At 55.1% G+C, this 57,671-nt stretch carries 46 protein-coding genes, 1 tRNA gene and 2 pseudogenes (1 of these 49 cut by a window edge); 30 read left to right on the top strand and 19 right to left on the bottom strand.

The genetic code is table 11. The features are described 5' to 3' along the window. Together groL and GJ746_RS02130 are read right to left on the bottom strand one after the other, a co-directional pair. A protein-coding gene (gene groL, locus GJ746_RS02135; RefSeq protein ID WP_004097907.1) for a chaperonin GroEL crosses the window boundary here: on the bottom strand, positions 1-715 show its beginning. The gene continues 932 nt to the left of window position 1, outside the view; the window shows 715 of its 1,647 coding nt (coding positions 1-715); it begins with the start codon at positions 713-715; the stop codon falls past the left edge of the window. Positions 716-758: 43 nt separating this feature from the next. Beyond that, a complete protein-coding gene (locus GJ746_RS02130; RefSeq protein ID WP_003855929.1) occupies positions 759-1,052 on the bottom strand; it encodes a co-chaperone GroES in 294 nt (97 codons plus the stop codon). 234 nt (positions 1,053-1,286) lie between these two features. On the opposite strand from GJ746_RS02130, the gene yjeH reads away from it, so the two are divergent. Continuing rightward, positions 1,287-2,543: an L-methionine/branched-chain amino acid transporter gene (yjeH, locus tag GJ746_RS02125; protein ID WP_154678725.1), complete on the top strand. Its 1,257-nt coding sequence runs from the start codon at positions 1,287-1,289 to the stop codon at positions 2,541-2,543. Positions 2,544-2,567: 24 nt separating this feature from the next. Here the strand turns inward: yjeH and GJ746_RS02120 are convergent, their stop codons facing one another. Continuing rightward, a complete protein-coding gene (locus GJ746_RS02120) occupies positions 2,568-3,044 on the bottom strand; it encodes an FxsA family protein (protein ID WP_154678724.1) in 477 nt (158 codons plus the stop codon). A gap of 338 nt (positions 3,045-3,382) precedes the next feature. Between GJ746_RS02120 and aspA the strand changes: the two genes are divergently transcribed. The 10 genes from aspA to GJ746_RS02065 all read left to right on the top strand — a co-directional run bounded on the left by aspA (position 3,383) and on the right by GJ746_RS02065 (position 13,508). Continuing rightward, positions 3,383-4,819, top strand: a complete 1,437-nt coding sequence (gene aspA / locus GJ746_RS02115) for an aspartate ammonia-lyase (RefSeq protein ID WP_154678723.1) — start codon at positions 3,383-3,385, stop codon at positions 4,817-4,819. Between the two features lie 118 nt (positions 4,820-4,937). Continuing rightward, positions 4,938-6,239 carry an anaerobic C4-dicarboxylate transporter gene (locus GJ746_RS02110; protein WP_154678722.1) on the top strand — a complete coding sequence of 434 codons (1,302 nt, stop codon included), beginning with the start codon at positions 4,938-4,940 and terminating at the stop codon, positions 6,237-6,239. Between the two features lie 94 nt (positions 6,240-6,333). Further along, positions 6,334-6,657 (top strand): divalent cation tolerance protein CutA, encoded by a 324-nt coding sequence (gene cutA, locus GJ746_RS02105; protein WP_154682623.1) that lies wholly within the window; start codon positions 6,334-6,336, stop codon positions 6,655-6,657. After that, the gene (locus GJ746_RS02100) at positions 6,633-8,402 is read left to right on the top strand and encodes a protein-disulfide reductase DsbD (protein WP_154678721.1); all 1,770 of its coding nucleotides are present in this window, start codon (positions 6,633-6,635) and stop codon (positions 8,400-8,402) included. The genes cutA and GJ746_RS02100 overlap by 25 nt, the downstream gene beginning before the upstream one ends. Positions 8,403-8,437: 35 nt before the next feature. After that, entirely contained in the window at positions 8,438-9,013 is a 576-nt protein-coding gene (locus GJ746_RS02095; RefSeq protein ID WP_154682622.1) for a transcriptional regulator, read from the top strand. Between the two features lie 68 nt (positions 9,014-9,081). After that, a complete protein-coding gene (locus GJ746_RS02090; protein WP_154678720.1) occupies positions 9,082-11,169 on the top strand; it encodes a DUF1176 domain-containing protein in 2,088 nt (695 codons plus the stop codon). 115 nt (positions 11,170-11,284) lie between these two features. After that, positions 11,285-11,360, top strand: a tRNA-Phe gene (locus tag GJ746_RS02085). Positions 11,361-11,863: 503 nt separating this feature from the next. After that, on the top strand, positions 11,864-12,652 hold the full coding sequence (locus GJ746_RS02075; RefSeq protein ID WP_413773426.1) for a helix-turn-helix transcriptional regulator: 789 nt from the start codon (positions 11,864-11,866) through the stop codon (positions 12,650-12,652). Between the two features lie 59 nt (positions 12,653-12,711). Next, complete coding sequence (locus GJ746_RS02070) at positions 12,712-13,098, top strand: VOC family protein (RefSeq protein ID WP_154678718.1); 387 nt, start codon at positions 12,712-12,714, stop codon at positions 13,096-13,098. Next, positions 13,098-13,508, top strand: coding sequence for an EVE domain-containing protein (locus GJ746_RS02065; RefSeq protein WP_227852739.1), 411 nt, complete (start codon positions 13,098-13,100; stop codon positions 13,506-13,508). Before GJ746_RS02070 ends, GJ746_RS02065 begins: the two co-directional genes overlap by 1 nt. A gap of 341 nt (positions 13,509-13,849) precedes the next feature. Here GJ746_RS02065 and GJ746_RS02060 read toward each other — a convergent pair whose 3' ends face one another. Both GJ746_RS02060 and GJ746_RS02055 read right to left on the bottom strand, forming a co-directional pair. Further along, positions 13,850-14,770, bottom strand: a complete 921-nt coding sequence (locus GJ746_RS02060; protein ID WP_154678717.1) for a DMT family transporter — start codon at positions 14,768-14,770, stop codon at positions 13,850-13,852. Then, positions 14,757-15,146, bottom strand: coding sequence for a hypothetical protein (locus GJ746_RS02055; protein WP_154678716.1), 390 nt, complete (start codon positions 15,144-15,146; stop codon positions 14,757-14,759). Before GJ746_RS02055 ends, GJ746_RS02060 begins: the two co-directional genes overlap by 14 nt. Before the next feature lie 890 nt (positions 15,147-16,036). Between GJ746_RS02055 and GJ746_RS02050 the strand changes: the two genes are divergently transcribed. After that, the gene (locus tag GJ746_RS02050) at positions 16,037-17,092 is read left to right on the top strand and encodes an alpha/beta hydrolase (protein ID WP_154678715.1); all 1,056 of its coding nucleotides are present in this window, start codon (positions 16,037-16,039) and stop codon (positions 17,090-17,092) included. Between the two features lie 848 nt (positions 17,093-17,940). Here GJ746_RS02050 and GJ746_RS02045 read toward each other — a convergent pair. The 7 genes and pseudogenes from GJ746_RS02045 to GJ746_RS02015 form a co-directional block, all read right to left on the bottom strand. After that, positions 17,941-18,915 (bottom strand): hypothetical protein, encoded by a 975-nt coding sequence (locus tag GJ746_RS02045; protein ID WP_154678714.1) that lies wholly within the window; start codon positions 18,913-18,915, stop codon positions 17,941-17,943. A 23-nt stretch (positions 18,916-18,938) separates the two neighbouring features. After that, positions 18,939-19,721: an OmpA family protein gene (locus tag GJ746_RS02040; protein ID WP_227852737.1), complete on the bottom strand. Its 783-nt coding sequence runs from the start codon at positions 19,719-19,721 to the stop codon at positions 18,939-18,941. 60 nt (positions 19,722-19,781) lie between these two features. Then, a pseudogene (locus tag GJ746_RS02035) lies at positions 19,782-31,298 on the bottom strand (YadA-like family protein); the annotation flags it as partial. Positions 31,299-31,361: 63 nt separating this feature from the next. Beyond that, positions 31,362-32,096 (bottom strand): hypothetical protein, encoded by a 735-nt coding sequence (locus GJ746_RS02030; RefSeq protein WP_154678712.1) that lies wholly within the window; start codon positions 32,094-32,096, stop codon positions 31,362-31,364. Positions 32,097-32,463: 367 nt separating this feature from the next. Further along, positions 32,464-33,024 (bottom strand): hypothetical protein, encoded by a 561-nt coding sequence (locus tag GJ746_RS02025; RefSeq protein ID WP_154678711.1) that lies wholly within the window; start codon positions 33,022-33,024, stop codon positions 32,464-32,466. Between the two features lie 519 nt (positions 33,025-33,543). Then, positions 33,544-33,891 carry a hypothetical protein gene (locus tag GJ746_RS02020; RefSeq protein ID WP_154678710.1) on the bottom strand — a complete coding sequence of 116 codons (348 nt, stop codon included), beginning with the start codon at positions 33,889-33,891 and terminating at the stop codon, positions 33,544-33,546. Positions 33,892-33,909: 18 nt separating this feature from the next. Next, on the bottom strand, positions 33,910-34,497 hold the full coding sequence (locus GJ746_RS02015; RefSeq protein WP_154678709.1) for an NAD(P)H-dependent oxidoreductase: 588 nt from the start codon (positions 34,495-34,497) through the stop codon (positions 33,910-33,912). A gap of 115 nt (positions 34,498-34,612) precedes the next feature. Between GJ746_RS02015 and GJ746_RS02010 the strand changes: the two genes are divergently transcribed. Then, entirely contained in the window at positions 34,613-35,209 is a 597-nt protein-coding gene (locus GJ746_RS02010; protein ID WP_154678708.1) for a TetR/AcrR family transcriptional regulator, read from the top strand. Between the two features lie 32 nt (positions 35,210-35,241). Here GJ746_RS02010 and GJ746_RS02005 read toward each other — a convergent pair whose 3' ends face one another. Then, the gene (locus GJ746_RS02005) at positions 35,242-36,024 is read right to left on the bottom strand and encodes a DsbA family protein (protein ID WP_154678707.1); all 783 of its coding nucleotides are present in this window, start codon (positions 36,022-36,024) and stop codon (positions 35,242-35,244) included. Between the two features lie 224 nt (positions 36,025-36,248). On the opposite strand from GJ746_RS02005, the gene GJ746_RS02000 reads away from it, so the two are divergent. The 3 genes from GJ746_RS02000 (at position 36,249) to cbpM (ending at position 38,301) form a co-directional block, all read left to right on the top strand. Continuing rightward, on the top strand, positions 36,249-36,929 hold the full coding sequence (locus GJ746_RS02000; protein WP_154678706.1) for a TerC family protein: 681 nt from the start codon (positions 36,249-36,251) through the stop codon (positions 36,927-36,929). 149 nt (positions 36,930-37,078) lie between these two features. Beyond that, a complete protein-coding gene (cbpA, locus tag GJ746_RS01995) occupies positions 37,079-37,996 on the top strand; it encodes a curved DNA-binding protein (RefSeq protein WP_154678705.1) in 918 nt (305 codons plus the stop codon). Then, positions 37,996-38,301 carry a chaperone modulator CbpM gene (cbpM, locus tag GJ746_RS01990; RefSeq protein WP_154678704.1) on the top strand — a complete coding sequence of 102 codons (306 nt, stop codon included), beginning with the start codon at positions 37,996-37,998 and terminating at the stop codon, positions 38,299-38,301. Before cbpA ends, cbpM begins: the two co-directional genes overlap by 1 nt. 1,281 nt (positions 38,302-39,582) lie before the next feature. On the opposite strand, the gene proP is transcribed toward cbpM, so the two are convergent. After that, the gene (gene proP / locus GJ746_RS01985; RefSeq protein WP_154678703.1) at positions 39,583-41,085 is read right to left on the bottom strand and encodes a glycine betaine/L-proline transporter ProP; all 1,503 of its coding nucleotides are present in this window, start codon (positions 41,083-41,085) and stop codon (positions 39,583-39,585) included. A 540-nt stretch (positions 41,086-41,625) separates the two neighbouring features. Between proP and GJ746_RS01980 the strand changes: the two genes are divergently transcribed. From GJ746_RS01980 to GJ746_RS01915, 14 genes and pseudogenes are all read left to right on the top strand, one after another. Beyond that, on the top strand, positions 41,626-41,961 hold the full coding sequence (locus GJ746_RS01980; RefSeq protein WP_154678702.1) for a zinc ribbon domain-containing protein YjdM: 336 nt from the start codon (positions 41,626-41,628) through the stop codon (positions 41,959-41,961). Between the two features lie 192 nt (positions 41,962-42,153). Beyond that, positions 42,154-42,588 carry a VOC family metalloprotein YjdN gene (yjdN, locus tag GJ746_RS01975; RefSeq protein WP_154678701.1) on the top strand — a complete coding sequence of 145 codons (435 nt, stop codon included), beginning with the start codon at positions 42,154-42,156 and terminating at the stop codon, positions 42,586-42,588. Positions 42,589-42,791: 203 nt separating this feature from the next. Then, the gene (gene phnF, locus GJ746_RS01970; protein ID WP_154678700.1) at positions 42,792-43,517 is read left to right on the top strand and encodes a phosphonate metabolism transcriptional regulator PhnF; all 726 of its coding nucleotides are present in this window, start codon (positions 42,792-42,794) and stop codon (positions 43,515-43,517) included. Further along, positions 43,518-43,970 carry a phosphonate C-P lyase system protein PhnG gene (gene phnG, locus GJ746_RS01965; RefSeq protein ID WP_154678699.1) on the top strand — a complete coding sequence of 151 codons (453 nt, stop codon included), beginning with the start codon at positions 43,518-43,520 and terminating at the stop codon, positions 43,968-43,970. Beyond that, the gene (phnH, locus tag GJ746_RS01960) at positions 43,967-44,551 is read left to right on the top strand and encodes a phosphonate C-P lyase system protein PhnH (protein WP_154678698.1); all 585 of its coding nucleotides are present in this window, start codon (positions 43,967-43,969) and stop codon (positions 44,549-44,551) included. Before phnG ends, phnH begins: the two co-directional genes overlap by 4 nt. Beyond that, complete coding sequence (locus GJ746_RS01955) at positions 44,551-45,615, top strand: carbon-phosphorus lyase complex subunit PhnI (protein WP_154678697.1); 1,065 nt, start codon at positions 44,551-44,553, stop codon at positions 45,613-45,615. The genes phnH and GJ746_RS01955 overlap by 1 nt, the downstream gene beginning before the upstream one ends. Then, on the top strand, positions 45,608-46,456 hold the full coding sequence (locus GJ746_RS01950) for an alpha-D-ribose 1-methylphosphonate 5-phosphate C-P-lyase PhnJ (protein ID WP_154678696.1): 849 nt from the start codon (positions 45,608-45,610) through the stop codon (positions 46,454-46,456). The genes GJ746_RS01955 and GJ746_RS01950 overlap by 8 nt, the downstream gene beginning before the upstream one ends. Next, a complete protein-coding gene (phnK, locus tag GJ746_RS01945; protein ID WP_154678695.1) occupies positions 46,453-47,211 on the top strand; it encodes a phosphonate C-P lyase system protein PhnK in 759 nt (252 codons plus the stop codon). The genes GJ746_RS01950 and phnK overlap by 4 nt, the downstream gene beginning before the upstream one ends. Before the next feature lie 48 nt (positions 47,212-47,259). Then, positions 47,260-47,370: pseudogene (locus tag GJ746_RS01940) on the top strand (hypothetical protein); the annotation flags it as partial. A 161-nt stretch (positions 47,371-47,531) separates the two neighbouring features. Continuing rightward, positions 47,532-48,218 (top strand): phosphonate C-P lyase system protein PhnL, encoded by a 687-nt coding sequence (phnL, locus tag GJ746_RS01935; protein ID WP_154678694.1) that lies wholly within the window; start codon positions 47,532-47,534, stop codon positions 48,216-48,218. Continuing rightward, the gene (phnM, locus tag GJ746_RS01930) at positions 48,215-49,351 is read left to right on the top strand and encodes an alpha-D-ribose 1-methylphosphonate 5-triphosphate diphosphatase (RefSeq protein ID WP_154678693.1); all 1,137 of its coding nucleotides are present in this window, start codon (positions 48,215-48,217) and stop codon (positions 49,349-49,351) included. Before phnL ends, phnM begins: the two co-directional genes overlap by 4 nt. After that, a complete protein-coding gene (gene phnN, locus GJ746_RS01925; protein WP_154678692.1) occupies positions 49,351-49,914 on the top strand; it encodes a ribose 1,5-bisphosphokinase in 564 nt (187 codons plus the stop codon). Before phnM ends, phnN begins: the two co-directional genes overlap by 1 nt. A 14-nt stretch (positions 49,915-49,928) precedes the next feature. Further along, on the top strand, positions 49,929-50,687 hold the full coding sequence (gene phnP / locus GJ746_RS01920; RefSeq protein ID WP_154678691.1) for a phosphonate metabolism protein PhnP: 759 nt from the start codon (positions 49,929-49,931) through the stop codon (positions 50,685-50,687). Positions 50,688-50,757: 70 nt separating this feature from the next. After that, the gene (locus GJ746_RS01915; RefSeq protein ID WP_154678690.1) at positions 50,758-51,228 is read left to right on the top strand and encodes a hypothetical protein; all 471 of its coding nucleotides are present in this window, start codon (positions 50,758-50,760) and stop codon (positions 51,226-51,228) included. An 84-nt stretch (positions 51,229-51,312) separates the two neighbouring features. Here the strand turns inward: GJ746_RS01915 and GJ746_RS01910 are convergent, their stop codons facing one another. From GJ746_RS01910 to GJ746_RS01890, 5 genes are all read right to left on the bottom strand, one after another. Next, positions 51,313-52,602, bottom strand: a complete 1,290-nt coding sequence (locus tag GJ746_RS01910) for a type 1 fimbrial protein (protein WP_154678689.1) — start codon at positions 52,600-52,602, stop codon at positions 51,313-51,315. Positions 52,603-52,745: 143 nt separating this feature from the next. Beyond that, positions 52,746-55,265, bottom strand: coding sequence for a fimbria/pilus outer membrane usher protein (locus GJ746_RS01905; RefSeq protein ID WP_195908783.1), 2,520 nt, complete (start codon positions 55,263-55,265; stop codon positions 52,746-52,748). Positions 55,266-55,305: 40 nt separating this feature from the next. After that, the gene (locus GJ746_RS01900; RefSeq protein ID WP_154678687.1) at positions 55,306-56,010 is read right to left on the bottom strand and encodes a molecular chaperone; all 705 of its coding nucleotides are present in this window, start codon (positions 56,008-56,010) and stop codon (positions 55,306-55,308) included. A gap of 67 nt (positions 56,011-56,077) precedes the next feature. Further along, positions 56,078-56,632: a fimbrial protein gene (locus GJ746_RS01895; protein ID WP_154678686.1), complete on the bottom strand. Its 555-nt coding sequence runs from the start codon at positions 56,630-56,632 to the stop codon at positions 56,078-56,080. A 265-nt stretch (positions 56,633-56,897) separates the two neighbouring features. Then, complete coding sequence (locus GJ746_RS01890) at positions 56,898-57,446, bottom strand: hypothetical protein (protein ID WP_154678685.1); 549 nt, start codon at positions 57,444-57,446, stop codon at positions 56,898-56,900. Positions 57,447-57,671: the final 225 nt, after the last annotated feature.

Raw genomic sequence — 57,671 nt, 5'->3', positions numbered from 1 at the left:
CTTCCAGAACCGGCAGCATTTCGCGAATGTTGGAGATTTTTTTGTCAGCCAGCAGGATGAACGGGCTTTCCAGCTCAACAGCACCGGTTTCCGGCTTGTTGATGAAGTACGGGGACAGGTAGCCGCGGTCAAACTGCATACCTTCAACCACGTCCAGTTCGTCTTCCAGACCGGTACCGTCTTCAACGGTGATCACGCCTTCTTTACCGACTTTATCCATCGCTTCAGCGATCAGTTTACCTACGGTTTCGTCGGAGTTAGCGGAGATGGTACCAACCTGAGCAATAGCTTTAGAGTCAGAGCACGGTACGGACAGCGCTTTCAGTTCTTCAACAGCGGCAACGACAGCTTTGTCGATACCACGTTTCAGATCCATCGGGTTCATACCCGCAGCAACGGCTTTCAGGCCTTCAGCAATGATAGCCTGAGCCAGTACGGTTGCGGTGGTGGTACCGTCGCCTGCAGCGTCGTTCGCTTTAGAGGCAACTTCTTTTACCATCTGCGCACCCATGTTTTCGAACTTGTCTTCCAGCTCGATTTCACGTGCTACGGAAACGCCGTCTTTAGTGATGGTCGGCGCACCGAAGGATTTGTCCAGAACCACGTTACGGCCTTTCGGGCCCAGGGTTACTTTAACTGCGTCTGCCAGTACGTTTACGCCGCGCAGCATTTTCACACGAGCGTCGTTACCGAATTTTACGTCTTTAGCTGCCATTTTATCTTTCCCTTAAATTCGTGTGTTCAGTGTCGTTCGCGGATTAAGCTTCAACAATTGCCAGAATGTCGCTTTCGGACATGATCAACACTTCTTCATTGTCGATCTTCTCGGATTTCACGCCGTAGCCATCGTTGAAAATCACGATGTCACCAACTTTAACGTCCAGAGGCTGCACGGTTCCGTTTTCCAGGATGCGGCCCTTACCGACAGCGATGATTTCGCCACGAGTTGATTTTGCTGCCGCAGAACCGGTCAGGACGATGCCGCCAGCAGATTTCGTTTCAACTTCTTTACGTTTGACGATCACACGATCATGTAACGGACGAATACTCATTTTGATAGCTCTCCTTTGAGAAAGTCATTATCAGTTATGGATGACGCCGGTCCGCACACGGTTTTCCGGCTAGTGCCCTGAGAGATGGGGATGGGGTTTTCACGCTTCAAGGGCAAAGCAAAAAAAAATTTTTCCCCCGGGCTCCATCCCACACAAATTTGCCAGGCTCTCCTGACGTCATAAGCAAAAGCGATTGTGATACCATCCATTTTTTGCCGGTAACAAGGTTGAATCATGAGTGGTTTAAAACAGGAGTTGGGACTTGCTCAGGGAGTGGGGCTACTCTCCACATCATTACTGGGAACCGGCGTTTTTGCCGTTCCGGCACTGGCTGCATTGGTCGCTGGCGATAACAGCCTGTGGGCATGGCCGGCGCTGATTTTACTGGTTTTTCCAATCGCTATCGTCTTCGCTATCCTGGGCCGTCACTTTCCCAGCGCTGGCGGCGTGGCGCATTTTGTGGATATGGCTTTTGGCCCTCGCCTGGCACGCGTAACCGGCTGGCTTTTTTTATCGGTGATCCCCGTCGGATTACCCGCAGCTCTGCATATCGCCACCGGCTTTGGTCAGGCGCTTTTTGGCTGGCATGATAGCCAGCTGCTGCTGGCCGAGCTGGGTACGCTGGCGATTATCTGGTGGGTCGGATCCCGCGGGGCCAGCTCCAGCGCCAATCTGCAAACGCTGGTTGCCGTACTGATTGTCGCCCTGATCGTCGCCGTCTGGTGGCGCGGCGAGATAAATCCCACGCAAATCCCCTTCCCGGCGCCGTCTGATATCGACAGCTCGCAGCTTTTTGCCGCGCTTTCGGTGATGTTCTGGTGTTTTGTCGGCCTTGAAGCTTTCGCTCACCTCGCCTCTGAATTTAAGCAGCCGGAACGCGATTTCCCCCGGGCGCTGATGATCGGCCTGTTACTGGCGGGGTCGGTCTACTGGGCCTGTACCGTACTGGTTCTGCATTTTCATGCCTTTGGCGAGGAGATGGCCGCCGCCGCGTCGCTGCCTAATATCGTCGTACGCCTGTTCGGCGTCCAGGCGCTGTGGATAGCCTGCGTTATCGGTTATCTCGCCTGCTTCGCCAGCCTCAATATCTACATCCAGAGCTTTGCTCGTCTGGTCTGGTCACAGGCGCAGTATAAGCCCGATAGCTATCTGGCCCGGCTGTCGCCGCGACAAATTCCGCGCAACGCGCTGAACGCGGTACTGGGCTGCTGTGTGATTAGCGCATTGTGCATTTATGCGCTCAACATCAATCTTGATGCCCTGATCGTCTACGCTAACGGCATTTTTATCATGATTTATCTGCTGTGCATGCTGGCGGGCTGTCGTCTGCTTCAGGGACGCTATCGCCTGTTGGCGGCTTTTGGCAGCGTGCTGTGCCTGCTGCTATTGGCAATGGTTGGCTGGAAGAGCCTGTACGCACTGATCATGCTGGCGGCGCTGTGGCTGTTCTTACCGAAGCGCAAGTTAGCGGAAGCAGAGAAGCTACTTTAGGCCGGAACATCCGGCCCGGGCAGTTTAATCGCGGCGATCGTCTTTATGATCGAGACGGTCGCGCTCATCGTCTTTACGCTGATATTCCCCTTCAAAGGTATCGCCGCCGCCCGTACCGGCGCTGAATCCACCGCCAGGCATCCGACTAAAGCGCAGATGCGGCATCAGTTTCACCGTCAGGTGTTTTTGCACCGGCGGCAACAGCAGCAGCAGACCCAGGAAGTCGGTAAAAAAGCCCGGCAGGAGTAACAGTAGACCGGCGATGATCAGCGATACGCTTTTGATCATCTCTGCGGCCGGGCTCTCCCCCGCCGCCATCTTCTGCTGCATCAGCATGAGGTTTTTGAAGCCCTGGTTTTTCACCAGCGATATCCCTACCACCGAGCTAAAGATCACCAGAATCAGCGTCAGCAGGACGCCAAGCACATGGGCGACCTGGATGAAGATCGATATTTCAATGTAAACGTATAAAAAAACGGCAATTAACGGAATCCAACGCACCGGCGTCTCCTTCATTAACAGACGCCTGCGTCGGCGACTGTAGTCATAGATGTGCTATTCGCATCAAAAAGATATTGGGCTAAAACGTCATTTTTCAATCGTATAAAAAGCTTATTTTTTTCAAGAATAGAAAACCGGTGACTCATTTCACAGATTAATAATTCTTATAGGATTCACTACATAATAAGTGATCAGGACGACTGATATTCGCTATCATCAGCATATGATCGTGGGCACCAGGCCGATTAAGGAAATAATCTGCGGCTAGAAAATGCGCTGGATCCCATAATTTCTGCGTATTTGGTGAATTCATAGGCAGCTTGAAAAAGAAGGTTCACATGTTAAACAACATTCGTATCGAAGAAGATCTGTTGGGTACCAGGGAAGTTCCAGCTGACGCCTACTACGGCGTTCATACTCTGCGAGCGATTGAAAACTTCTACATCAGCAACAACAAGATCAGCGACATTCCTGAATTTGTTCGCGGAATGGTGATGGTGAAAAAGGCAGCAGCGCTGGCTAACAAAGAGCTGCAAACTATCCCCAAAAGCGTCGCCAATGCCATTATCGCCGCGTGCGATGAGGTTTTGAATAACGGCAAATGTATGGACCAGTTCCCGGTTGATGTGTTCCAGGGCGGCGCGGGTACCTCCGTTAACATGAACACCAACGAAGTTCTGGCAAACATCGGCCTTGAGCTAATGGGCCACCAGAAAGGCGAATATCAGTACCTCAATCCTAACGACCACGTTAACAAATGCCAGTCTACCAACGATGCTTACCCAACCGGCTTCCGTATCGCGGTCTACGCTTCAGTCCTCAAGCTGATCGATGCGATTCATCAGCTTAGCGAAGGCTTCCAGCAGAAGGCGGTTGAGTTCCAGGACATTCTGAAAATGGGCCGTACCCAGCTACAGGACGCAGTGCCGATGACCCTCGGCCAGGAGTTTCACGCGTTTAATGTTCTGCTTAACGAAGAGACCAAATGTATTCTGCGCACCGCTGAGCTGCTGCTGGAAGTAAACCTCGGCGCGACCGCTATTGGTACCCGCCTGAATACGCCGGACGGTTATCAGCAGCTGGCGGTTCAAAAGCTGGCGGAAGTCAGCAACCTGCCGGTCGTACCTGCGGAAGACTTGATTGAAGCCACCTCCGACTGCGGCGCCTACGTGATGGTCCACAGCGCTCTGAAGCGTCTGGCGGTAAAACTGTCAAAAATCTGCAACGACCTGCGCTTGCTCTCTTCCGGTCCGCGCGCCGGCCTGAATGAAATTAACCTTCCTGAACTGCAGGCGGGCTCCTCCATCATGCCAGCGAAGGTTAACCCGGTAGTCCCGGAAGTCGTCAATCAGGTTTGCTTCAAGGTGATCGGTAACGATACGACGGTCACCATGGCTTCCGAAGCGGGCCAGCTGCAGTTGAACGTGATGGAGCCGGTTATTGGCCAGGCGATGTTTGAATCCATCCATATTCTGACTAATGCCTGTTACAATTTGCTGGAAAAATGCGTGAGCGGCATCACCGCGAACAAAGAGGTATGCGAAAGCTACGTCTATAACTCAATCGGCATTGTCACCTACCTCAACCCGTACATTGGCCACCACAATGGCGATATCGTCGGCAAGATTTGCGCCGAGACGGGCAAGAGCGTCAGGGATGTGGTGCTTGAGCGCGGGCTGCTGACCGCAGCGGAGCTGGATGATATCTTCTCAGCGCAGAACCTGATGCATCCGGCCTATAAAGCGAAGCGGTATACCGATGAAAGCGAACAGTAAGTTTTCAGAGTAAACTAACCACGGGCATGTCAGCGATGACATGCCTTTTTTGTTCTTATTGTTCTACTAAATTACAACAATTCAATATCAACTTGTTAATAAAACAAGGAAGGCATATATGTTTGGTGCAGAACTCGTTATTGTCCTGCTGGCTATTTATCTGGGAGCCAGACTCGGGGGTATCGGCATTGGTTTTGCCGGTGGCCTGGGCGTCCTCGTCCTGACCCTCTTTTTTCAAATTAAACCCGGCGCGATCCCCTTCGACGTCATTGAAATCATTATGGCGGTTATCGCCGCTATCGCCGCCATGCAGGTCGCCGGAGGGATGGACTACCTGGTCAGTCTCGCCGAACGTATGCTGCGGCGTCACCCCAAATACATCACCTTTCTCGCCCCGCTGGTCACCTGGTTTATGACCATACTGGCCGGAACCGGACACACGGCTTTCTCTACGCTTCCGGTGATCACCGAAGTGGCGAAAGAGCAGGGTATCCGCCCCTCGCGTCCGCTCTCTATCGCCGTGGTGGCCTCGCAGATTGCGATTACCGCCTCGCCAATTTCAGCAGCGGTAGTCTTCTTTGCCGGCATTCTTGAACCGCTGGGCGTCAGCTACCTCACCCTGCTGGCGATCTGTATTCCGGTAACCCTGATTGCCGTCATGCTGACCGCAATCGTCTGTAACTTCCTTGGCTGCGAGCTGAAAGACGACCCGGTTTACCAGGAGCGCCTGGCGAAAGGGGAAGTCAAACTGCGCGGTAGCCAGGTTTTCGAGCTTAAGCCGCACGCCAGACGCTCGGTGCTGCTGTTCCTGATCGGTATCGTCGCAGTGATGTTCTACGCCACCGCTATCAGCGATACCGTTGGCCTGATCCAGGACCCGGTCCTGCCGCGCAACGAAGCGATCGTGGTGTTTATGCTGACTATCGCTACGCTGATTAGCATCACCTGTAAAATCGACACCGGTGAAGTGCTCAACGCCAGCACTTTTAAATCCGGCATGAGCGCCTGCGTCTGCGTTCTTGGCGTCGCATGGCTGGGGGATACTTTCGTCAAAGCCCACATCAGCGATATCCAGACCGTGGCGGGCGACCTGCTGCACAACTATCCGTGGCTGCTGGCGGTCGTACTATTCTTCGCTGCGACCCTGCTCTATTCCCAGGCCGCAACCACTAAAGCGTTGATGCCTGCAGCGCTGATGCTGGGAGTCAGCCCTCTCACCGCCATCGCCTCGTTCGCCGCCGTATCGGCCCTCTTCGTTCTGCCGACCTACCCCACTCTGCTGGCGGCGGTCGAAATGGATGACACCGGATCCACGCGCATTGGCAAATACGTCTTCAACCACGCCTTCCTGATCCCGGGCGTGATCGCCATTACGCTGTGCGTGATCCTCGGGTTTATTTTTGGCGGCATCATGCTGTAAATCTCTTCAAATTCGGGCCAGATCCTGGCCCGTTTCGTTAATCCTCTCCATCTTGCGTGCTATAGTGCCTCTTTTCGCTGATACGAGGTTCATGATGACTACGCCTGATGCTGTTGTTGTACTCTGTACTGCGCCGGATGAAGCAACCGCCCAGGACCTGGCGGCCAAAGTGCTGGCGGAAAAACTCGCCGCCTGCGCCACTCTCCTGCCGGGGGCGACATCGCTTTACTACTGGGAAGGAAAACTGGAGCAGGAGTACGAAGTACAAATGCTGCTGAAAACCGATCCTGCCCATCAGCAGGCGCTGCTGGACTGCCTGAAGTCCCATCACCCGTATCAAACCCCTGAACTTCTGGTTCTGCCCGTTATTGACGGAGACAACGATTACCTCTCATGGCTCAACGCATCATTACGCTGATCCTGCTGCTTTGCAGCACATCGGCCTTTGCCGGATTATTCGACGCCCCCGGTCGTTCGAACTTTGTTCCTGCTGACCAGGCTTTTGCCTTCGATTTTCAGCAGAATCAACACGATTTAAATCTGACCTGGCAAATCAAGGACGGTTACTACCTTTACCGCAAACAGATCAAACTGACGTCTGCCGACGCGACTTTTACCGAGCCTGCGCTGCCATCAGGCGAGTGGCATGAGGACGAGTTTTACGGCAAGAGCGAAATTTACCGCCAGCGCCTGACCGTACCGGTAACCCTGACTCAGGCAGCCGCAGGCGCGACCCTTACCGTGACTTATCAGGGCTGTGCGGATGCCGGTTTTTGCTATCCGCCGGAAACCAAAATCGTGCCGCTCGGCAAGGCGCTTGCGCACTCCACTAACGGCGCTACGTCCGGGCAACCGAAGCTCAACCCGCCCCTGCCGCTGGAAACGCGCCCGGCGCTACCGGTAGAGTCTCCCGCAGATCTTCCGCCCATCACTTCGGGCAATAAGAGTTCCGACCTGCCCTTTAGCGCGCTGTGGGCGCTGTTAATTGGTATCGGCATCGCGTTTACCCCCTGCGTATTGCCGATGTATCCGCTCATTTCCGGCATCGTGCTAGGCGGTAAACAGCGTCTTTCTACCACCTGCGCGCTGCTGTTGGCGTTTATCTACGTGCAGGGTATGGCGTTAACCTACACCGCGCTGGGTCTGGTGGTCGCCGCTGCCGGTCTGCAGTTCCAGGCAGCGCTGCAGCACCCTTATGTGCTGATCGGCCTGTCAGTCGTGTTTATCCTGCTGGCGCTGTCGATGTTTGGTCTGTTTACGCTGCAGCTGCCTTCCTCGCTGCAAACGCGTCTGACGCTGATGAGCAACACGCGCCAGGGCGGCTCTCCCGGCGGCGTATTCGCAATGGGGGCGATTGCCGGATTAATCTGCTCACCCTGCACTACTGCCCCGCTTAGCGCCATTCTGCTGTATATCGCCCAGAGCGGTAATCTGTGGCTTGGCGGCGGAACTCTGTATCTCTACGCGCTCGGTATGGGGCTGCCGCTGATCCTGGTAACCGTATTCGGCAACCGCCTGCTGCCGAAAAGCGGCCCGTGGATGGCCCATGTTAAAACCGCTTTTGGCTTTGTGATCCTCGCATTACCGGTGTTTTTACTGGAGCGTGTCGTGGGCGATCTCTGGGGTCTGCGGCTTTGGTCATTACTTGGCGTCGCCTTTTTTAGCTGGGCATTTATTACTTCATTGGGCGCTACCCGCCCATGGCTGCGGATAGTACAAATAGCGATGCTCGCCGCGGCGCTGGTCAGCGCCCGTCCGCTGCAGGATTGGGCTTTTGACACCCCTGTAGCCCAGTTGCAGGAACATCTCCCGTTTACCCGTATCCATAATGTCGATGAGCTCAATCAGGCGCTGGCTCAGGCACAAGGTAAACCAGTCATGCTCGACCTGTACGCCGACTGGTGCGTGGCCTGCAAAGAGTTTGAGAAATACACCTTTAGTTCGCCTGATGTACAACAGGCCCTGAAAGATACCGTTCTGCTGCAGGTGGACGTCACGAAAAATAGCGCCCAGGACGCGGCGCTGCTGAAGCACCTTAAGGTGCTTGGCCTGCCGACGATTCTGTTCTTCAATGAGCAAGGAGAAGAACAGCCCGCGCAGCGCGTCACTGGGTTTATGGATGCCGCGGCATTCAGCGCCCATTTGCGCGATCGACAACCGTGAGCGACACTTTAGGAGGAAAAATGGAGGAGAAGACCGTGCAACGTGAAGATGTCCTGGGTGAAGCCATCCAAATCCTCGAAATCGAGGGTATCGCTAACACCACGCTGGAAATGGTCGCCGAGCGCGTGGCTTACCCGCTTAATGACCTCAAACGTTTCTGGCCTGACCAGGAGGCGCTGCTTTACGATGCGCTTCGCTACCTCAGCCAGCAGGTTGATGCCTGGCGCCGCCAGCTTTTACTGGACGAATCGCTAAGCGCGGAGCAAAAACTACTGGCGCGTTACGCCGCGCTGACCACCTGCGTCAGCAACCATCGTTACCCAGGCTGTCTGTTTATTGCTGCCTGTACTTTCTACCCGGACGCCCAGCATCCTATTCACCAATTAGCCGAACAGCAAAAGCAGGCTTCCCTGGCCTATACCCATGAACTGCTTAGCCAGCTCGAGGTTGACGATCCAGCTATGGTCGCAAAGCAGATGGAGCTGATCATCGAAGGCTGTCTGAGTCGTCTGTTAATCAAGCGTAGTCAGGCCGATGTCGATACCGCGCGCCGCCTGGCGGAAGACATTTTGCGTTTTGCCCAGTGCCGAATGGGCGGCGCCCTGACCTGATTCCGATATCTTAAGCGATTCATCGCGCATATAATTTCTCCTTCACCGATATGCTGACAGGGTTTTATATGCGCTCTCTTCTTTGGGTTGCGATTATGGGGCTGTTTTCAACACCGCTTCTGGCAGCCTCTCCGCAAGGTTTCTCTTTCGCGTATAAAGACTGGGAGCTCGCCTGCGATAACACCGGCACCTGCCGGGCCGCAGGCTATGGAGTAACCCTGGGCGAAGTCAGCGTGCTGTTGACCCGCAATGCGGGCGCGGCGCAGCACGTCATCGCTATGGCAACCTTCGCGCAAACCGAGCGCGATATTCCTCCCGACGCCACGGTAAATCTGTTCATTGACGATCGGGATAACGGTTCCCTTGATGCCGTCGATGAGAGTCATTTTCGCTTTGATGATACCCAGACGACTGCCCTGATTCAGGCCCTGGAGCGCAACGGCAAAATTGAACTTGTGCTTAACGGCGAGCGTAAGCTGCTCTCCAGCGCGGGCAGCAGCGCCGTCTTCCTGAAAATGGATGAGTTCCAGCAGCGCCTGGGCACTGCCGATGCGCTCTTACGTAAAGGCGACGCCGGCGATGACAACGTTCTGTTAGCGACACCCGCGCCGGAAATTATCGCCGCGCCGGTTGTCCCAAATGCGGCTACTGCGGAGCTAACGGCAAAACAGCGGCAGAAACTGCTTCCCCAGCTAGTTCCTCTGTTAAACAGCCGGTGTGATGACTGGCAAAACGCGGATATTCCGGCGTCTGAGCGCCAGCTCACCGCCACCGCTCTGGATAAAAACCATATCCTGGTTCAGGCGTTGTGCTGGCGCGCAGCCTATAACGACGGCTACGCCATATGGGTTGTCGACAAAGCGCTGCAGACGCAGCCTCAGCTGGTGACCACTGACGCCTCAAGCTATGCCGACGGTGTGCTTATCTTTTTTAATAAAGGCCGCGGCGTCGCCGACTGCATCAGCGGTGAAGAGCGCGTCTGGAATGGCAAAACGTTCGTGCAGAGCCTTAAATATACCACCGGCGCCTGCCGGGAAATCGCCCCCGGCGGAGCGTGGATGCTGCCTACCTTCGTCAACAAAGTGATTCCAGAACAGCAAAAAGACGCGGATAACAACGCGCTAAAGGCGTTATATAACGCCGTGTTAAAAGAGCAGAAGGTGAATCCTGAACTGGATCTCAATAAGATCGCCGAGCAGTTTCCCCTCACCGGTAATGTCAGCCATTTTACGCTGAGCTATGCGGACGACTCTTTGGTAACGACGACGAAGCCTGCAGCTGATATCAGCGATGATGAGTGGCAGGCGTTTCTGCAATCCGGTATCAGCGCCGACTCCGAAAACGGTAAGGTCAGCTTTACCCTGGTTGACCTCGATGGTGACGGCAGACGCGATTTGATTATCGACAGCTACGTCGGCGGTACCGGGCTCTTTAGCTATACCGGAATATTAAAACGCAGCGACAACGTTTTTGAGACAGTGAACAGCGACGATAGCGGCAATGGCGATGATTTTGACGCAGGCGTCCCCGGCGCAATCTATTCCCTTAACGGTCGCGGCGCCAACCAGTGGAGCCACTGGGTACGCATTAACGGCCAGGTTTATGCGCTGTGGTATAACGGCCAGTTTGGTGAAGATAATCTCTATCTATTGCGTCCATTTAGCGCTTCGAGCAGCACGCCGGCGGTAACGGTGCGCTATCGCTATACGCTCAATGACATCCGCTCGCCGGACAAAGACCAGCCGCTGACGCCCGCGCTAAGCGATAGAGAAAAATCAGATCTGCTGAAGTCGCTGGAGGTTATGCAGAGCAACCTGCTGAAAGATAAACCGCAGAGCGACAACGACGCGCCGATTTGCCCTATTCCGCCCGGTACGTCATCCGACGACGCGGACAGCTATTACAGCGGCGTAGCGTCTAATTATATTTATGAAACCGTGGCGTATATTCCGGTCTGGCTAAACGATAAATGTTTTATCGGCACTATCTTTAGCCATCATGGCGCCTATCGTCATGGCGTGGATGCAGAGATTGCAATCAGTTCTCCGCGCAATGACGAGGACGTGGTTGGCGACTACACGATATCCGGATTGCGCCGCGCTATCTCGGTGACAAGCGGGTGGAAAATCCGCGAAGGCGATAACGGAATGATGTAATTTTCAACAAAAAAGCGCCTTCAGGCGCAAAATTGCCGCAAAGTTAAGCAACCGATAGATTAATCGAGAAATTTGGTTGACGGAACGTACGGATTACGGTTTAATGCGCCCCGTTGCCCGGATAGCTCAGTCGGTAGAGCAGGGGATTGAAAATCCCCGTGTCCTTGGTTCGATTCCGAGTCCGGGCACCACTTATTCAGAGAACCCAGCCTATGGCTGGGCTTTTGCTTTTCTGCCACCGGACTCTCCATCGAACTCCGTTCGATTATTCGCCGCACAGCGGCTCACCCCTCCGGGGCCAGCGCGACAAGCACGCTGTTCAACGCCTCCGGCGTTAGTCCGAGTCCGGGCACCACTTATTCAGAGAACCCAGCCTATGGCTGGGTTTTTGCTTTTCTGCCACCGGACTCTCCATCGAACTCCGTTCGATTATTCGCCGCACAGCGGCTCACCCCTTCGGGGCCAGCGCGGCAAGCGCGCTGTTCAACGCCTCCGGCGTTAGTCCGAGTCCGGGCACCACTATTTAAAGAACCCGCCCAAAAGGCGGGTTTTTGCTTTTCTGCAACCGGAATCTCCATCGAACTTCGTTCGATTATTCGCCGCAAAGCGGCATTAAATCTCCCCCACCCCTATTCCTGCTCACATCTATGGCCAAAGGTGCTATCGCTTTTAAACCGCCACTTCACCAGACCTGATGGTAGACTCTATCGTACGCTCTGAACCGCATGTACTTCCTGACGTATCCCTGCAAACGATACCGATGATTCCTGAGGCTAAAATAAAACATATGACAAGAACCCAACGCCTTCTTGAGCTGATACAAATCCTACGTTCTCACCGCTATCCAGTGACTGCTGTGTTTCTGTCACAGGAACTGAATGTGAGCGTTCGCAGTGTTTATCGCGATATCACCACGCTTACCCAACAGGGAGCTGAGATTGAAGGCAGTGCCGGTATTGGCTATAAACTTAAGTCAGACTTCAATATTCCACCACTAATGTTTAATAAAAATGAAGTCGATGCTTTAATCCTGGGATTAAACTGGGTTATGCAAAACACAAACGAAGAATTAAATACCGCAGCGAATAACGTTATGGCAAAGATTCATTCGGTCCTCCCTGAATACCTTGCAAATGAAATAGATAATCACTCCCTACTTATCTCTTCAGACTTTGATCATAGGCATCACAACTATCTCAATGAAATACGAAAAGCAATAACCAGTCGGAATATAGTCAGGATTAATTACGCTGATAAAAATGACGTTATAACCTCAAGAGATATCTGGCCTGTTGCTTTAGGTTTCTTTGATACGTCGCGCATGCTGGCAGGCTGGTGTGAATTACGTCAGACATTTCGTAGTTTTCGTCTGGACAGAATTAAAGAGCTTACTGTCACTGAACGTCGCTATCCACAGACCCGACAGAAGCTTCTGAAAGACTGGAAAGAACACGAAAGTATTCCTCAAAAGAAAACCTACTGACAAAAACTGTCACGGCATTTAGCTATGATACCTCCGAACAACTAACAGAGGATAAAATCATGTTGACTGCCGATATTTCAATATTATATGTAAAAAACGTCATGGAAAGCAGTGATTTTTATGAATCATTGCTGGGTTGTAAACCAGTGGAAAAAAGCCCCACATTTGCTTTATTTGTCATAGGTAACAAATTTAAACTAGGCTTATGGTCATGCTATACCGTTGAGCCAGCGGTAAATGTAAATCACACCCCCAGGATTGCTACAGGTGAAATCGTTTTTACTGTTCAAAGTAAAGATGATATTGATGCCTTGTATAACGAGTGGTGTATAAAAAATAAAGTTACAGTCATTCAAAAACCAGTCACGCTTGACTTTGGTTATGCATTTGCAGTTATTGATCCTGATGGTCATCGACTTCGCGTTTGTGTTTTAGGGCCAGAATAATGAAATACTGGCTGGCAGTGGCCTGCGGAGAACATGTTGAGTATGGCTACACAGGTCATTTTATGCAGGTTTGCCATGGAAAAAGAGCGCCGTTGGCGCGAATGAAAAGTGGTGATGGAATAGTATACTATTCACCATCCATGAAGTTCATGAAAAAAGATCGCCTGATGGCATTTACCGCTATTGGGTATATTAAAGAGGGAGAAGTTTATCAGTTTGACATGGGGGACGGATTTGTCCCTTTCAGAAGAGATGTCAGATGGTTAAGTAATTGTAAATGTCCGATATCAAATATGCTGGACACCCTTGAATTCACATCAGGGAATAAAAACTGGGGATATCAATTGAGATTTGGCATTCTGGAGATATCCGGCCATGACTTTTTATCAATCCTCAATAAGATGAAGTAAATATAATAATTAATATCATATCAGCCTTTCAGGCCAGCACAAATTTTGTGCTGGTTTTTATCTGCGCATTATTAGATATCCAGATTTAAACCACAGATATACCCGTATTGTATGCAAAAAGCGATTACCGGACGCATCATACTCCCAACTAAACACTCCTTATCGTTCAATAATGGTCTTTATGCGTGACTGGGTTTAAAAATTGTGTGGCCAACTCCGTTGCGGTTACATCAAACTCAATTTGCTTAACCCTATCGGACAGCATCTCCCGCGCCACATAACGGTCATTATGGATAGTTACTTTTGAAGTGAATAAAAAGCCACTTGAAGTGGCTTTGAGGTTAAATAGCTTTCTTAAAACGACCTGAAGATAGCAGGCGTTCTATGATGTTGAACTCATGGAGGAAAATTGAAGCAAAAATTAATCCGCCCCCAGCTACTTGTGCCAGTGTCGGCTGTTGTCCAAGGATTAACAGGCTAAAAAGGATTGCAAAAACAGGTTCTGAAAGCTCTATCAACTGAACGGATTGGCTGGAAGTAAGAGTCAATGCTTTTGTTGTACACCAGAAACCACCAATTGTAGGCAGGATGGCGAGAAGTACCAATAGTGCGATGCTCCACAGGGTAAGAGACGAAATATCCACGGCTTTATCAAAAGGGATAAATAAATAGATTGAACCAAAAAAAAGAAGCGTGAACATCTGCGGTATACCGGCTCCGAAGTTGAGTTTGCGGGAAAGGAACAGGAATCCACCGTAACCCAAACCCGCTATGATGGCACAGATTAACCCTTCGTTTAATGCCATATTTATTCCCCCACCTTGCGCAAAAATAAGGTATAAACCGCAAAGGGATAAAACGATAGTAATCAATTCGTTAAATGACAACATACGTTTTTCAGCGACCGCTGATAATAAAAAGGAAAAAACAGTAGCGCTACCAAACAGAACAAATACAACAGTGGATACATTTGTCGTTGTGTAGGCTTTTGTTTCGAAATGATAAAGGATAAAAAAACCTAAGAATGCACATACTAATCCGACAATCCATTTAGACTTGATAAACTGAACTGCATGTTTTATCTTTCCTGAAAAAATTATCACTGCTAACACGATAAAAAGACCAATTAAGCATTTATAGAATGCTACCTCACTGGATGACAGGCCTGCCTGGAAAAGCTTTACACTCATTACGCCAACTGTGCCATTAAATATAGCAGCAAGAAGAGCATAAATGATCCCAATATATTTACCCGATTTCATTGTTAACCTTCATTTTATTTGCACTAGTAAAGTAATTGATGAAAACTTTGCGCCAAAGTGATGTTCTCCCCCTGGCGAAGAGAAAAGTACCACCCACGCTATCGTTTCGAAATTGATAGATAGGATCTTTTAGCATGATGCCATAAGCTTTCAGTAAGCGACAGAATCGGATATTAGGTATCAAATGGTGCATCAGGTGCATATGCTCAGCGTGCATACCAATAGATAAAGTTCCTTTTTCAAACACAATCAGGCACTTGTCACGTTGAATCTGTCTACATTGAAAGTTGATGGAATCAATCTCACTCATGACCTTAGATATTTTTGTATCAAACGGAAAATTAATTATTTTTCCTTTAATAGCTATCTCCGCCATATCTTTTCACTCAATATAATAGTCAAAAAGGACACTACGCCTTGTTCGTTGTAAAATTAGCGAGTTACATATCGCATAGAGAGTAAACACCTTATCAGCATTAACAATATGGCAACATAAGTTACAGTAGTTGAATGAGTGTGTACATTACTATTTCGCAGGGTTGTTTGTGACTGGAAATGTATACAGATATGGTTGTTAGAAGTTAACTCTAAATACAATCTTTTATATGGTAATAAAGCATTATTTAATGGTGGTTTTTAGTAGTTTGTCTTACAGATATCTGGCGTTAGCCATCAAAAACTAATACCTTTTAGCTATATATTAATAACGAGAGGGATTAAGTAACTTTTTAGTTAAGTACAGGGAGGTTGATACACAGTAGAAACTATTTGTATGTGTAATTAATGATAAATGACATGATTATGTCTAACCTCGGTCAGTTTCGTACTCAAACAGTGTGATTGATCAGCCAGTGCACTCGCCATGCGTGCATTACGTGAATGCCGTTATGGTAGGCGCTTCGCGACACGATAACGCAAAATCATCCATACCGTTTAATATAACAACCGTTAAATTAAATAGAGCGATGGGCCCCTCCTCTGGAGGTCAACACGGACTGGCAATAGTGTACTGGTAATCGGCACAGCTATTTATCCAAAAAAGTTTCGCAATGATACTCCTTCCATTTCTCCATAGCGCGGGAGGCGAGGAGCTGAACGACGACGCGCAGAAATAACAGGCAAAAGTCAAAGCGGCCCACTAGTATTCTTATTAGTTATCCTGACAGAGGGTTAACTATCAGCCTGTAGCAATAATATGCAAATGACTGTTGAAATTATTGTTTTTTACTAAACCATCGTTTTATATAAATCATTGAGGCCGTTATTATGAATAAAGTCAAGCAGTTACTTATAACCGCTGGATTAATGGCTGTTTCTTCCATGGCATTGTCGGCAACTGCAGGGGATGAGTCCCCTACATCTCAGCATCCATGGCTTGATAAAGATGTTAAAACATTCATGGATGAGGTTGCTTCAGCTACAAAAACGCCTTTGTATGAGCTCAGCTACAAGGATGCCAGAAAAGTGCTGGCAGACGCGCAAGCAAAGCCGGTACAAAAACCTGATGTGGATACCCAGGATATTACTCTGGCCCTGGGAGAATCTCTTGGCGATGTAAAAGTACGCATTACGCGACCGAAAGGCGCAGAGGGTGAACTCCCGGTACTCTTTTATGTTCATGGAGGAGGCTGGGTTCTGGGGGATGAAAATACGCACGATAGATTGTTAAGAGAATTTACCGCAGGCGCTAAAATCGCGGTTGCCAGTATTGTTTATACTCCTTCTCCTGAAGCTCAGTATCCTAAACCGCTCCATCAAATTTATGCCGCAATACAGGATCTGATTAAAGATGCTGATAAGTATAAATTTTCCAAAGAAAAATATGCTATTGCCGGTGATAGTGTTGGCGGTAATATGGCGACCGCTATCGCGATCATGAGCAAGGATAAAAATGAACCGAAGCTTGGTTTGCAAGTATTATTATACCCGGTAACAAATGCTAAATTTGATGATGGGTCGTACACCAGTTTTGCTGAAGGTCCCTGGTTAACCAAAAAAGCGATGGAATGGTTCTGGGATGCTTATGCGCCAGATAAAGCCAAACGCAGTGAAAAACTTGCCTCACCGTTACAGGCCAGCCTCGAAGAGCTCTCCGGGCTACCGGAAACGTTTATTATTACCGATCAAAACGATGTTCTGCGCGATGAGGGAGAAGCCTATGCGCAGAAATTAATCGATGCCGGCGTGAAAGTGACTGCGGTTCGTTATAATGGTACTACCCATGACTTTATGATGTTAAATGGCTTAACCGATACGGCTCCGACAAGAGCTGCAGTGGCACAAACAATTGATGTGCTTAAAGCGTTCTACGGAACAAAATAATTTTTATCCATTACCCCGGTTAGTACCGGGGTATAATATTCATTGTTAATAAGATTATGTCAGCATTACTGAGCAACTTAGCTAAAAAGCGACTATCCTGACAACCGGCAACTGAAGCCGGGCCTCGCTGAACGTGCACTGTGTATTATTCGTGAACGCTACGCTGATTTTGCTGTTTTCCGGGCTGACCACGGCTCAGACTCAGATATTGCATCAGACGCCCGCCACGGTAACGTCTCATCGGAACGCTGTTCTGGCTCAACATTTCAGCCGGAGCGCGTACGCCTGCAGAGCCCCGTCTCGGGTTTCATACCCGGCGTATTGTTCAGTGCATCGGATATCAAGAGCGCGGTAGCTTTTTTAATATCGTATTCTGCTCCTCCAGACAGCGGCTCGCGGATACGTTGCTGTTCTGCAGTAGCTGGCCTACCCAGCTAGCTCTCAAGCGTGCCAGAACCGACATTCATCGCTTCGCTGGTCTGCTGATGTGCCAGTAGGGAGCACAACAGGGCCAGCGAAACATATGCTGGCCCCCCTTTTAAGTCAGGGCGAGCCTACTCATAAAGAAAATACAGGTCGACCAGGGTAATGGCAGGTTCGCAGGTATTGTGTTCTGAGACCGTGCAGTTTGCTGTGGGTGAGAGCTGAAAACATGGGCAGCAAACACCTAACCCGACAGCAGCGGCAGAAATACAGAAACGGCAGGAGTAAATTTGATCCCGTGCTTTATTTTACAATATTTCTGCCGCCTGCCCGCCCAGATAACACTTGCAGGACAGGAGTAAAATGTTTTTTATATCAGCCTTATGAAAAAAATATCATGTCCAAATAAATAACGTTTCTCTCCCTTATTTTTTCCGCCCTTTCACCGGCGGCTTCTCTTCAGCGGCCGGCTCAGCGACTGCGACAGGAATATCCCGCAGGCTCAGATTAACAAAATAATCCCTACCGAGAATTTTCCCGTTGCCCAGCCACTCGATACCGCGATAGGTCAGCCTCAGCCCGGCCTCACTGCGCCGCAGGACATTTCCAGTCCCGTCCGACACCGCGTATCCGGTTTCATTCAGCAGGTTCACCGTCATGGTCTGCGCCTGCGTGTCGCGGTACATCTGCTGTACCGAGTTCAGATAATCGCCCGCCAGATCCGCCAGCGACTGCTTCACCCGCGCATCGACCATCGCCGCCGTCTGCGGCTGGTTACCCAGATTTGTCGCCAGCAGCGCATACAGCTGGGCCGTCGCTTTCGCCAGCGCCACCTGCACCTTCACGTCCTGAGCAAACTTCGTCGTGTCCCAGACCGGGACTTCGCGCTCGGTGGTCACCGTTTCGGTTTTTTGCGCTTCCCACACCTTCCATTTTGCCGGCGCGGGCAGCAGCTTCTCTTCGCTGACCTGCTCTTTCTTCACGCCGCGGTAGCGGACGTTATCCGGCGCATCGAACAGCGACGTCGCCAGGTACGACGCGCACACGCTCTGCTGCTGGCGGGTATCCCCGTGCACCAGAACGGACAGCGGACTGCCCTGCACCGGCACCGCCGCCACGTTCACTTTGCTGTTCTCCAGCACCTGAATGACATCCGCGCGCGCCCGGTCACCGCGGGCCATGTCGCAGACCAGGCTCATCACCTGCTCATTCACCCTGCCGTTGACCCTGGGCACCAGGCTGTTTAATGAATCGGTGATCAGGGTGTATGCCGGAACAGACATCACCGCCACCGTGGAGGTGGTCGTGGCTGCTGCCAGGCTTTCTGCCGCCGCCATCCCTGGCGCTGACAGGGAAGCCAGCATCACCATCAGTGCACTACGCTTAAGCTTTCCTTTCATTCCGTTATCCTCTTTCAATAAGATTACTGCACGTCCACCGTGATGCGCCGGTTCGGCGCCAGGCAGGCGATGGTTGCTGCTGATTTACCGCCTTCACACTGCACCCGCGGCATGGACGCCCCCATCCCCACAGAGGAGATAAGGTTCGCCGACAGGCCGCTGGCGACCAGCACCCGCTTCACGGACTCCGCCCGGGCCTGCGACAGGCGCAGGTTGCTTTCCGCTGAGCCAAAACGATCGGTATGACCGGTAATGGTGATATGGCGCACGTCCAGCCCGGACTGGCGGATGTCCGCCGCCATCTGGCGGATCTGCGATTCCCCCTGAGCGCTTAACTGCGCGCTGGCAAAGGCAAACAGGGCTTCCGCGTTCAGTTCACGCTGCATGACCGCAGGCTTCGCCGGTGCCAGCTGCGTCAGGCAGTTTTCCGGCAGGAAGTGCGTGTCGCCCACTTTCATGCTGCTGTCGTACAGCACCTTGTACTGGCAGGTAATGTCGGCCCCACCGGCCACCGGGAAGTGGAAGATATAATCCCACTCCTTAACCCGCATCACGCCTTCCTTAAAGTGCGGAACGCCCAGCAGCTCATACACCTGGGCTTTGCTCATCCCCGGCCTGATTTTCGCCAGCGCATTGACATCCGGGTAGCTGCCTTCACTTCTGACCGCTGATGTCGGGTCAGGGAAGACCGGCTGTGTCGTCTTCCCCTGCGCGTCCGGGTTGCTCAGGCTCCGGGTACATCCTGTCAGCAGCAGTACCGCACAGGCTGAGGCCAGCAGGCCTAACTTCATCTGTTTCATCATCATTTCTTCCTTTAAAGACCGGGACAGTGCCCCGCCGCTACCGGCGGGGCCTCCTGCTGCCTGTTACCACTGATAACCCACACCGATTGACGCACCGAAGTCGCCCTGACTGTTCGTGGTACCGGATATCTTCGTGACCCACTTACCGTTGTCAGAGATGGTCGACACACCAAGCGCAACCGCCGACTGGCCCTGATAGGTACCCCCGCCCAGACCAACCATGCTGGCGCCCGGAGCATACGGCTGCGGCAGGCTGGACATCGCCATCGCCCCCGCAATACCGGCGCTCAGCTTGTCCTTCTGGTCGTTAACCATGTTTTTCAGCTGGTTAAACTGCTTGTTGGTGTAGTTCACCGATTCAGACACTCCCTGCTTCAGCTGGCTGACGTTCACCGCATCGGTGTTCTCGGTCCCCGCTGCCACGTTGGTTATCTGGCGCTCTTTACCAGCCGACCCCATCGAGACGGTATTCTCACGATTCGCCACGGAGTCAGCCCCCAGCGCCACCGAGTTTTTGGCCATCGCCGACGAACCGTTACCCAGCGCGACAGAGTTTGCTCCCGCCGCCGACGCCTTCGTCCCCACCGCCATGCTGTTGCTGCCGCTGGCTGACGAACCGGCACCACCCGCCAGTGAATCGCTACCGCTCACGGCAGGTTTGGCGTAGTTACTGGTGTTATTCACCTGGAACATCCCGTCCTTACCGTTACTGATATTGCTCACGTTGTTGGTGATACTGCCGGTGGCATCTTTCAGCTGCGCCACGTTCACCGCATCGGTATCTTCGGTACCTGCCGCCACGTTAGTCACCTGACGTTCGTTACCGGCGGAGCCGACGGACACCGTGTTATCGCGGTCAGCAACCGAGCCGCTACCCAGCGCCACCGAGTTGCTGGCGGTCACCGAGGCGTTATCGCCGATGGCCACGCTGCCGGTGCCCGAAGCGCTGGCATTGTTACCGGTGGCGATAGCGCCATTCCCGGAAGCCTGCGCGCCATTACCGGTCGCAATGCTGTTATCGCCGCTGGCCACCGTATCCTGACCCAGCGCGACAGCGTCTTTTCCGCTGGCGACCGCGTCCGGTCCGGTCGAGTTCACCTTCAGGTAACGCATGGTCGGCATAACCGTATTGTTGTAAGACTCCTCAATATTGGTGACCCGGTAATCAAGGTTCTCGACCTTCTGGTTAGTGGCATACAGCTGGCTGCCGTTCACCGCATCGGTGCTCCTGGCACTCAGCTCACCCGCTGCCACGTTGGTGATTTTGTTCACCGTGGTGGAGCCATGGCTTGCCGAGAACGCGCCCAGATTCTCATCCCACAGCAGAGCATCGTTCTGCAATCCGCCAACGCTGGTGTTCAGGTTCTCCACCGCCGTGTTGGTGGCATACAGTTGAGAGCCGTTCACCGCATCAGTACTGGTCGCGGACAGACGGCCTGCGGCGACGTTGGTGATGGTGCGTTCGGCCCCTTCACTGCCCACGCTCAGCGTGCTGGTCGGCGTCGCCCCGGCAAACGCGTAGTCGGTACCGTTAATACTGACCCCCGCCGTGCCCACTGCCGCCTCAGTCAGAGAGCCCGTACCCAGCGCGATATCTCCGGCGTTGTTGGCGATAGCCCCCATCCCGATAGCGACCGAATCCAGCCCCAGCGCCTGCGAGTCTGCCCCCGTTGAGTTAGCGTGGAAGTACTTCGTCCCGGTGGTGTAAATGTTGTGCACCGTGTCGCCCAGATCGCTGATGTTCTGCGTGTTCTGCGCGATATTGGTGGTGTTGGTCTCCACCTGCTGGTTGGTGGCGTACAGCTGTGAACCGTTCACCGCGTCAGTACTCTGCTCACTCAGCTCGCCCGCCGCCACGTTAGTGATCCTGTTCACCATCGAGTCACCGTGGCTCGCGGAGAAGGAGCCGACGTACTCATCCCACAGCAGCGCATCGTTCTGCAGCCCGCCGACGCTGGTATGCAGGTCATCCAGCGCCGTATTGGTGGCATACAGCTGCGAACCGTTCACCGCATCAGTACTGGCCTCTGACAAACGACCTGCCGCCACGTTGGTGATAGTGCGTTCAGCCCCTTCACTGCCCACGCTCAGCGTGCTGGTCGGGTTCGCCCCGGCAAACGCATAGTCGGTGCCGCGCAGCGTCACCCCTGCCGTCCCCACTACCGCCTCCGTCAGAGAGCCCGTACCCAGCGCGATATCTCCGGCGTTGTTGGCGATGGCCCCCATCCCGATAGCGACCGAATCCAGCCCCAGCGCCTGCGAGTCTGCACCCGTTGAGTTAGCGTGGAAGTACTTCGTCCCGGTGGTGTAAATGTTGTGCACCGTGTCGCCCAGATCGCTGATGTTCTGCGTGTTCTGCGCGATATTGGTAGTGTTACCTTCCACCTGCTGGTTGGTGGCGTACAGCTGCGAACCGTTCACCGCATCAGTGCTGTCTTTTGACAGGTCACCTGCCGCCACGTTGGTGATTTTGTTCACCATCGTGTCACCGTGGCTCGCGGAGAAGGAGCCGACGTACTCATCCCACAGCAGAGCATCGTTCTGCAGCCCGCCAACGCTGGTATGCAGGTCATCCAGCGCCGTATTGGTGGCATACAGCTGCGAACCGTTCACCGCATCGGTGCTGGTCTCAGACAGACGACCTGCCGCCACGTTAGTGATAGTGCGTTCGGCCCCTTCACTGCCCACGCTCAGCGTGCTGGTCGGGTTAGCTCCGGCAAACGCATAGTCGGTACCGCGCAGGGTGACCCCGGCGGTACCCACTGCCGCTTCCGTCAGAGAGCCCGCCCCGAGCGCGATATCACCGGCATTATTCGCCACCGCACCCATACCGATCGCCACTGAATCCAGCCCCAGCGCCTGCGAATCTGTACCCGTTGAGTTGGCGTGGAAGTACCTGGTGCCGGTGGTGTAGATGTTCTCCACCGTATCGCCCAGGTTGTTGATACTGGTGGTGTTTGCCTCCACGTTCTGATTGGTGGCGTACAGCTGTGAGCCGTTCACCGCGTCAGTGCTGTCTGTCGACAGCTCGCCCGCCGCCACGTTGGTGATGTTATTCACCGTCGTGTCGCCGTGGCTCGCCGAGTAGGCTCCTTTATCCGCATTCCACAGCAGGGCATCGTTCTGCAGGCCGCCGACGCTGACGTTCAGGTTCTCCACCGCCGTGTTGGTCGCGTACAGCTGGGAGCCGTTCACCGCATCGGTGCTGGTCCCGGACAGACGGCCCGCCGCCACGTTAGTGATGGTGCGTTCGCTGCCCGCATCCCCCACGCTGACCGTACTGGTCGGGTTCGCACCGGCAAACGCATAGTCAGTACCGTTGATACTGACACCTGCCGTACCCACCGCAGCTTCCGTCACTGAACCCGATCCCAGCGCCACATCGTTACTACGCGTGGCAATCGCGCCCATACCAATCGCCACCGAATCCAGCCCCAGCGCCGACGAGTCGGTGCCGGTGGAGTTGGCATGGAAATATTTGGTGCCGGTGTTGTAGATGTTCTCCACCGTATCGCCCAGATTGCTGATGTTCTGCGTGTTCTGCGCGATATTCGTGGTGTTCGCCTCCACCTGCTGGTTAGTGGCATACAGCTGCGAGCCGTTGACCGCGTCGGTACTCAGCTCACTCAGATCGCCCGCCGCCACGTTGGTGATCCTGTTCACCGTTGTGTTACCGTGGCTCGCCGAGTAGGCGTTCAGTTCTGGATCCCACTGCAGCGCGTCCTGCTGCAGGCCCGACACGTCACCGGAGATATTCTCCATCGCCGTATTGGTGGCGTACAGCTGGGAGCCGTTCACCGCGTCGGTGCTGGTCGCCGACAGACGGCCTGCCGCCACGTTGGTCACGGTGCGTTCGCTGCCCGCATCCCCCACGCTGACCGTGCTGGTCGGATTCGCCCCGGCAAAGGTGTAGTCGGTGCCGCGCAGGGTGACGCCTGCCGTCCCTACCGTGGCCGCCGTTTTCGCGTTCGCGCCCAGCGCCACATCGTTCCGGTTAGCAGCAATGGCCCCCATCCCGATAGCCACCGCATCCAGACCCAGCGCCGACGAGTCGGTGCCGGTGGAGTTGGCGTGGAAGTACTTCGTCCCGGTGGTGTAGATGTTCTCCACCGAATCGCCCAGATTGCTGATGTTCTGCGTGTTCTGCGCGATATTCGTGGTGTTGGTCTCCACCTGCTGGTTGGTCGCATACAGCTGCGAACCATTCACCGCGTCGGTGCTCTTGTCGCTCAGCTCGCCCGCCGCCACGTTGGTGATGTTATTCACCGTCGTGTCGCCGTGGCTGGCCGAGTAGGCGTTCTGCGACGGATCCCACTGCAGTGCATCCTGCTGCAGACCCGACACCTCACCGGAGATGTTCTCCACCGCCGTATTGGTGGCGTACAGCTGCGAGCCGTTCACCGCGTCGGTGCTGGTCGCCGACAGACGACCTGCCGCGACATTAGTGATGGTGCGTTCGCTGCCCACATCCCCCACGCTGACCGTACTGGTCGGATTCGCCCCGGCAAACGCATAGTCGGTGCCGCGCAGGGTGACGCCTGCCGTCCCCACCGTGGCCGCCGTTTTCGCGTTCGCGCCCAGCGCCACATCGTTCCGGTTAGCAGCAATGGCCCCCATCCCAATCGCCACGGAGTCCAGACCCAGCGCCGACGAGTCGGTACCGGTGGAGTTGGCGTGGAAGTACTTCGTCCCGGTGGCGTAGATATTCTCCACCGAGTCACCCAGATTATTGATACTGGTGGTGTTACCCTCGACCTGCTGATTGGTCGCATACAGCTGCGAACCGTTCACCGCGTCGGTGCTGGTCTCACTCAGCTCGCCCGCCGCCACGTTGGTGATGTTATTCACCGTCGTGTCGCCGTGGCTGGCGGAGAAGGCCCCTTTACCGGCATCCCACAGCAGGGCATCGTTCTGCAGCCCGCCAACGCTGTTGTTCAGGCCTTCCAGCGCCGTGTTGGTGGCGTACAGCTGAGAACCGTTCACCGCGTCGGTGCTGGTCGCCGACAGACGACCTGCCGCGACATTAGTGATGGTGCGTTCACTGCCCGCATCCCCCACGCTGACCGTACTGGTCGGGGTCGCCCCGGCAAACGCATAGTCAGTACCGCGCAGGGTGACACCTGCCGTCCCCACCGTAGCCGCCGTTTTCGCGTTCGCCCCCAGCGCCACATCGTTCTGGTTACCGGCAATCGCCCCCATCCCGATAGCGACAGAGTCCAGGCCCAGCGCCGACGAGTCGGTGCCGGTGGAGTTGGCGTGGAAATATTTGGTGCCGGTGGCGTAGATATTCTCCACCGTATCGCCCAGATCGCTGATGTTCTGCGTGTTCTGCGCAATATTGGTGGTGTTACCTTCCACCTGCTGGTTGGTGGCATACAGCTGCGAACCATTCACCGCATCGGTGCTCTGCTCACTCAGATCGCCCGCCGCCACGTTGGTGATCCTGTTCACCGTTGTGTCACCGTGACTGGCCGAGTAGGCGTTCAGCGACGGATCCCACTGCAGGGCATCGTCCTTCAGCCCGCCCATCTCGTTAAAGATATTGTTCACTGCAGTGTTAGTGGCATAGAGCTGGGAGCCGTTCACCGCGTCGGTGCTGGTTTCTGACAGACGGCCTGCTGCCACGTTGGTCACAGTGCGTTCGCTGCCCGCATCTCCCACGCTCACCGTGCTGGCCGGGGTTACCCCGGCGAACGCGTAGCGGGTTCCCCCGAGGTTCACGCCGGTCGTCGCTACCGTTGCGCCGGTTACAGACCCCGCTCCCAGTGCCACATCATTATTATGAGCCGCAATGGCGCCCATCCCGATGGCCACCGCATCCAGCCCCAGCGCCGACGAGTCGGTGCCGGTGGAGTTGGCGTGGAAGTATTTGGTGCCGGTGTTATAGATATTCTCCACCGAGTCGCCCAGGTTATTGATACTGATGGTGTTACCTTCCACCTGCTGATTGGTGGCATACAGCTGCGAACCGTTCACCGCATCGGTGCTGGTCTCACTCAGATCGCCCGCCGCCACGTTGGTGATCCTGTTCACCGTGGTGTCACCGTGACTCGCCGAGTAGGCGTTCAGCGACGGATCCCACTGCAGGGCATCGTCCTTCAGCCCGTTCATCTCGTTGGAAATGTTATTCACCGTGGTGTTGGTGGCGTACAGCTGTGATCCATTTACCGCGTCGGTGCTGGTTGCCGACAGACGGCCCGCCGCCACGTTGGTCACGGTGCGTTCGCTGCCCATATCTCCCACGCTCAACGTGCTGGTCGGGGTCGCCCCGGCAAACACGTAGTCGGTACCGCCCAGGGTAACCCCTGCTGTCCCTACCGTCACTCCGCTCACCGAGCCTGCGCCCAGCGCCACATCGTTCCGGTTAGCAGCAATCGCCCCCATACCAATCGCCACCGAGTCCAGCCCCAGCGCCGACGAATCGGTGCCAGTGGAGTTAGCGTGGAAATATTTGGTGCCGGTGTTGTAGATATTCTCCACCGTATCGCCCAGATCGCTGATGTTCTGCGTGTTCTGCGCAATATTGGTGGTGTTACCTTCCACCTGCTGGTTGGTCGCGTACAGCTGAGAGCCGTTCACCGCGTCGGTGCTGTCTGTCGACAGCTCCCCCGCCGCCACGTTGGTGATCCTGTTCACCGTGGTGTCACCGTGACTGGCCGAGTAGGCGTTCTGCGACGGATCCCACAGCAGCGCGTCCTGCTGCAGACCCGACACCTCACCGGAGATGTTCTCCACCGCCGTGTTCGTGGCGTACAGCTGGCTGCCGTTCACCGCGTCGGTGCTGGTCGCCGACAGACGGCCCGCCGCCACGTTGGTCAGGGTGCGTTCGCTGCCCGCATCTCCCACGCTCACCGTGCTGGTCGGGTTCGCCCCGGCAAACGCGTAGTCGGTGCCGCGCAGGGTGACGCCTGCCGTCCCCACCGTGGCCGCCGTTTTCGCGTTCGCCCCCAGCGCCACATCGTTCTGGTTACCGGCAATGGCCCCCATACCAATCGCCACCGAGTCCAGCCCCAGCGCCGACGAATCGGTGCCGGTGGAGTTAGCGTGGAAATATTTGGTGCCGGTGTTGTAGATATTCTCCACCGTATCGCCCAGATCGCTGATGTTCTGCGTGTTCTGCGCAATATTGGTGGTGTTACCTTCCACCTGCTGGTTGGTGGCATACAGCTGCGAGCCGTTCACCGCGTCGGTGCTCTTGTCGCTCAGATCGCCCGCCGCCACGTTGGTGATCCTGTTCACCGTTGTGTCACCGTGACTGGCCGAATAGGCGTTCAGCGACGGATCCCACTGCAGCGCGTCCTGCTGCAGGCCCGATACGTCACCAGAGATGTTCTCCACCGCCGTGTTGGTCGCGTACAGCTGGCTGCCGTTCACCGCGTCGGTGCTGGTTGCTGACAGACGACCCGCCGCCACGTTAGTCACGGTACGTTCACTACCCACATCCCCCACGCTCACCGTGCTGGCCGGGGTTACCCCGGCGAACGCGTAGCGGGTTCCCCCGAGGTTCACGCCGGTCGTCGCTACCGTTGCGCCGGTTACAGACCCCGCTCCCAGTGCCACATCATTATTATGAGCCGCAATGGCGCCCATCCCGATGGCCACCGCATCCAGCCCCAGCGCCGACGAGTCGGTGCCGGTGGAGTTGGCGTGGAAGTATCTGGTGCCGGTGTTGTAGATATTCTCCACCGAATCACCCAGGCTATTGATACTGGTGGTGTTACCTTCCACCTGCTGGTTAGTGGCGTACAGCTGCGAGCCGTTTACCGCGTCGGTACTGACCTCATTCAGATCCCCTGCGGCTACCCGGGTGATCTTGTTCTCTGCCGTATCACCGTGGCTCGCTGAATAGGCGTTCAGCGACGGATCCCACTGCAGCGCATCGTCCTTCAGACCGTCCATCTCATTAAAGATGTTATTCACCGCCGTGTTGGTGGCATACAGCTGCGAGCCGTTGACCGCATCGGTGCTGGTTTCTGACAGGCGACCGGCGGCCACATGAGTAATCGTGCGCTCAGCGCCGGAATCCCCCACGCTGACCGTGCTGCCCGGATTAGAGCCCGCAAAAGCATAGTCGGTTCCGGCCAGGGTCACACCGGCGCTTCCTACGGCACCGCTGGTCACGGACCCGGCGCCCAGCGCAACCGAGTTATCGTGTGCCGCAACCGCCCCCATGCCAATAGCCACCGAGTCTGCGCCCACTGCTGCGGAGTCCGCACCGGAGGAATTCGCATGGAAGTACTTCGTTCCGGAGGTGTAGAGGTTTTGAATAGTGTTATTGGTTTCGGTCAGCTGTGAGAAGTTCACCGCATCACTCGGGGCACTGCCATCCGCCACGTTGGTGATGGTGGTTCCCCCTTCATTGGTGTACTGGTTGTAGGTCTCCCCTCCCAGGGTGATATTGCCGTAGTTCACCGAACCGTCTTCATGGAGATCGTACTGTACCGCTCTGTCACCCAGGGTGTTAAGCGCGGTATTGGTCGCGTGAAGCTGCGAGCCATTGACGGCATCGGTACTGGTTTCCGACAGGCGGCCCGCTGCCACGTTGGTCAGAGTACGCTCAGCACCTTCGTTACCAATGCTGACGGTGCTGGTCGGCGCCACCCCGGCAAAAGCATAATCAGTGCCGTCGAGGGTCACGCCTTCGGTCGCCACGGTTTCTGCCGTGACTGAACCGGCACCCAGCGCGACATCGTTATCAAAGCCTGCCGCGGCCCCCATGCCAATAGCGACGGAGTCCAGACCGGTGGCCTGAGAATCTTCTCCGGTGGAGTTGGCATGGAAGTACTTGATGCCGGTATTGTAGATATTATTGATATTGCTGTTGGTCGCGTACAGCTGGCTGCCGTTCACCGCATCAGTACTGGTGCTGCTCAGCGTGCCCGCCGCCACGCTGGTAACTTTTTTGCTGCCCGCGTTCACGCCGGTAGTGGTCACACTCGGTCCGCCGGTAATGGTCAGTCCGGAACTGTTAATGGTGGTGGTGCCACCGATAATCGCCGAGGTGAAAACCGGATTCTCCGCCATCTGTACGACCAGATTACCGTTCGTATCCACCACCGTGTTCAGGTTCGCATCCGAGTAGCTCCCCGTCGTGGTTTTGCCGCCTTTGACCGTCAGCGTCTCGCCCAGCTTTTTGGTCACCGACCCGCTATTACCGGCAAAGGTCAGCGGGGTGTTGGCCAGGTTCGTGATGTTGGTGGTGTTGGTCGCCACGTTCTGGTTGGTGGCGTACAGCTGACTGCCGTTGACTCCGTCGGTGCTGGTGCTGCTCAGCGTGCCCGCCGCGACATTCGTCACCTTCTTGCTGCCGGCGTTCACGCCGGTGGTGGTCACACTCGGCCCGCCGGTAATGGTCAGTCCGGAACTGTTAATGGTGGTGGTGCCGCCGATAATCGCCGAGGTGAAGACCGGGTTCTCCGCCATCTGCACCATCAGGTTACCGTTCGCGTCCACCACCGTGTTCAGGTTCGCGTCCGAGTAGGTTCCTGTCGTGGTTTTGCCGCCTTTGACCGTCAGCGTCTCGCCGAGCTTTTTGGTCACCGACCCGCTATTACCGGCAAAGGTCAGCGGGGTGTTGGCCAGGTTCGTGATGTTGGTGGTGTTGATCGCCACGTTCTGGTTGGTGGCGTACAGCTGGCTGCCGTTGACTCCGTCGGTGCTGGTGCTGCTCAGCGTGCCCGCCGCCACGTTGGTGACTTTCTTGCTGCCGGCGTTAACTCCCGTCGTGGTCACGCTCGGCCCGCCGGTAATGGTCAGTCCGGAACTGTTAATGGTGGTGGTGCCGCCGATAATCGCCGAGGTGAAGACCGGGTTCTCCGCCATCTGCACCATCAGGTTACCGTTCGCGTCCACCACCGTATTCAGGTTCGCGTCCGAGTAGGTCCCCGCCGTGGTTTTGCCGCCTTTGACCGTCAGCGTCTCGCCGAGCTTTTTGGTCACCGACCCGCTATTACCTGCAAAGGTCAGCGGGGTGTTAGCCAGGTTTGTGATGTTGGTGGTGTTGGTCGCCACGTTCTGGTTGGTGGCGTACAGCTGACTGCCGTTGACTCCGTCGGTGCTGGTGCTGCTCAGCGTGCCCGCCGCCACGTTGGTGACTTTCTTGCTGCCGGCGTTAACTCCCGTCGTGGTCACGCTCGGCCCGCCGGTAATGGTCAGTCCGGAACTGTTAATGGTGGTGGTGCCGCCGATAATCGCCGAGGTGAAAACCGGGTTCTCCGCCATCTGCACCATCAGGTTACCGTTCGCGTCCACCACCGTATTCAGGTTCGCGTCCGAGTAGGTCCCCGCCGTGGTTTTGCCGCCTTTGACCGTCAGCGTCTCGCCGAGCTTTTTGGTCACCGTGCCGGTATTACCGGCGAAGGTCAGCGGGGTGTTCTTCAGCGTATTGATATTGGTGGTGTTGGTCGACACGTTCTGGTTGGTGGCGTACAGCTGACTGCCGTTGACCCCGTCGGTGCTGGTGCTGCTCAGCGTACCCGCCGCGACATTCGTCACTTTCTTGCTGCCGGCGTTCACGCCGGTGGTGGTGACGCTGGGCCCGCCGGTAATCGTCAGCCCGGAGCTGTTAATGGTGGTGGTGCCGCCGATAATTGCCGAGGTGAAGACCGGATTCTCCGCCATCTGCAGGGTCACATTGCCGGAACTGTCCACGACGGTGTTCAGGTTGGCCGCCGAATAGGTGCCAGCGGTGGTTTTACCGCCCTTGATGGTTAGCGTCTCGCCCAGCTTCCTGCCGACGGAACCTGTGTTTCCCGTAAAGGTCAGCGGCGTAGCGGCAAGAGTATCGATACTCTGATTGGTGGCATACAGCTGCGAGCCGTTAATCGCATCGGTACTGGAAGCCGTAACGCGCCCGGCGGCAACGTTTGTCACCGTACGTTCGTCACCAACCGCTCCCACGCTCACGGTTCTGGTCGGTGCAGTGCCGGCAAAATTGTAATTAATGCCATTAATCGTAGTGCTGGTTGTTGCGACAGTTGCAGCAGTGACTGAGTTACTCCCCAGAGCAACATCACCAGCATTGTTAGCCGTTGCTGCCGCACCAAGAGCGGTAGCAGACTGAGCATTGGTAGCAGCGTTGTGGCCAAGAGCAGTTGCACTAACACCATCGGAACGCGCCCCAAGACCGACAGCAGTAGCACCCGAGGCATTCGATTTTGCACCATTACCAACGGCAACTGAGTTATCTCCTGCAGCTGTAGCTTTAAGTCCAATAGCAACAGAGTTTTGCGCGGCATTAGCCAGTGAACCAACTGCAGTCCCACCACCAATAGCTTTAGTGTTGTCGCCAAGGGCTGTAGCTTGTCCGGCTCCGTTGGGTGCATTGGTGGCAGCCGCACCATTACCAATTGCAGTATTCGAAATTACACCACCATCATTCGATGCTGTTCCTGGGTTAGTGACAGTCGTCACCCTCCATGCATCCGCCGTCCCCGGGATCCCCACCAGGGTGACGCTCAGCAGCATCACGGGCAGCGCCCTGCGCGCCTTTCTTAATCCGGATTTGCCTTTCCCCCTGGCCTTCGCCAGCTCGCTGACCGCGACCCACAATCCCAGGCTCGCGTTCCAGACTAAACGATATACTGTATTCATTGTTTCCCCCTGGTCTTTTAAAATAAAAGACTGGTTTATTCCTTTAATTTTTTATTGAGATATGCGCAGAGATGCCTGCTCTTTCAGAACCAGATTTCGCTCCAGAGAGCTTTTATTCAGATGCAATTCATAGTCGCGATATAATTTCTGCGCTTTCTGCGGCTGGTTTATTACGTACTGGTAATAGCCGCCGACAAAAAATACCGCCTGAGTGACGGCATCCGCCTTTTCCTCTGCCTGGCTGAAAGCAATACTATCGATTAGCTGAAACACGGACTTTTCATCACCTTTCCCGCTGTAAATATCAGCAATGGCCGACTCATATGCCGAAAACCACTTATAATTAGCGGCTTTATCAGTCAGTGTTTTTTGCAGTGCTGTTGACCCTCCTTGCCATGTCCTGGCGGTTAACCATAAATCCCAGAGCAAGCTATAATCCCGCTCGCGCCCGTTACCGTTTTGTCGCAATAAATTGAATGCCTGGCGGGCCTCGTCGTAGCGCTCCAGCGCCGCCAGGTTAACTGCCGAAGGTAAAAGGATCATCCCCGCCAGCATGCCGTTATTCAGGGCATCATATTTCTGCCGGGCTTCACGATGGCGACCTGCCAGGTCGTCATTAACCGCCTGCTGGAAGGTCGCCATCGGTGTTTTTTCGACAGAAGAAAGAGAATGCGATGAATTCAGCGAACCATTTTCCACAGACGCGAAAACAGTGTTGCTGAATAAAAATAGAAGCAGAATACTCAGCATTTTCTTAGCCGAGCGAATACAGTTTAATATGGACATAATTCATTTCGCCTTGAACTGGAGAAAATACCCTTATGTTAAGATGATTGTTTTCTTTCCGAGACAGGTCAGAGCCACACCAACACGGTTGGCATGCTCTCTGTTCTTACTTCCTTTCTGACTTATCTTTAACTTAAAAATCAATACAGATGTATTGCTCTCCATTCACTATGTATTAAGAGTGATTGCACACATAAAAATAACGATATTAAAGAAATACTATAAGTAAATTACACGCCTCCGGTGTAAGCTATTGTATCACTCGTTTTTTAACGGTATATCCTGCAATACCAGTCAGCAAGTTGAGCGTTTTCTTTGGTGTTCTAAACTTGCTTGCTGACAATATGAAACCACCAGAAATTCATACCTAGACAGGCATTTTCAACGCAAGAATATCTCGACAAATTAATATTCCGACAGAGTTACAATTCAGCAGACCATATTCGTGAAAGATATTGCGTTTTATCCGATAAACGGTTTTCATGGAGGTCCGGGAATCGCCAGAGATGCTGGCAGCAGACTTTCCACTACACAGTTCCTCAAACACAGCCAGCGTGCTGCCGGATACTTTTTTACGAAAAACACCGGTTCGCTGTGCTTTCTGAATTATTTCTGTAAACGCCTTCATGCTAAGGTTTTTAGGCAGCAGCCAGGGAAAATGCGTCTGCCGGCAAGGTGTAAGTGGAATATCTGACATTACAATCAGGCGACACCGAGCCAGCACCGGATTACGGAGCAGGCGACTACGCAAATGTGCATTATCAACAATAATACAGACCACGTCGCCAGGTTGCGGGAAAAACACCTTGTTAGATTTTACCTGCCTATCACCGACGCTATATACAAAAGCGCTGATATTCATACTTGCCAAAATATGAATAACCCCAGGCAGGATAAAACTGTCATCAGAAATAAAATGATAATTCATATAAACAAATCGTCCTTTCCCCCGGGGAGTTAATCACGGGTTATAATAAGCCTAAATCCATTACGCAAATCAATTAAACCATCAGGCAAACTTATCCGTAAATCGTTTAAAACGATCGAACAAAAAGAAACAATAGCCACTAGCTATCAAAATAGATATATCGATCGGTATATACTATTTAAATCATTTTAAGAATTTTCATGAGTTTAATAGGAATATTTTCTTCACTAAGATAGCTAAATCAGTCCTCAAGGGTGTATCGCCTGTGAATATTTTTAAAATAAAAAAAACATATAATACATACTATTGCCATGAAGGCATGTGAAAAACCCTGTAAAAAAAAGCGTAATAAGCACATTCGCTGAGAAAAATTAATTATCAAATCTCAAAAAAAATCAACAATATTTAAAGCAAGTTTTCTGCTCAGTAAAATGGGCTTATTAATGAGTACCTCATCAGGCTGTGACAGATTAATTTTCAGACAATCCCACTTTTCATACAGAATATTCCCTTGAATCTTTACAAATTGAATACAATTTCAACCATCGGTATTGCCAAAATAGTTTTTGAAAATCGTAGCATCGCTGTTTCCGGCATGAACACGTTACCAGCGCCATTGCATATCGCTTCCTGATTCAGTTCTTCAGCCAAAGAGCGGGAATTGAGATAGCAGGCCGTCGGCGGGATGCCGACGGCCATCTGGTGGCCAGGGCGGCCCGGAAAAGTCAGCTTTCTACTGGTGACTTGTTCATTAGCGATCACAAGATTGTTGCGCCAGATTCCGGGCAGAATGGTGTTTCCGCGCCCGTAGCGGGGTAATGCCACCCGCAAAACGTTGCGTAAAGTAAGGAAAATGGTTCGGTTCAATAAACCGGTTGTTTGCTCTTAACCAAATATCGTCTTGCCTGACTGACGAGCCGCCTCCAGATACGCCTCGGCCGTTTCCAGCTCCGGCAACAGCAGCAGCTGCGAACTGGCTACGGTCGCCCCGCAGTAATCAAAAATTCCGTGGGCGATTTGCGTTTGAAAAGCGGCGATAAATCCATGCTTATCATATGTTTTTTGACCCGCTGCGCCCAATGCCACCAGATGTACTCGCAGACGTCCCAGCTTCTTCACCACCTTGCCGTCGGCGGTCTCCTCATAGGCCCAGCCGTTAGAAAATACGCGGTCGATCCAACCCTTTAGCAGCCCGGGCATTGACCACCAGTAAACGGGAAAGACCAGCACCAGCGCATCGGCATTATCAATTCTGGCCTGCTCAGCAATCACATCTGGCGGCGTGACGCCGGTTTGCAGAAACGCGGCGATATCCGGCTCAGCAAAAACCGGGTTAAAGCCTTCCTGAGTCAAATCCGCTATTTCAGCGGTATTCTGCGTTCCGGATTCGGTAATCCCTTGCGCAACTGCCGCTGCAACGCTGTGGGTCAGAGAAGTCTTCAAAGGATGTGAAACCACGATTAATGCATGCATGACGGATACCCCATTTGCCATATAACGATATTGGACGTAGTCTTATATACCAACAGTAACCTACCATTAGTAAGTTACCTTTGGTATATAAGCATGTCAACGGGAGAATGCTTCTGTGTCTGAACCACTCGTAAGGCAGCGTTTAACGCGAGAAGAGCGGCGTAAACAGCTGATAGATGTCGCCTGGCATATTATCCGGGAAGAAGGGACCGATGCCCTGACGCTGGGCTATCTGGCTACGCAAGCTGGTGTGACTAAACCGGTAGTTTACGATCACTTTGATAGCCGTTCGGGACTTTTCGCCACGCTTTACACCGAATACGACCAACGCCAGACGGCGCGGATGGACGAGATACTGCGTAACACCGAACCCAATGCAGAGAAGCTGGCCCTGGCGATTGCTAACGCCTACATTGAGTGCGTGCTGCTTCAGGGCCGCGAGATGCCCAGCGTCATCGCCGCCCTGGCCGGGACGCCTGAGCTGGAGAAAATCAAGCAGCAGTGTGTCGCTACATTTACCGTGAAATGCCGGCAATATTTTTCGCCGCTTTGCGAAAGTGAAAATCTCAGCGAAGCGGCAATTCTTGCCATGCTAGGTTCCGCCTACGGGCTATCTGCCGCGGTCGTGAACGGCATCATCACGGAACCGCAGGCTAAAGACGAGCTATTTCAGGTGATTATGTCGATGCTGCAGCGCTGCTGCCGTCGCTAATAAGCGCCCGCCCCGGCGGACGCTTTTGATTATCAGCCGCCCGCTTTCTTGATCGCTGCATCGAGCGAGGCTTTATCGGCCAGTCCCGGGAAGACGGTAATCGTCGCTTCCGTCGCGCCGGTAGTCGGCATGACGATAACCCCAGGCGTACCGCTCAGGCCAATTTCCTGCGCCAGCTGATTAGTGCTTTCCAGCGCCGATTGTACGTCCGCCGCTTTCTTCGCGTCGAATCCCACCTTCTTCGCCTGCTGCTGGATGTCGGCCACCGTCAGCTTACCTTCGTTATGCCCGGTGGAGTAGATACCGTTATGGTAGGTCAGATAAGCCTCTGCACCCTTCTGTTGATAAACCTGCAGGCCGGTTTTCGCCGCCTCAAGCGAGCCTTCCCAGCGGCTGCCAAAAATAGGCCACTCTTTGAAAGCAAAACGGGTTTGCGGGTTCTCTTTGATGACCTGCTCCATTACCGGCGCCAGTCGGCTGCAATAAACGCATTGATAATCAAAGAATTCTATCACCGTCACCTTGCCATCCTTCGGGCCATAGGTAGGCGTATTTTTATCCTGAGTCAACGCAGCAGCGTTCTTCAGCACCGCCTGAGTCGCCGCGCTGGCCTGCTGTTGTGCCTGAATCTGCTGCAGCTTCTGGCTGGCCTGCAGCAGCACTTCCGGATGTGCAACTAAATAATCCGCAGCTATTTTGCCAATGCGGGCTTCCTGTTCCGGAGTGAAAGTCGGAGCATCAGCGGCGGCCGCCATCACCGGAAACAGGACGGAGCTAATAAAAGCGAGTGTGAGTAAATTCTTATGGCCGGGCATGTGGGTAGTCCTTGAAATAGGTGAACGGCAGGTATGTCTCTACGAACAAAATATCATCCTTTGCCTGCGAATCTTTGCCGTACGACACAATGATTGGTAACTATATTTTTCAATGACCCGCTGCGCCAGAGTTTTCACGCGAGTGGTCAACGAGCCCGAACAAGAGTACGCTTCGCTCCCTGCTTCTCCCTGTAGGGCCTCTTTTTTAGTTAGATGAGTCAGGTATGAATGAGTTTTTCAGTCAGTGGGACATGGTGGTTATTCTGCTGCAAATTATCGCTATCGATCTGTTACTGGGCGGCGACAACGCGGTAGTAATCGCGATGGCCTGCCGTAAGCTGCCGCCGCATCAACGAACCAAAGCCATTATTATCGGTACTTTCGGCGCAATAGTGGCGCGCGTGTTGCTGTTAGCCGTGGCTATCTATTTGCTCTCATTGCCGTGGCTTAAAGTGGTCGGCGCGCTGATGCTGCTGTGGATTGGCATTAAGCTGGTGAGCAATCAGGAAGAAGAGAGTGAAGTCAGCAGTTCCAGCAGCCTGTGGCGTACCGCAGTCACCATAACCGTTGCCGATGTCATTATGTCGCTGGATAACGTACTGGCCGTGGCCGCTGCCGGGAAAGGCCACCTGCTATTGGTTGCGCTGGGCGTGCTGATCAGTATTCCGATTATCGTCGCCGGCAGTAAACTGGTGCTGGCAATCCTCAACCGCTTCCCGTCGGTGGTGCTGTTAGGCGGCGCGCTCATCGGCTGGATTGCCGGTTCGATGATGGTAAGCGACGTGACCATAAAGCATATGTTCCCCAACGCCCCCGATGCACTACCGCTGATTGGCGGGACGTGTGGCGCAGTAGCGGTGCTGCTGGAAGGGCTACGCAGAAATCGCCGGCCCTCCGCGGAATAGCGTTATCTACAATCTGCCGCCGTCAAACCCGACGGCGTCAAGTTTGCGCCACTTTTCCGCCACATCCGTCTTCATTTGCCCTACGCTTAATACAGACACCTGATCCAGGGATCTGTAACCGTAATATTGCGCATATATGAGACAAAACCATGGAATTAAAGGATTATTATGCCATTTTAGGGGTTCAGCCAACGGACGATCTGAAAACTATTAAGACCGCATATCGTCGTCTGGCACGCAAATATCACCCCGATGTCAGCAAAGAAACCGATGCCGAAGCCAAATTTAAAGATCTTGCCGAAGCATGGGAAGTGCTTAAAGATGACCAGCGCCGCGCCGAATATGACCAGCTCTGGCAACACCGCAACGATCCGCATTTTGGCCGTCAGCAGCATTCCCATGAGCAAGGCTACAGCCAGCAGGACTTCGACGACATCTTCTCCTCGATGTTTGGCCAGCAGGCGCACCATAGCCGCCGCCAGCACGGCGTACGCGGCCACGATCTGGAGATAGAGGTCGCGCTTTTCCTTGAAGAGACCTTAGCCGAGCAGACGCGCACCATCAGCTATAAGCTGCCGGTTTATAACGTCTTTGGCATGGTTGAAAGCGAAACGCCGAAGACCCTGAACGTGAAAATCCCTGCGGGCGTCGTTGACGGCCAGCGCATCCGCCTGAAAGGCCAGGGCACCCCCGGCGAAAATGGCGGCCAGAACGGCGACCTGTGGCTGGTGATTCATATCGCCCCGCATCCGTTGTTTGATATCGTCGGCCATAACCTTGAAATCGTCCTGCCGCTGGCGCCGTGGGAAGCCGCATTAGGTACCAGGGTCACCATCCCGACGCTGAAAGAGAGCATTCTGCTTACCATTCCGCCAGGCAGCCAGGCAGGGCAGCGCCTGCGCGTTAAGGGTAAAGGGCTGGTCAGCAAAACCACCACCGGCGACCTGTATGCGGTAATAAAAATCGTCATGCCGCCAAAACCAGATGAGAAGAGCCGCGAGCTCTGGCAACAGCTGGCCGATGCCCATTCCAGCTTCGAGCCGCGTAAGACATGGGGGAAAGCCTGATGGCTAAGATAACAGTGACGTTCACGATTACCGAGTTTTGTCTCCACACCGGCCTTTCCGAAGAGGAGCTTAACGAAATTGTTGGCCTCGGGATGATTGAACCGCGCCAGCCGCAGCGGGAAAACTGGCTGTTTGATGACAGCGCGGTAACCATCGTGCATCGCGCCGTACGCTTACGCAGAGAGCTGGAGCTGGACTGGCCGGGTATCGCCGTCGCCTTAACGCTGCTGGATGAGAACGCACGTCTGAGCCGTGAAAATAAAATTCTGCAACATCGCCTGGCGCGCTTTCTGACGCATAGTTAAGCCTGTCCGCAGATGGCGGTGAACCTCGTAGCCCGATAAAGCGCAGCGCGAGCCGGGAGAAAATCTCAGGCGTTGTTGCGCGCGGTTCCCCGGAGGCGGCGCTCAGCGCGCCTTGTCCGGGCTACCCAACCGCAGACGGCAATAAACTTTGTAGCCCGGTCAAGCGCAGCGCAGACCGGGAGAAAATCTCAGGCGTGTTACGCGCTGTTCCCCGGAGGCGGCGCTCAGCGCGCCTTGTCCGGGCACCCCATCCGCAGACGGCGATAAACTTTGTAGCCTGGTTAAGCGCAGCGCGAGCCGGGAGAAAAGCTCAGGCGTTTTTGCGCGCTGCTCCCCGGAGGCGGCTCCCTGCGCGCCTTGTCCGGGCTACCCAACCGCAGACGGCGATTAACCTTGTAGCCCGATAAAGCGCAGCGCGAGCCGGGAGAAAATCTCAGGCGTTGTTGCGCACTGTTCCCCGGAGGCGGCGCTCTGCGCGCCTTGTCCGGGCTATCCATCCGCACACGGCGATAAACTTTGTAGCCCGGTTAAGCGCAGCGCGAGCCGGGGGAAAAGCTCAGGCGTTGTTGCGCGCTGCTCCCCGGAGGCGGCGCTCAGCGCGCCTTGTCCGGGCTACCCAACCGCAGACAGCGATTAACCTTGTAGCCCGATAAAGCGCAGCGCGAGCCGGGAAAAAATCTCAGGCGTTGTTGCGCACGGTTCCCCGGAGGCGGCGCTCTGCGCGCCTTGTCCGGGCTACCCATCCGCAGACGGCAATAAACTTTGTCGCCCGGATAAGCGCAGCGCGAGCCGGGAGAAAATCTCAGGCGTTGTTGCGCGCGGTTCCCCGGAGGCGGCGCTCTGCGCGCCTTGTCCGGGCTACCCAACCGCAGACGGCGAGAAACTTTGTAGCCCGGTTAAGCGCAGCGCAGACCGGGAGAAAAGCTCAGGCGTTGTTGCGCGCTGCTCCCCGGAGGCGGCGCTCTGCGCGCCTTGTCCGGGCTACCCATCCGCAGACAGCGATAAACTTTGTAGCCCGGCTAAGCGCAGCGCGAGCCGGGAGAAAATCTCAGGCGTTGTTACGTGAGGTTCCCCGGAGGCGGCGCTCAGCGCGCCTTGTCCGGGCTACCCCAACCGCAGACGGCGATAAACTTTGTAGCCCGGTTAAGCGCCGCGTTTCAGAGGCTCATCCAGCGATAGCGCAAGCTAAGCCAGCAGCACCGTCATAGCCTGACGCCTGCCGGAGCATAAAAAATGCCGCCGGGGGAAGCCCGCGGCGGCATTGGTCAACAGTAAGAAGATTTAGTCGTTGATGCGCGGATGCTGCTGCACCAGACGAGAACGTTTTTCCTGCAGGTCGGCGATTTCCTGATCGATATCTTCGATTTTATGCTCGATGTTATCGTAGTGTTCGCCGAGAATTTCTTTCGCTTCCTGAATATCCGAAGCCGCTGGCGTCGCCCCTTTCAGCGGACGATTAGCCGTCTCTTTCATCGACAGGCCGGTAATCAGACCGATAACCGCAATCACCATCAGATAGTAAGCCGGCATCATCAGGTTCTGCGTGCTTTCCACCAGCCAGGCCGCCAGGGTTGGCGTCAGACCAGCAATCAGCACCGAGATGTTAAAGGCGCTGGCCAGGGCGCTAAAACGAATGTGGGTCGGGAACATCGCCGGCAGCGATGAGGCCATCACCCCGATAAAGCAGTTCAGTACAACCGCCAGCACCAGCAGACCGGCAAAAATCAGGCCGAGGACGTTGCTGTTAATCATGATAAAGGCCGGAATCGACAGCGCGAACAGCGCCACGCTACCAATCAGAATGAACGGACGACGCCCAAAACGGTCGCTGAGCATGCCGATAACCGGCTGAACAAACAGCATCCCGACCATAATGGCGATGATAATCAGCACCCCGTGGTCTTCTGAATAGTGCAGGTTATGCGACAGATAGCTCGGCATATAGGTCAGCAGCATGTAGTAGGTCACGTTGGTGGAAATCACCAGACCGATACAGGTCAGCAGGCTACGCCAGTGTTTGGTCGCAATCTCCTTAAAGGAAACTTTCGGCCCATCCTGCAGGCCTTCGCGGTCGCCCTGCTCCATTTTATCAACGTGCTGCTGGAACGCCGGAGTCTCTTCCAGCGCATGACGCAGATACAGGCCGATAATCCCCAGCGGTAGCGCCAGGAAGAACGGGATACGCCAGCCCCAGTCAAGGAAGTTCTCTTCACCCACCACGCTGGAAATCAGTACCACCACGCCGGCGCCCAACACAAAACCGGCTATCGAACCAAAGTCCAGCCAGCTGCCCATAAAGCCGCGCTTACGATCGGGCGAGTATTCCGCCACAAAGATAGATGCGCCGGTATATTCCCCGCCCACCGAGAAACCCTGCGCCATTTTACACAGCAGCAGCAGGATAGGCGCCCAGATACCAATCGTGGCATACGAAGGAATAAGACCGATACAGAATGTACTTATCGACATGATGACGATGGTTATCGCCAGAATCTTTTGTCGACCATATTTATCGCCCAGCATCCCGAAAAACAGGCCACCCAGCGGACGGATTAAGAAGGGAACGGAGAATGTACCGAGTGCGGCAATCATCTGCACGCTGGGATTAGCGTCGGGGAAAAAGACCTTACCCAGGGCATACGCAACAAAACCATATACCCCAAAATCGAACCATTCCATCGCGTTACCCAGCGATGCTGCGGTAATCGCTTTCTTCAGTTTGCTATCATCAATGATGGTCACATCCCGAAGCGTGATGGGTTTTACTTTTTTCCTTTTAAGCATAGTTTTCCTCTTTTGCTCTCGCCTTGAGCGCACGAATCTCCGCCGAATGACAAGGTCATTCGCGTCATGCGTCGGGAGCGGCGAATTGCTGTGCTCCACATTTCAAGCGTAGCAGGTTTGCCTGCACTGTCTGCTGACAGTCCGTACAACCGAACCTGTTGACGCCTGCTCTGGCCATAATGAATATCTGCTGTCGCTGATAATTCTGATGAATTTGCGATCTCGCCTTTTTACCCTAACAGCGTTTAAATTTGGGATCAACTTCACAAAAATTTACCTACCTTTAAACAGAGTCAATCAGAACCAATAAGTTCAATGAATATTGGAACTTAACGATATAATTCCGGAAATATCTGGCGAGTTTTTATGGAAATAACACCGTAAAGCCCCACCATATATATTCCCTTTCATCGCCCCCATCCGTCATAAAAAAGGCCCGACAAAAGTGCGGGATTGCGCTATAATCAGCGTTACTTTCGGCTATCAGCCGCTATTTAATGGACCAACGTCCTGTTTTTCCCAGTAATCGCGAGGAACGCTATGCAACTGCCACACTGCCCAAAATGCCATTCTGAATACACATACGAAGATAACGGCATGTATATCTGCCCGGAATGCGCCCATGAATGGAACAATGCTGAGCCAGCTGATGATAATGACGCGTTGATTGTCAAAGATGCCAACGGCAATTTACTGGCCGACGGCGACAGCGTCACCGTAGTAAAAGATCTGAAGGTTAAAGGCAGCTCTTCTATGCTAAAAATCGGTACTAAAGTTAAAAATATCCGCCTGGTTGAAGGCGATCATAATATTGACTGCAAAATTGATGGTTTTGGCCCGATGAAGCTAAAATCCGAATTTGTTAAAAAGAACTAATTTATTCCCCCGACGCCTGTCGTCGGGCGGAAATATATTTTCCGGTAAATTAATCTGAAAAATGGTGGTTATTCCCGGGCTTATCCTCTCTTTATCCGGGCCACGGCCTGCCGCCATCCTCGTCTGCCGCCTGGCTTAATTCTGTAATCCCCTTCTACGCTTAATGGGACATTCTTTACCTGAGGTAATGCTATGCCTTTAAGTCCCTATATCGCTTTTAGCGGCAACTGCTCTGCAGCTATCGCTTTCTATCAGCAGGCGCTGGGCGCTGAGCTCATCCAGAAAATCACCTGGGGCGAAATGCCGCAGAACGCCCAGGACGCAGAGGATGGCTGCTCTTCCGGCCAGCATCTGACGGCCGACGGCATCGCGCACGCCAGCCTGCGCATCGCGGAAAGCGTCCTGATGCTCAGCGATAGCCCCTCCAGTAAAATGGAGCACTACGCCGGATTTACCCTCGTGCTGGACCCGAAAGACATTACCGAGGGTAAAGGCTGGTTTGATGGCCTCGCCGACGGCGGACAAATTGAGATCCCCTGGCAGGAAACCTTCTGGGCTCACGGCTTTGGTAAAGTCATCGACCGCTTTGGCGTGCCGTGGATGGTGAACGTGGTGAAAGAGCCCTGACGCGTCCGTTTCTCCTCTCTCTTCGGGAGAGCGCTGGGGCGAGGGGGCCAGCACCCGCATATCCCCCTCCCCCGTCATCTTCCTGGCATCAACTCTTCATCCTCCGGTCATCATCATTTAACCAAAACGTAACAAAAAAGCGTCAGGATCGACCCCACGCTCAGAGGGAAACACTTTCCCGACTTTAGTGAGGCTCGATTGACATGTACTTATCCAGACATCCGACCAGTTATCCAACGCGGTATCAGGAAATTGCCGCCAGACTGGAGCAAGAGCTTCGCCACCACTACCGCTGCGGCGACTATCTTCCTGCCGAACAGCAGCTGGCGACCCGCTTTGAAGTTAATCGCCATACTCTGCGCCGGGCTATCGATCAGCTCGTCGAACGCGGCTGGGTCCAGCGCCGTCAGGGCGTCGGCGTGCTGGTGCTGATGCGTCCTGTTGATTATCCGCTCAATGCCCAGGCGCGCTTTAGCCAGAACCTTCTTGAACAGGGTAGCCATCCGACCAGCGAGAAGCTGCTGTCGGTTCTGCGTCCGGCCAGCCGCCACGTCGCTGAAGCCTTTGCCATTAACGAAGGCGACAATGTGATTCATCTGCGCACCCTGCGCCGCGTTAACGGCGTCGCTCTGTGCCTGATAGACCATTACTTTGCCGACCTGCGCCTGTGGCCGGAGCTGCAAACCTTTACCCACGGCTCTCTCCATGACCTGCTGCGCGACCGGCTTGATATCGAACTGACCCGCGTGCGCACCAAAATCAGCGCCCGCCGCGCGCAGGCAAAAGAGAGCAACATTCTCGGCATTCCCAATATGGCGCCGCTGCTGTGCGTGCGCACTCTGAATCATCGTCAGGGCGAACAGAGCGCGACGGAATATTCCGTCAGCCTGGCCCGCGCCGACATGATTGAATTCACCATGGAGCACTGAATGCACTTCGATACCGCCATCCGCCAGCGCTGGATGTCCGTGCTGGCCCACTGTGAACCACAAGAACTCGCGGCGCGGATGCAAATGCTAAAGCTCGCGCCGCAGTATGAGCTCATTCGCGCCCCGGAAACCGGTCTGGTCCAGCTGCAGGCGCGCATGGGCGGCATCGGCGACCGATTCTTCGCCGGAGACGCCACCTTAACCCGCGCGGCTATTCGCCTGGCCGACGGCACGCTCGGCTATAGCTGGATTTTGGGACGCGATCGTTCCCACGCCGAACGCTGCGCGGTCATTGATGCCCTGATGCTGTCGCCAGACCATTTTCACACCCTGATGGAAACCCTGATAACCCCGCTGGAAGAACAACGTAACGCGCGCATTGAAGCCCGACGCGCCGAAGTCAGCGCCAGCCGGGTCGACTTCTTTACTCTGGTTCGCGGAGATAACGCATGACCTTACAACCCGCCTTTCCACTGGCTGTGCACGACGCCCAGCACAGCTTCCGCCGCCTGCTAAAAGCGATGAGCGAGCCGGGAGTGATTGTCTCCCTGCAGCAGCTCCAGCACGGCTGGCAGCCGCTGAACATCGCCTCCACCAGCCTGTTGCTGACGCTGGTAGATCACGACACCCCGGTCTGGCTGGCTCCGACGCTGCATAACGACCTGGTCGGTCAGAATCTGCGTTTTCACACCGGCGCACCGCTGGTTGAGCAGCCGCAGCAGGCAACTTTCGCCGTCGCCAGCGACAGCATCAGCGCCGGGCAGCTGAACGTCCTTTCCACCGGTACCGTCGTGGCCCCGGAAACTGGCGTCACGCTGGTGGTCCAGCTTGCCAGCCTGAGCGGCGGCCGCATGCTGCGGTTGACCGGCGCGGGCATCGCCGAAGAGCGGATGATCGCCCCGCAGCTGCCGGAATGCATTATCGAAGAATTGACCGAGCGCCCGCACCCGTTCCCGCTGGGCATCGACCTGATCCTGACCTGCGGCGACCGCCTGCTGGCTATCCCGCGCACCACCCATGTCGAGGTCTGCTAATGTACGTCGCCGTCAAAGGTGGGGAGAAGGCGATTGCCGCCGCTCACGCCCTACAGGAACAGAAACGCCGAGGCGATGGACGGCTTCCTGAAATCAGCGTTGAACAAATTGCCCTGCAGCTCAACCTGGCGGTGGATCGGGTAATGACCGAAGGCGGCATCGCCGACCGGGAGCTGGCGGCACTGGCGCTAAAGCAGGCCAGCGGCGATAGCGTTGAAGCGATTTTTCTACTGCGCGCTTACCGCACCACCCTGCAAAGGCTGGCGGTTAGCGAACCCATCAACACTGCCGGTATGCGCCTCGAGCGCCGTATTTCGGCTGTCTACAAAGATATCCCCGGCGGCCAGATGCTCGGCCCAACCTACGATTACACCCATCGTCTGCTTGATTTTACCCTACTGGCTAACGGCGAAACGCCGCCGCTGGCGGTCGATAGCGCACCGCAGGAAGCCACGCCGCACGTCTTTAACCTGCTCGTCCAGCAGGGGCTGGCAAAAGCGGAGCAGGATACCAACGCCCGGCCCGACGATATCACCCGCCAGCCGCCGGTTTATCCCTGTTCGCGCTCGTCGCGCCTGCAGCAGCTGGTGCGCGGCGACGAGGGCTACCTGCTGGCGCTGGCCTACTCCACCCAGCGCGGCTACGGGCGCAACCATCCGTTTGCCGGGGAAATTCGCAGCGGCTACGTGGCGGTAGAAATTACCCCCGAAGAGCTGGGATTCAGCATCAATATCGGTGAACTGCTGATGACCGAATGCGAAATGGTCAACGGTTTTGTCGCCCCTCAGGACGAGCCGCCGCACTTTACCCGCGGCTACGGTCTGACGTTTGGCATGAGCGAGCGCAAAGCGATGGCGATGGCGCTGGTTGACCGCGCGCTACAGGCGCCGGAGTACGGCGAAGAGATAGCTGGCCCGGCCCAGGATGAAGAGTTTGTGCTGGCTCATGCCGATAACGTCGAGGCGGCCGGATTCGTTTCGCACCTCAAGCTTCCCCACTATGTCGATTTCCAGGCCGAACTGGCGCTGCTCAAACGTCTGCAACGGGAGAATCAACGTGGCTAATGCCCTGACCGGCTACAACTTTGCTTATCTCGACGAGCAAACCAAACGTATGATCCGCCGCGCCATCCTCAAAGCGGTGGCCATCCCCGGCTACCAGGTACCGTTCGGCGGCCGCGAGATGCCGATGCCCTACGGTTGGGGTACCGGCGGTATTCAGCTTACCGCCAGCCTCATCGGCGAAAATGACGTGCTGAAGGTCATCGACCAGGGCGCCGACGACACCACCAACGCGGTGTCGATTCGCGAGTTTTTCAAGCGCGTTACCGGCGTCGCCACCACCGAGCGCACCGAAGACGCCACGCTGATCCAGACCCGCCACCGGATCCCGGAAACGCCGCTGGTGGAAGATCAGATCCTGATCTTCCAGGTACCGATCCCGGAGCCGCTGCGCTTTATTGAACCGCGCGAAACCGAAACCCGCACCATGCACGCGCTGGAGGAGTACGGCGTGATGCAGGTAAAGCTGTACGAAGATATCGCCCGTTTTGGCCATATCGCCACCACCTACGCCTATCCGGTGAAGGTGAACGGCCGCTATGTGATGGACCCTTCACCGATTCCCAAATTCGATAACCCGAAGATGCATATGATGCCCGCATTACAGCTGTTCGGCGCCGGTCGCGAAAAACGCATCTATGCGGTGCCGCCATATACCCCGGTGGAGAGCCTCGATTTCGACGACCACCCGTTTACCGTCCAGGAGTGGGAAGAACCCTGCGCCATTTGCGGCTCGCGCCACAGCTATCTCGACGAAGTGGTGCTCGATGACAGCGGCAAGCGGATGTTTGTCTGCTCCGATACCGACTATTGCCGTCAGCAAAGCGAGGAGCGGAAAAAATGAGTCATCCGTTACTGGCGGTCAATAATCTGACCCACCTCTACGCGCCGGGCAAAGGCTTCAGCGACGTGTCGTTTGAGCTGTGGCCGGGGGAAGTGCTGGGTATCGTCGGCGAATCCGGCTCCGGGAAAACCACCCTCCTGCAGGCGATTTCTGCCCGCCTGACGCCGCAGCAGGGCGAAGTGCGCTATCAAAATCGTTCGCTATACGCGATGAACGAAGCGGATCGCCGTCGCCTGCTGCGCACCGAATGGGGCGTGGTGCATCAACATCCGATGGACGGCCTGCGCCGTCAGGTGTCGGCGGGCGGCAATATCGGCGAGCGACTGATGGCTACCGGCGCTCGCCATTACGGCGATATTCGCGCCACCGCTGAACAGTGGTTGCAGGAGGTGGAGATCCCGCCGTCACGTATTGACGATCTACCGACCACCTTTTCCGGCGGCATGCAGCAGCGTTTGCAAATCGCCCGCAACCTGGTGACCCAGCCGAAGCTGGTGTTTATGGATGAACCTACCGGCGGGCTGGACGTGTCGGTGCAGGCGCGCCTGCTCGATCTGCTGCGCGGCCTGGTGGTGGAGCTCAATCTGGCGGTGGTGATTGTGACCCACGACCTCGGCGTTGCCCGCCTGCTGGCTAACCGTCTGCTGGTGATGAAACAAGGACAGGTGGTGGAAAGCGGCTTAACCGACCGGGTGCTTGACGATCCCCATCATCCCTACACCCAACTGCTGGTGTCGTCGGTGTTGCAGAACTGAGCGGATATCCACTCCCCGGTCGCGCTGCGCTTACCGGGGCTACGGGTGCTGGTGATGAAACAAGGACAGGTGGTGGAAAGCGGCTTAACCGACCGGGTGCTTGACGATCCTCATCATCCCTACACCCAGCTGCTGGTGTCGTCGGTGTTGCAGAACTGAGCGGATATCCACTCCCCGGTCGCGCTGCGCTTACCGGGGCTACGGGTGCCGGGCCGCCTCCGGGAATCCCCGCTCGCGCTGCGTGAGGTTAATGTATCAGGTAGCCCGGATGAGGCGTTTACGCCGCGATCCGGGGAAATTCAGGCACAATGAGGCTACAAATGAACGCTATCCGCGTTGAAAACATCCATAAAACCTTCGTTCTGCACCAGCAGCACGGCGTACGCCTGCCGGTACTCGCCGACGCCTCGCTGACCGTTAACGCCGGCGAATGCGTGGTGCTGCACGGCCACTCCGGCAGCGGAAAATCGACCCTGCTGCGTTCGCTGTACGCCAACTACCTGCCCGATAGCGGCCATATTCATATCCGCCACGGCGAAGAATGGGTCGACCTGGTCACCACTACGCCGCGTAAAGTGCTGGAGGTGCGTAAAACCACCATCGGCTGGGTCAGCCAGTTTCTGCGGGCGATCCCGCGTATCTCCGCTCTTGATATCGTCATGCAGCCGCTGCTTGAGCTGGGCATCCCGCGCGAAGAGAGCGCCGCGAAAGCTGCCCGCCTGCTGACGCGCCTGAACGTCCCTGAACGCCTGTGGCACCTGGCTCCTTCAACCTTTTCCGGCGGCGAACAGCAGCGGGTCAATATCGCCCGCGGCTTCGCAGTCGACTACCCGATTTTGCTCCTCGACGAACCTACTGCCTCGCTGGACGCCAAAAACAGCGCTGCGGTGGTGGCGCTGATTCACGAAGCCAAAGCGCGCGGCGCGGCGATCGTCGGCATTTTTCACGACGAGGCAACGCGTCACCAGGTCGCCGATCGCCTGCACCAGATGGGAATTTCAGCATGATTATCAATAACGTAAAGCTGGTCCTCGAAGACGAGACGATCAACGGCTCGCTGGAAGTGCAGGACGGCAGGATTTCGGCTTTTGCCGAAAGCCAGAGCCGGCTGGCGGAGGCCATTGACGGCGAGGGCGGCTGGCTGCTGCCGGGGCTTATTGAGCTGCATACCGACAACCTGGATAAGTTTTTTACCCCGCGCCCCAAAGTGGACTGGCCCGCCCATTCGGCGATGAGCAGCCACGACGCGCTGACTATCGCCAGCGGTATCACCACCGTGCTGGATGCCGTCGCCATTGGCGACGTTCGTGACGGCGGCGACCGTCTGGAAAATCTGGAAAAAATGATCAATGCCGTGGAAGAGACGCAAAAGCGCGGTCTTAACCGCGCCGAACACAGGCTGCATCTGCGCTGCGAGCTGCCGCATCACACCACTCTGCCGCTGTTTGAAAAACTGGTAGGCCGCGAGCCGGTGACCCTGGTCTCCCTGATGGATCACTCCCCGGGCCAGCGTCAGTACGCCGATCGCAGCAAATATCGCGACTACTACCAGGGAAAATATCATCTGACCAACGAAGAGATGGATAAATTCGAAGAGGAGCAGATGGCGCTGGCGGCAGCCTGGTCGCAGCCCAACCGGCAGAGTATTGCCGCGATATGCCGCGAACGGAATATCGCGCTGGCCAGCCACGACGACGCCACTCATGAACATGTGATCGAATCGCATCAGCTTGGCAGCGCGATCGCTGAATTTCCTACCACCCTTGCTGCAGCAGAAGCATCGCGCCAGCACGGGATGAGCATTCTGATGGGGGCGCCGAATATCGTACGCGGCGGTTCGCACTCCGGTAACGTCGCCGCCCACCAACTGGCGACCAGCGGCCTGCTGGATATTCTCTCCTCCGACTATTATCCCGCCAGCCTGCTGGATGCCGCTTTCCGCATCGCCGACGACGAGGGCAACGCCTTTACCCTCGCGCAGGCCATTCGTCTAGTGAGTAAAAACCCGGCGCAGGCGCTGGGGCTGCACGACCGCGGGGCAATTGCCGAAGGTAAACGGGCGGATCTGGTTCTGGCGCATCGACGCGGCGAACATATCCATATTGATAACGTCTGGCGGCAAGGTAAGAGGGTCTTCTGATGGCAGGGAAACTGATTTGGCTGGTCGGCCCTTCCGGTTCCGGCAAAGATAGCCTACTGGCGGCGCTGCGCCAGCGGGAGCATCCTCAGCTGCTGGTGGCGCACCGCTATATTACCCGTCCGCACAACGCGGGCTGCGAAAATCATATCGCCCTTAGCGAACATGAGTTTTTCACCCGCGCCGAACAGCATCTGTTTGCCCTGAGCTGGCACGCTAACAACAATTACTACGGCATTGGCCTGGAGATTGATTTGTGGCTGCATGCCGGATTCGACGTGGTCGCTAACGGTTCCCGCGCCCATCTGGCGCAGGCAAAAGCACGCTATGCCGACGCCCTGTTGCCCATCTGTTTACAGGTCTCGCCGGAGGTATTACGGCAGCGCCTGGTGCGTCGCGGGCGAGAGAACGAAGCGGAGATTGCCCAGCGGCTGGAGCGCGCGGCGCGCTATACGCCAGGCGCGTGCCTGATGCTTAATAACGATGGTCACCTGAACCAGTCGGTAGATGAACTGGTTTCGCTGATTCGCGTTCACGGCAACCGACGCGAACAGCAGCCAGCCTGATTCAAGGAGAAAGTATGAGCCTGACCATCCGCTTAACCGGGACCGGCGGCGCGCAGCTGGTACCGGTTTTCGGCTGCGACTGCCCCGCCTGCGGTCGCGCCCGCGCCAATGATGCGTATCGCCGTCGCCCCTGTAGCGCGGTGGTCAAGTTCAACAGCGCGGTAACGCTGCTTGATGCCGGGTTGCCGGATCTGATGGACCAGTGGCCCACCGGTAGCTTTCAGCAGTTTCTGCTCACCCATTACCATATGGATCACGTTCAGGGGTTGTTCCCTTTGCGCTGGGGCGTGGGCGACCCGATTGCGGTATACGGTCCCCCCGATGAACAGGGCTGTGACGACCTGTTTAAACATCCGGGTCTGCTCGATTTCAGCCATACCGTCGAGCCGTTTGTGATGTTTGAACTCCAGGGATTACGCGTTACGCCGCTGCCGCTGAACCACTCAAAGCTCACTTTCGGCTATCTGCTGGAATCAGCCCATAGCCGGATTGCCTGGCTGTCGGACACCGCCGGTCTGCCGGAAAAAACGCTGAAATTCCTGCTTAACAATCAGCCGCAGGTTATCATCATCGACTGTAGCCACGAGCCGCGCCTGCAGCCGCCGCGCAACCACTGCGATCTGAACACTGTGCGGACCATTAACCAGGCGATCGGCTGCCCGCGGGTGATCCTCACCCATATCAGCCACCGCTTCGACGCCTGGATGATGGACAATTGTTTGCCTGCGGGATTTGAGGCGGGATTTGACGGGATGGAGATTGTGGTGGATTAACGAAACTTCATCGTCTCTTCACTGAGTGCCATTATCCTTCCCGCAGACTCAACAATCTGAAGGGAATCATATGACAACACCACGACGAGTTATTCATCACGCCTGCTGGTTTGCATTGCTGGGGCCATGCGTAGGCATTGTGGTGGCGATAATGTCAATCGTCGCCATCGCACTGCAGTATCATGAGTCGCCGGACGGTTTTCTTGCACATCTTGCCGCTATACTGCCGATCTTGCTCCTCGTGACATGGTTAATCGGCGCTATCCCTGCGTTATTAACCGGTATCGCCGTCGCCAGTCTGCCGACGGGCATCTACACGTCACGTTACTGGCGCACTCTCGCCAGCGCGGCGATTGGCCTGATAATTAGCGTGGCTATCGTGATAGTAAACGTTGTGATTTTCACTGATAGAAATCTTATGTACTTTATTCTGCGTGAAGAGATTTTTCGGGTGGTTGCTGGCGCTGGTCTGCTTGCCGGTCTGCTTATGGGGTTAATCATTCCCCGACTTCCGCCGCGTGCCGTTTCACATGCTCGCTAATATCCGCGGCGGGCTAATCAATCTTCCCGCAGAAACACGCTTTCCCGCGTTAATCCTTAAGAGATAACGCGGGATATATTTTCGTTAATTGTAGGTGATCGTAAATTCTACCGCGGAATCCGCTCTGCCCGCCGTCATAGCGGAGCTTCCGGTGGACAAGACGTAACGCGCTTTCAGAGGAATGGAATAGTTGGCGACGCTGTTTAGTAAATTCAGGCCGCTGTTTACCGCGACATTAAATAATCCCATCTGTATTAGATTGACATTTGACTGATTCTGAATCTCCACGCAAACCCCGCCTGCGGCATCCTCCGTGGGAGCAATCTTTGCGCACGCTGCACCGTTATAAGCATTCGTATTGCCATAAACGGGGGTAAGCAGCATCTTAATAGTATTCGCGGTAAGCGCGCCTATAACAATATTATCGTCGCCATTCCAGGTGGAGGACGGTACACTGGTATTATTTTGAACGGTGTAGAAACCAAACATCGGCGGACAGTTATTCAATTCAATGGCAAAATCCACCCACGGCGTATTCCTCATATTTTCCGTCAACTTATGCGTTCCCATCGCCACATTGACATCGGGCGTCTGACAGGTTCCGGATACCACATTAATGGAGCCGGACTCTATAATTAAGCGAGCACTGTAGTCCCTGGTCACTTCTGGCCCCGAGGCGTTATTCGGAAACTCAGAATGCACAGTCACTGGCGGAACAGAGATCGGGATAGACCAGGTGCCGGCGGGGATTTCTCCCGTCTTTACTAAATAGAGATACACCTTAAGAGCAGTGGCCACTAAAGTTACGGGAGATGACCAGCCAGAACCCGAAGCATTACTTCTGACGATGGTAAAAGGATATTCTTGATTCTCTCCCGCAGAAATGACAAGGCCTATCCCGGGTACGCCAGTATCATAAACATTCTTATTACCCCATGTACCGACAGGTGCTGGCAAAGACCCTTCCATATTATGGACAAAGTTTAGCGTTAGCGGGCCCTGATCGCCATCAGTACGAACGCAGCCTCTAATACCCATATTAGCCCCTGTATCCGGGTTTGAAATATTCTGGCTCCACAGCACAGTACCGATTGGGCTGTTCCTGAGTGCCGTGACCTGTATACCGTCAAGAAGGAGTGGTACATGATAATCGACATAGGTCGTGCGCCCTGACCAGTTCGAGGCACAATCTATTGCGGCAAGCGCCCTGCCCGGCAGCAGCGACAACAACAGCAACGACACGAGAGAAAACATGATCCCGTGTTTTACGCTGAAATCATCCCGCCGTTCGCCCGTCATCCCTGCCCGTTGCTTTCCTGATAACGCCCGCGACACGCCGGCGATATAAGAACAATATTTCTTCAGCCTGTTCATTCAATTCTCGTTCCCTGTTCTGTACGTTTTATGAGAATGCTGACGGCAGTATCCACACGCGATAGATCAACAGGCGCGGTTCCCTTCTGTTGTCAGCGTCCCGCGCTTGTCCGCATTCTCTTCACTGTTCAGTTTTACCGGACTCAGTCGGCTATCGCCCGGCACTGCGCGGTAACCGCGGTGGTTTCACCGTTTCTGGCGGCCGGAGGTAACCGGTAAGTCAGGCGGCAGCGCTCGTCTGCCGCTTCGCCCCAGCGGATAAACAGCTGCCCCTCATCGGCCTCCACGCGGGCAAAGATACGTTTATTCTGCCCCACCACGCCCACCACGTTATTGCCCGCATCCAGGACGTTCGCCCCGAACGGCACCTCCGGCCCCCCGGCGAGGGAGATCAGTACCGGCCGCCCCTGCGTCGTGCCAAACGACAGCTTCACCACCGCGCCGCGGTACGGCGACACCTTCTGGCTGGTCTCGTCCAGCTCCGTTTCCTCCGGGATCCCCTTCGGATCGATGCTGATTTCATTGAGCTGGTAGGCATTCAGGTACGGCACCAGCGCGTAGCCCCGGCCGTCCACTCTGATGCCGGAATAGCCGCTCACCGTCGCGCCCTCCGCGCCTTTCGCTTCGACCAGCGCCTGGGTTTCGCCGGTGTACGGGCTCAGCGTCAGACCGCCGCTGTGCAGCACCGCCGCTCCGCTCATCCCCAGCGAGTAGTTGTGATAATGTTTCCCGCTGCCGCCAAAGGCCTGCAGGGTGGTATAGCGGGTACGCAGCGAGGTGCTGCCGTTGACGCTGGTATTACCGCCTTTACTGGCATTCGCCCCGCTCAGGCTGTAGCTGAGCGATTTATCCTCCAGCGCCGAGCCGCTGAGCGTCGCCTGCTCCCGCACGACGCCGCCGGGGTCGTGGTTCAGGTTCACGCTCATCTGGCGGAACGGACTGCCACCGCCCAGCGGGATCGTCAGGTTCAGCATATAGCGGTTTTCAAAATCGCCGCTGCCGTTGCGGCTGCGGCTGGCGCTCAGGCTGTAGCTGACCCGCCCCATCTGGTTCGAATACCCCAGCTGGTACTGACGGTCGCTGTCGTCCCGGTTCCAGTAGTTCTGCTGGTACGCGCTTAACCAGAAACTCCCCCAGCCCTGCGGCAGGCTCTGGCTCGCGGTGATCCCCAGCCGGCTTTTGGGCCGCTGAAGAGACTCAGTCAGCCCGGACTGGTTCTGGCTGTCCCGCAGCTGCATCGCCGTCATGTAATCCAGGTAGCCGTCGGTCGAAAAGCGGTAGGCCGCGACGCTGATATTGCTCCCCGACTGCGCGATAAACTTGCTGTATTTCAGCTGATAGCTCTGGCCGCTCATGCTGCGGCCGTGCCCGTCCACCGGCTTTTCCAGCGCGGTCCGGGCGTGGGTCACGTCGAGGGAAAAGGCCCCCACCGGCGTGCCCACCGCGGCACCCAGCTGCCCGGCCTGGTAATCCTCATTGCCCTGCAGCCCGGCGTAGCCGGTAAACAGGTTGCTCAGCCCGCGGCGGAAAGTGAACTCCCCCAGCCAGGGCTCGCTGCTGACCCACCCCTGGCGCAGTTTCCCCAGCGTGGCGCTGTAGTGGTTCGTCCCCGGACGCAGCAGGTTACTGGTGGAGGCAAACGGCACCGTCTGTTTGTGTACGCTGCCATCGGACTCCTGCACTTCCACCTCCAGGTCGCCGCCGTAGCCGGTGGGGTACAGATCGTTAATCTCAAACGGGCCCGGCGGCACGGTGGTTTCATACAGCAGCCGTCCCTGCTGGCGAATTTGCACCCGGGCGTTACTGGTTGCCGTCCCGCGGATCAGCGGCGCGTAGCCGCGCTGCGAGTCCGGCAGCATCTGCTCTTCGTTCGCCAGCTGCACACCGCGAAAGGCCAGGGTGTCAAACAGCTCCCCGGTGGTACTGGTGTCGCCGAGCGTCAGGCGTCCCTGGATCTGCGGAATATCCCGCTGGACATAGGTGTTGAGCGTCTGGTAGTGGCTGCCGGTCTCGTCCCGCCAGCTCCAGCTGCCGTTGTGACGGAAGAACCAGCCGCCGATATTGACCCCGCCGGCCAGGCCGGTATAGGCGCTGTCAGCACTGCCGGAGCGGCTTTCGTTGCGGTAGTAGCTGGCGCTGTAGCTCAGCAGCCCGGCGGTGATCCCTTTGTCCCACATCGCCGGGTTGACATAGCCCCGGGGGTGGCGCACCAGATACAGCGCCGGGATCTCCAGCTCGAGCCGCTGCTCGCCGCTGTCAAACTCGACCTTCGCCTGCGGTATCACCGCCTGAATGCCCAGGCAGTCGTGCGCATTGCTGTTCGCCAGCAGCGCCTGCGCCTCAGGGCTCAGCCTGTCGATATCGAGATCGATGTCGAGCAGGGCCCGGGGAGTGAGGCAGATTTCACTGCGCCGTTCAGGCGGGCGGAGCGCGACGGTAATATCTTTCACGCCCCGGGACGCGCCGTTGACATACATTTCTGCCCGGTACACCCCGGGCTCAGCCTGGTTCTGCTCATAGCGGCTGAGATCCAGTTTCTGCTGGCTGCCCCGGCTCATAAACACGGTTTCAAACTCCACCGTCTCCCCGGCATACAGCGGGGCGCAGAACAGGGCAATCGCACAGGCAACCGGCCGGCGAATAAACGGGGCAAAGGGTTTCATCGACAACTCCATTTTGTAAACCATTCCTGAACGGCGAGTCTTATTTCCCTGCAATATCAAATGGTCGCAGAGCACCGTAGTCGTTAATGATTACCGGGTAAAATTTTGTGACGGATTTATTCAGGGTAAAGGTCTGCGTGCCGCCCGGGGCCATCATGCCGCCCTCGGAGATCGGTTTGTCTCCTTTATCATCTTCCGCAAGCCAGGCGACAGTAATGTGGAACGGCGTCGGATTACGGGCGGTGACCTGGTTACCGGAACGGGTCCAGACCACTTTTGATGGCGCCTCGGTGGCCGCGTTCCTGGACAGCCCGGCAGGGCGGAAAAAGATCTTCAGCCGCGAACGAAACGCCATCTGCAGCCGGTTCTGTTTATCGGGATTCGCCACTTTAGGCGGGACTTCCAGCACGTTCAGATAGAAAACGGACTCTTTGTCCTGCGGGAGGGCCTCGCCGGTATAGCGCAGGCGCAGGGTCTGGCCGCGGCCAGCATTGACGCGGTTAATCGGCGGAGTCAGGACAAACGGCGCCTTCGCGGTTTCCGGGGTGGACTTCGGGTCGCCGGAGTCCACCCAGGCCTGGATGAGTACCGGACCCGAACCGTTGTTGTTCATTTTGACCGACACCTCTTTCTCGGCTGCCGGGTAGATAACCCGCGTACCGGTAATGACGATTGCGCTGTGTGCCGGCAGTGCGAGGCCGGCCAGCAGGAGAAGAAGCAGTCGGGAAAAAAGTGGGAGCTTCATAGAGTTCATTCCTGAAAACCGGCAGCGTTCCCGATGCCGGCGATATTAACGGGTAATAGCGGACGTCTTACTGGTAGTCGATGCTGAAGTTGACGGCGCTTTCTACCAGACCCGGCGTGGTGGCGCCGGTCGCGTAGTACTCCACGGAGTACGGCAGCACGGTTGACCCGCTGGAGATATCAAAACGCGTGGTGTTGACGATCTGATCGGAGTTACCCACCTTGATTTTAGTGCTGGTCTGCTGATCGAGCAGCTGCAGCTGTACGTTGGTTGCCGCAGTCGCCGCCGCAGCGGTGTTGATCAGGTTATAGCTGTTAAAATCAACGGTAGAGCCATTCTCAAAGTAAGCTGCCGCGGTGTTGGTCGCCGTCACGCCCTGGCAGTTCTCCAGGCCGATGGTAAAGCCGGTGGTACCGGTCGTCTGACCCGCAGACGCCAGATTACTAACGCTGACTGTCGGCAGGGTCACCAGCGCCGGAGAAGGCTGGCCGTCAACGGTGATGTCACAGGTAGTTGCAACCAGCTCGCCTTCAAAATTGATGGTGCCGTCTGCCGCCATAGCAGAAGAAGCAAAGCACGCGGAGGCGATAACAGCAGAAAGAGCAAGTTTGTTGAATTTCATTTTAAAACTCCATTTATTAATAAAACGCTTATCTCTCATCCTTTAATGAAAGATAAGTTCCATCACCGTGAAATTAATGTCTTCCGGACAAACCTTCATCCGCAACGAATAAAAGTTCACCACTGTCAGATAAGATCAATTTCATCAGGTAAATCAAATAATTGAACAGGAAGATACCGATAGATTTATCACGCTACGCCACCGGTAATAATATCGTATTAAACCAACTGAAATTAAGAGAAAGTAAAAACCATCGCCTGAATACTCAGATCGGCACTTTCATACTCAGTATATCCCGGCACAATAATATCCCGACGGAATTACAGTTCAGCAGACCATACTCACGAAATATATTCTGCTTAATGCGATAAACAGACTTTATCGGTATTCCCACCTCCCCTGAAAGGCGGGAAGCCGATTTACCATTACAGAGGTCTTCAAACATTCTCAACGTCTTACAGGAGACCTCACCGCGATAAATCACCGAACGCACAGCCTTTTGCATAACCGCCAGAAAAGCTTCAATACTAATGTTCTTGGGCAATAGCCAGGGAAAGTAATCCAATCGTGACGGAATCATCGGGATATCCATTATCACAATTAAACGACACCGTAAAAGCATTGGATTTTTAATTATTCGACTTCGCTGAAGTACATTATTCACAACGACAACGACCACATCACCCGGTTGTGGAAAAAATAGTTTACTTTCTTCATTAATATTATGAAAAAAAGACTTAACATCTTTTTTATCATACAAGATCCGAACGCTGGACATAAAGAAGCTATCATCAGATATAAAATGATAATTCATGATAAGTGGATCTCCTTTTCCTCCCCGATGTATGTGAATCAGATTCAATAATGGGAAAATAAACCAATTCCTTTAAGTAGGAGAATTAAAACATTGAGAAAAAAATATTGGTAATCGTTTAAATCTAACGAATGAAACCAATTGATAGGAATTGACTATTGTTTACTTTCGATTCTTCGCCGCTAACTATCATAAATAATTCTAAATTATTCAGTAAGTTAACAA

The sequence above is a fragment of the Klebsiella oxytoca genome (genome assembly GCF_009707385.1).
GTDB classification, from domain to species: Bacteria; Pseudomonadota; Gammaproteobacteria; order Enterobacterales; family Enterobacteriaceae; genus Klebsiella; species Klebsiella oxytoca_C.
Note: the sequence above shows the minus strand (reverse complement) of the source record. Positions and strands in the feature narration are given on the sequence as shown.

Coding starts and splice junctions, on each gene's coding strand:
- GJ746_RS02040 (WP_227852737.1), bottom strand. CDS start 19,721: ATGATGATGAAACAGATGAAGTTAGGCCTGCTGGCCTCAGCCTGTGCG.
- phnP (WP_154678691.1), top strand. CDS start 49,929: ATGAGCCTGACCATCCGCTTAACCGGGACCGGCGGCGCGCAGCTGGTA.
- GJ746_RS02065 (WP_227852739.1), top strand. CDS start 13,098: ATGAAATACTGGCTGGCAGTGGCCTGCGGAGAACATGTTGAGTATGGC.
- phnG (WP_154678699.1), top strand. CDS start 43,518: ATGCACTTCGATACCGCCATCCGCCAGCGCTGGATGTCCGTGCTGGCC.
- aspA (WP_154678723.1), top strand. CDS start 3,383: ATGTTAAACAACATTCGTATCGAAGAAGATCTGTTGGGTACCAGGGAA.
- GJ746_RS01905 (WP_195908783.1), bottom strand. CDS start 55,265: ATGAAACCCTTTGCCCCGTTTATTCGCCGGCCGGTTGCCTGTGCGATT.
- GJ746_RS02055 (WP_154678716.1), bottom strand. CDS start 15,146: ATGGCGGAGATAGCTATTAAAGGAAAAATAATTAATTTTCCGTTTGAT.
- GJ746_RS01915 (WP_154678690.1), top strand. CDS start 50,758: ATGACAACACCACGACGAGTTATTCATCACGCCTGCTGGTTTGCATTG.
- GJ746_RS02075 (WP_413773426.1), top strand. CDS start 11,864: ATGGTAGACTCTATCGTACGCTCTGAACCGCATGTACTTCCTGACGTA.
- GJ746_RS01980 (WP_154678702.1), top strand. CDS start 41,626: ATGCAACTGCCACACTGCCCAAAATGCCATTCTGAATACACATACGAA.
- GJ746_RS02090 (WP_154678720.1), top strand. CDS start 9,082: ATGCGCTCTCTTCTTTGGGTTGCGATTATGGGGCTGTTTTCAACACCG.
- GJ746_RS02070 (WP_154678718.1), top strand. CDS start 12,712: ATGTTGACTGCCGATATTTCAATATTATATGTAAAAAACGTCATGGAA.
- phnH (WP_154678698.1), top strand. CDS start 43,967: ATGACCTTACAACCCGCCTTTCCACTGGCTGTGCACGACGCCCAGCAC.
- phnK (WP_154678695.1), top strand. CDS start 46,453: ATGAGTCATCCGTTACTGGCGGTCAATAATCTGACCCACCTCTACGCG.
- GJ746_RS01900 (WP_154678687.1), bottom strand. CDS start 56,010: ATGAAGCTCCCACTTTTTTCCCGACTGCTTCTTCTCCTGCTGGCCGGC.
- GJ746_RS02015 (WP_154678709.1), bottom strand. CDS start 34,497: ATGCATGCATTAATCGTGGTTTCACATCCTTTGAAGACTTCTCTGACC.
- GJ746_RS02000 (WP_154678706.1), top strand. CDS start 36,249: ATGAATGAGTTTTTCAGTCAGTGGGACATGGTGGTTATTCTGCTGCAA.
- proP (WP_154678703.1), bottom strand. CDS start 41,085: ATGCTTAAAAGGAAAAAAGTAAAACCCATCACGCTTCGGGATGTGACC.
- phnN (WP_154678692.1), top strand. CDS start 49,351: ATGGCAGGGAAACTGATTTGGCTGGTCGGCCCTTCCGGTTCCGGCAAA.
- GJ746_RS02060 (WP_154678717.1), bottom strand. CDS start 14,770: ATGAAATCGGGTAAATATATTGGGATCATTTATGCTCTTCTTGCTGCT.
- GJ746_RS02110 (WP_154678722.1), top strand. CDS start 4,938: ATGTTTGGTGCAGAACTCGTTATTGTCCTGCTGGCTATTTATCTGGGA.
- GJ746_RS01955 (WP_154678697.1), top strand. CDS start 44,551: ATGTACGTCGCCGTCAAAGGTGGGGAGAAGGCGATTGCCGCCGCTCAC.
- cbpM (WP_154678704.1), top strand. CDS start 37,996: ATGGCTAAGATAACAGTGACGTTCACGATTACCGAGTTTTGTCTCCAC.
- GJ746_RS01890 (WP_154678685.1), bottom strand. CDS start 57,446: ATGAATTATCATTTTATATCTGATGATAGCTTCTTTATGTCCAGCGTT.
- yjdN (WP_154678701.1), top strand. CDS start 42,154: ATGCCTTTAAGTCCCTATATCGCTTTTAGCGGCAACTGCTCTGCAGCT.
- GJ746_RS02025 (WP_154678711.1), bottom strand. CDS start 33,024: ATGAATTATCATTTTATTTCTGATGACAGTTTTATCCTGCCTGGGGTT.
- GJ746_RS02030 (WP_154678712.1), bottom strand. CDS start 32,096: ATGTCCATATTAAACTGTATTCGCTCGGCTAAGAAAATGCTGAGTATT.
- phnL (WP_154678694.1), top strand. CDS start 47,532: ATGAACGCTATCCGCGTTGAAAACATCCATAAAACCTTCGTTCTGCAC.
- yjeH (WP_154678725.1), top strand. CDS start 1,287: ATGAGTGGTTTAAAACAGGAGTTGGGACTTGCTCAGGGAGTGGGGCTA.
- GJ746_RS01895 (WP_154678686.1), bottom strand. CDS start 56,632: ATGAAATTCAACAAACTTGCTCTTTCTGCTGTTATCGCCTCCGCGTGC.
- GJ746_RS02050 (WP_154678715.1), top strand. CDS start 16,037: ATGAATAAAGTCAAGCAGTTACTTATAACCGCTGGATTAATGGCTGTT.
- GJ746_RS02100 (WP_154678721.1), top strand. CDS start 6,633: ATGGCTCAACGCATCATTACGCTGATCCTGCTGCTTTGCAGCACATCG.
- phnF (WP_154678700.1), top strand. CDS start 42,792: ATGTACTTATCCAGACATCCGACCAGTTATCCAACGCGGTATCAGGAA.
- GJ746_RS02005 (WP_154678707.1), bottom strand. CDS start 36,024: ATGCCCGGCCATAAGAATTTACTCACACTCGCTTTTATTAGCTCCGTC.
- GJ746_RS01910 (WP_154678689.1), bottom strand. CDS start 52,602: ATGAACAGGCTGAAGAAATATTGTTCTTATATCGCCGGCGTGTCGCGG.
- GJ746_RS02045 (WP_154678714.1), bottom strand. CDS start 18,915: ATGAAAGGAAAGCTTAAGCGTAGTGCACTGATGGTGATGCTGGCTTCC.
- phnM (WP_154678693.1), top strand. CDS start 48,215: ATGATTATCAATAACGTAAAGCTGGTCCTCGAAGACGAGACGATCAAC.
- GJ746_RS02130 (WP_003855929.1), bottom strand. CDS start 1,052: ATGAGTATTCGTCCGTTACATGATCGTGTGATCGTCAAACGTAAAGAA.
- cbpA (WP_154678705.1), top strand. CDS start 37,079: ATGGAATTAAAGGATTATTATGCCATTTTAGGGGTTCAGCCAACGGAC.
- cutA (WP_154682623.1), top strand. CDS start 6,334: ATGACTACGCCTGATGCTGTTGTTGTACTCTGTACTGCGCCGGATGAA.